The organism is Pseudomonas sp. T8 (genome assembly GCF_024610635.1).
GTDB lineage: Bacteria > Pseudomonadota > Gammaproteobacteria > Pseudomonadales > Pseudomonadaceae > Aquipseudomonas > Aquipseudomonas chlororaphis_I.
In genome coordinates, this window is the sequence record NZ_CP102374.1 from 508896 (window position 1) to 566566 (window position 57671).

Consider the following 57671-nt stretch of genomic DNA (forward strand, 5'->3'; position numbering starts at 1 on the left):
ACTCAGGTAAGCGATTGACCCGCTACAGCCTTACCCTGGTCCCGCAGTTAGCCTATCTGGCGCACCGTACCAACCAACGAATATTCCAGCAGCAAACCGTCCCGCAGATCATCGCGCAGATTCTTGAAGAACACGGTATCCAAAGCGACGCTTACCAGTTTCAGTTGGGGTCGATCTATCCAGCCCGTGACTACTGCGTCCAGTACAACGAATCAGACCTCTACTTCATTCAGCGCCTGTGCTGGGAAGAAGGCATCCATTATCACTTTCAACATTCAAAACAAGGCCACGCACTGCTATTCGGTGACGACCAGACAATATTCCCCAAGCTGGGCAGGCCGACAGCCTATGTGCAGGACAGTGGCCTGGTTGCCGACGAACCCGTGATCAAAGGTTTTAACCTGCGTTTTGCGACCCGCACCAGTCGAACCACGCAACGCGATTACGACTTCGAGAAAGCCCGCATGACGCTGCAGGCCGACTATCGCCCAGCGCCCGAAAACGGACAGCCTGATCTGGAGGACTATCAATACCCCGGTGGTTTCCTTCAGCGCGAACGCGGCAAACTGTCGAGCCGACGGGCCCTGGAAGGTCATCGTGCAGACTACCGTCAGGCCGAAGGCAGAAGCGATCAACCCACGCTGGTCAGCGGTCACTTTCTGGAGCTGTCCGAGCACCCACGCCAGGAATGGAATGACCTCTGGCTGCTGACCTCGGTTCGCCATGAAGGCTTGCAACCTCAGGTGCTGGAGGAAAGCCTCCCCAGTGACACCAGCGAGCGCAAGGACGATTTCCATCAGGGCTACCGCAACACCTTTACCGCAACGCCGTGGGATGTGTTCTATCGCCCGCAACAGGCCTACGAGAAGCCCCGGATACTCGGCAGTCAGACCGCTTTGGTCACCGGCCCCAGAGGCGAGGAAATCCACTGTGATCAGTATGGGCGGGTCAAGGTCCAGTTCCATTGGGACCGCGAAGGTCAGACCGATGATAAAAGCAGTTGCTGGCTACGTGTCGCCTCCAGTTGGGCAGGAACCAGCCACGGCGCAGTGACCATTCCTCGGGTCGGCATGGAGGTCCTGGTTTCATTCCTGGAGGGCAACCCCGATTCCCCCCTGATCAGTGGCTGTCTCAGCAATAGCGCTAACCCTGTCCCTTACGAGCTGCCCGCCCACAAGACCCGCAGCGTCTTTCGCAGCCGCAGTTCACCCGACAGCACAGGCTTCAACGAACTGCATCTGGAAGACCGTAGCGGCCAGGAGTTGATCTACCTGCGGGCTCAGCGCGACATGGAGCAGAAGGTCGAAAATGACAGCCGCCTGGAAGTCGGTAACGAGCGTAAAGAAACCATCAAGGGCAACAGCATTGTCGTGCTGGAAGCTGAAGACCACCGCACCGTCACCGCTGACCGCAAAGTCCAGCTCAAGGCCAACGACTACTTGTTGGTCGGTAGCAGCAGTCATACCCGCGTAGGCCAAACGCTGGTCGCCGAAGCCGGGCAGGAGGTCCACCTTAAAGCCGGAGCCAACCTGATTCTGGATGCGGGCGCCAGTATTACCTTGAAGGCCGGTGGCCAACACATCGTGATTGGCCCTGGTGGGATCTTCAGCAGTACTGATATTCAAATCGGTGGCGCACCAGTCGGAGGGACTGCGGCCAATCCCATATTGCCAGGGGCACTGACAGCCCTGATGGCCCCTCCAGCACTCCCCCCGATGATTGCCCCGTCCCAGAATGCCCTGATGGCCGTCTCCAGGGTGAAAAGCCCTGACTTCTGTCCGATCTGCGAGGCCTGCAAAAATGGTCTCTGCCTGACTGAGGGAGCCACGGCATGACCCGCACGACGCCTCAGCAATGGATGATTGAACAACGCCGCCTTGGGCGCGCCCTGTGCCTGATCCTGGATTCTGACGGGGAACTCGACACTCGCCAGCTTCTGTTAGGCAGTCTGGATACTGATCAGTATTGCAGTGTGTACAGCGAAACGCCTGTCTCTGATCTGGCGGATGCAGGGCCTTTTATGTTCCTCATCAGCCCTGAAGATGGACGCTTGAACGAGTTGCTCAAGGCGCCTGAAAGGAACTGGGGTTGGCTGGCCAGTGTTGCACCGAAAGCAGGGCTGAACGAGCTGGTCAGGCATTGGCGCGAACGGCTGATTGTCGGGATACGACCCCATCAAGCCCTCTACCGCTTTCACGACAACCGTGTACTGAACCGTGCACTTGGGCACTTGGCCGTTGAGGCCGTTCCTGAATACCTGGGGCCCGCAATCAGCGTCTGCTACTGGCAGGGAGAGCACTGGCAAACAGTTGCTAATCCAACTCCTGGCAACCATCCAGTCCCGAAGAACCCTGCATGGTGCAACGTGCCTGCTGAGGGCGACCAATCGGCCCACCTACGCGAGGTCAATGCCCGTCGTTATCTACTGGCAGAGCATATGGAGGCTTACGCCCGCATTGCCGAACAACAAGACCCCGACCTATGGCTCAGCACTCAGTTGGCCTTGGCGGACACCTGGGGCTGGCAATTGCCAGCGCAACTGGAGTTCTTGCTGGTCCAGAGTTTAAAGGAAACAGACGGTACACTTGCCGCGCGCTGGCAGGCGCACCCCGATGAAACTCCGGCAGCCCATTTCCAGCGGGTTTATCAGGCAACGCAATTTTGGCAAGGAGACGCCTCGTAATGACACGAACATTTAAAGGCCTGTTTTTGGGCTCCTGCATGGTCCTGGTAGCAGGGTGCGCTATTGGTAAATCGGAAAGTTTTACCTTTACGGCTGATCTACCGCCCAACTTCGCTTATTACGCGATAGCTAAATATGCACCTGCCGAGGGAGAAACCTGTACGGTCACCCTTGATGACAATCCATACCTGGGTTTTAACAGAGAGTGGCGCACAGAATACAAGCCGGACTCCAAAATCCCTATTTACCGCACCGTGAAAGGTTGCCGACTGGCAATCTATAAAATCGACTTGGAAATCAACGCCACCTACGGCAAAGACCGTGGAGACTTCGGTGGGGATACGACAGCAGTCATTATCCGGGAGCAGTTGGAAGAGCAATACAAAGGATCTTTTGATACTACTGGAGAAAGTGCCATAGATGGCCAGTGTCAATGGTCGTTCCGCACCCAAGGACCAAAGCGCCGCCTTTCGAAGGGCCTCATCTGTAAGAAAGTTGACGCTCAGGGAGTAGTGACGAAAGGGCGTCCTGTTGGAGCTTACACCTTGGATCAACTACCGGGTAAAACCGTGAAGCTGAAGATCAAGTTGGCTGATGAGGAAATACCGGGATGGGGTGACACCTGGGTCAAGGTGCCTAATGGCTGGAAACGCTGCCTGGGCAAAGGCCTTGAAGATCAACGTGGTTACTGTCATGGAAACTACAAAGATTTCAGTACTTTCAAAATGCCGGATGACCGTACTTGTACCATTTACCCTGGCTGCACAGAATAAGGAAGTCACTTAATAGCCACATTGGGTGAAGAATTAAAGCACCTCCAGCGGGTTTATCAGGCAACGCATTTTTGGCAAGGAGACGCCTCGTAATGACACGAACATCTAAAGGCCTGCTTTTGGGTTCCTGTGTGGCCCTGGTAGCAGGGTGCGCTATTGGTCAATCGGAAAGTTTTACCTTTACGGCTGATCTACCGCCCAACTTTGCTTATTACGCAGTAGCTAAATATGCACCTGCCGAAGGCGAAACCTGTACGGTTACCTTGGATGATAATCCATACCTGGGCTTTAACCGGGAGTGGCGCACAGAATACAGGCCAGAACATAAAGTCCCAGTTTACCGCACAGTTAAAGGTTGTCGACTGGCAATCTATCGAGTCGAGCTAGATGTTTACGCAACTTATGGAGGGGATTATGGGGACTTTGGAAGAGATTCGGCAGTAGTTGTTGTTCGCGAGCAACTTGAAGAACACCAAAAAAGAACTTTTGATACTACTGGAGAAAGCGCTATAAATGGTCAGTGCCAGTGGCTATTTCGCACCCAAGGTGGCAAGCGGCGTCTTACAAAGGGCCTCATCTGTAAGAAAATTGATGCTCAGGGAGCGGTGACGAAAGGGCGTCCCGTTGGGGCTTACACCTTGGATCAACTACCGGGTAAAACCGTGAAGCTGAAGATCAAGTTGGCTGACGAGGAAAGGCCTGCTATCGGTGACACCTGGGTCAAAGTCCCCAATGGCTGGAAACGTTGCATGGGCAAAAGTTTTGAAGACCAATATGCATTCTGCTTCGGCAACTACAAAGACTTCAGCACGTTTCTCATGCCAGATGGAAAGCAGTGTTCTATTTATCCTGGCTGCACCGAATAAGGAAATCACTGAATGGCTACTTTGGATGAAGAGCTGAAACACCCGTTAAACAGCCGTATGTTTACCTGCCCTGTTCAAGGTAAGTGGACCAGCTTCCAGTTGGTCGATGAGTTGGGTGAAGGACAACCTTATGCCGGACTGGCCTACAAAGTTATTGATGCCGAAGGTTATACATATGAAGGCAAACTCGACAGTACAGGTACGGGAAAAGTAGACAACCACTTTGCAGGTCCAATAGCCCTAATTATCGAAGAGCAGTATCAAGGGAGTAACGAGCTTTATGCTTATCTAAAGCAAAGGCAATATTATCCACTCCCAATAACCGAACTCCAGGTTCGCGCCGAGCAAACCCGTTACGTTCATCAAGACGGCTCTCGTACTCGAAGCAACCCGGCGCAAGCCTGCGCAGACTCATTCTTCCAAGTCGAAGTTCGTCATTTGGTCGAACATGTCGCGCACTTACCGCCCGAGGTCGAAGCGAACTTTCCGCTCCCCGAGAGCTGGGCCAAGCTGATGCGCGAGCATGGTAAACAAGGCATCTGCCTGCTTCCAAACAAGCACAACGTACTGGAAGTTCGCCCGTTACGCGCCCTGCGCCCGATGCTCTCCACCGATTTACAGTTCTGTGCGCTGAACCTGTATCAGCTCGCCATCATGGCCACCCTGAGCTACAACCCGTTCGGTCAGGAGCCCGATGAGACCCCCATCAAGGAAAAGACAGTCAGTTTCCCGCAGCAACCGAGCATGGGGAATTGGTTTGGCGATGCCCTGGCCAAGTTCGATGAACTCTGGAAAGTGGACCCAGAACAAACCAAGGCGTACTACCCGCTCTACGAAGATGTGCCGTACTCCAAACGCCTGGAAATCGCGCCGTTTGACCCGGACCTGTACCCATCGAATAGCCCGGATTTAGGAGAAGAACAAGAACATCCGGCCAAAATTCATTTTCTTGATGACCGAGGTCAGGATGACAACACCGACACCCAAGCGTTTATCACGCATAACGATGAGTTGGTCCTGATTGCAGTACGCGGCACCAATGAGAAGTTCGCGGATGGGCTCCGTGATGCTGATGCGTTTCAGGTTCCATTTACACAAGGTGTGGGAATGGTGCACCGAGGATTCTATGACGCCGCACTGAAGGTCTATAACCTCACGGTTGAGTATCTCGAAAAGTTCTACACCGGACAGAAACTGATCATTTGCGGCCATAGCCTGGGCGGGGCAATCACCTTGCTGCTCTCGGAAATGCTGCGCCGCAGGAAGGGTTTCGACTACGGCATCGTGCTGTACACCTACGGCTCCCCAAGAGCCGCCGACGCGACCTTCGTAAAAGGCGCTAAAGCCCTGACACATTACCGCATGGTCAACCATAACGACCCAGTGCCAAGCGTGCCGGGGACCTGGATGAACACCAAGCCCAAGGTGTATCTCGCGGGAACGGCACTCACCTTCGTAAACGTCCCTGTTGGCCTCTCGGTGTTTGCTGCGGGCATTACCAACCTGAGCGGTGAGCCCTATGAACACCACGGCACACTCCGTCACTTCTTCCCCGTAGATTTCGGAGGGAAAGAAGAGTCCTCGATTCTCTGGGCACCGGGCTGCGACACCATTACCCAGCACGCCGCCTGCACCCTGGCCGTACAGCAAATCAATGGACTCCCCGACCGCCCCGGGCTGATTTCCCAAGCGTTTCATGGCGGCAACCATTCAATGGTGGGTGGCTACATTCCCAGTTGCTGGGCCACTCTTCGACGCTGGCAAGAAGCGCTGGAACTCAAGTGTTCTCTGGTTACCGACAGTGAGTTCAAAGCGATAGATGGCCAGCTGAAACGCATTACCGACCAATTGCGCAGTCGGCGCAATGACTTGCGAGCCCGCCCTGACAAGTACGTCGAGGCCCATGAACCCGCTATTGATGCATTCAGTCGCGAGGTCGATAAAGTGCAAGAGACCCGTGACCGATTAGGGACTTTGAGTCAAGAGAAGGTTAACGAAGCGAAGGTCTATGGCTCACTGTCACAACACGCCGAAGCACTGGCAGACAACTTGCGTCGCTGGCAGGCTCACCCGGAAAACAGAGTGGCCGAACAACTGGCCATGGCTCCCACTGCGAATACAGATGATGGTCTGTTGGCTTCAATCTACGGACACACCATTGGTGCGCCACATACGCTTGATATCGACTCGATAATCTAAATAGCAGAGAGGCAGCCGGCAACGCCACTGAATGGTTGCCTGCAAGGATATCCGGCGCGAACCTCTACGGTTTGAAGAGCCCTTCAAGAACCTTCGCCACGGTCTCAACGGGCACTCCAGCGTCGTAGATGTCAAACGTAATCGTCCCCGAAGGGTGCCCCTGAGCCTGCTCAGCGCCGGCCACCGCGATAAGCCCCCGGCGGCAGTCCGGTCCATTGTTTGAACGCGCGTTGGAAGGCGCTGGGTTCCGAGTAGCCGAGGCGTTCCGCCAGCTCGGCGACACTCACCGAGCCGCGGGCGAGCAGGGTGCAGGCCAGGTCGCGGCGCAATTCGTCGCGCACACCGAGGAAGGTCACGCCCAGGGCGGCCAGGCGGCGGGCCAGGGTCTGGCGGGAAATGCCCAGGGCCTTGGCCGCCTGGATTTCCGACAGCTCGGCAAAGGGTTCGGCGGCGCACAGCAAGGCACGCAGGTGGGCTTCGAAAGTAGCCAGCGGGCCGGGGGCGATCACCGCCGGCAGCAGTTGGCGAGCGAAGCGCGCAACTTCCGCCGGCCGGCGCATCAGCGGTGCTTGCAGGTTCACGGCGGGCAGCTCCAGCCATGCACCGGCGCCAAAGGCGGGTTGGCGCCCGAACAGAAAACGGGTTTGCGCGGTGAAGCCGGTGAGCTGTCGGGGCAGGACGATCCGCCGCAGCGGCAGGGTTTCGCCGGCGAGCCAGCTCCCGGTATGCCAGAGCGACAACAGCAGCATATGCGGCCACAGCACCGAGTCGGTCTGGGCCCCGGGCCGGGGCGTCAGCCGCAGGCGGGCGATCTTGCCCTCGGTTTCCAGGCGCCAGGGCGCGGAACCATCGAACAGCTTGTAGTAGCGCGCGGCTTCGTCGAAGGCATCGGCCAGGGTCGGCAGGTGCACCAGCAGGCGCAGCAATTGCTCGAAGCTACCCAGGGGCACGGGGCGGGCGAAAAAGCCGAAGGCTTCGTCGGCGCCGAGGCCAACGCTCAGGCGGCTCAAGGCGCGGTAGTTGAGTGGCGCGACACGATAGCCGTCGCGCAGGGCTTCTATCGGCAAGTCGCAGCGCTCCAGCAGCGCCGCGCGTGCGCTGGCATCGAGGCGCAGCTGCCCCAGCATCTCGCGCACAAAACGCGCGGGAATGGTCGGGGCGACGATCCAGTGCGGGTAGGGGCGGGTCATGTCAGTTGAGACAAAGCGTCATTGGCGGCCACTCCGGCGTCCTGCAGATTGATGCGACCCACTCCCAGGAGCCAGTCGATGACAACCACAACCTTGCCCGAGCGGCACGACTACATGAGCAGCGGATGCGCCAGGACCTATCGATCGACCGCCGGTACCCAGCCCGCCGTGCCCGCCGCGCAGCTCGATGAACTGATGGGCCAGCTGCAGCGCGACGGTTTCGTGGTGCTCGAACGGCTGTTCGATGACCAGCAGGTTAGCCGCATGCGCGAGGACCTGCTCGATCGTTTCTCCCACACCGGGCGCAACTCGTTCGAGGGCGCACGCACCCAGCGACTGTATGCGGTGATTGCGAAAACCCGGGGCTGCGATGCGCTGGTGGAGCATCCGCTGATCCTCGGCCTGCTGGACCGGCTCCTCGCGCCCAATTACCTGCTGTCGCAACTGCAGGCGATCAATATCCTGCCGGGCGAGTGTGCCCAGCACCTGCATTACGACGATGCCTTTTACCCCATGGCGCGCCCACGGCCGCCCTATGGCGCGGCGACGATCATGGCCCTCGACGACTTCACCGGCGACAACGGCGCTACCGTGGTGATTCCCGGCAGCCATCTCTGGGACGGGCGCCTGCCCACCGCCGCCGAACAGGCCGCCGTGCTGCCGGTGGTCATGCCCAAGGGCTCGGTGGTGTTGTTCCTCGGCACCCTCTGGCATGGTGGCGGCGCCAACACCACCGACGCGCCACGCCTGGCGCTGACGGCGCAGTACTGCGAACCCTGGGCGCGCCAGCAGGAGAACTTCATCCTGTCGACCCCGCGCCACGTCGCCCGGCAGTGCAGTGAACATATCCAGCGCATGCTGGGTTACTCGATCCACGCGCCGTTCATGGGCATGGTCAATGGCATGCACCCCAAGCGCATGCTGGAAGAGCCAGAGGGGTATTGAGCACAGGCCAGACGGGCCATGAAGAGGCTTCATCGCAAAGACGCAGGCCTATACCCCGAAAGGAAAGGTGTCTTCTTCATGACTGAGGCCGGCTACCACCGGCAACGGCGTGAGGGCACTGGTCGTTTCGAGCCAGACCAGCGCATCGAACTGCTCGCCCAGGTCCGCTTGGAAATAGTGACTGTGGCGCTCCGTCGCGGGCCGGTAGATGACCCCGATCGCCCGCTCCAGCAGCGGCTCGGACAGCGCCTGGCGCAGGTCTTCGCGCTCGGGCGGGCGCCAGTCGGTCAGCGAGGCGGGGATGCCCGCCAGGAGAAACTGTTGCTCCCAGCTGTCGGCGAGGGAAGGCCGCACATCCTTGATCCCCATCTCGCCGTCCCAGTCATCGGCGGCCACGACTTGGCCGCGGTCGGTGCTCATGCCGATCAGCACGGTGCCGTCGCCATAGGCGGTGCGGCACAACTGGCCGATGTTGAATTCGCCGCGCCAGCCCATGTCGGTGGCCGCCGCGTTGCCGATATGCGAGTTGTGCGCCCAGACCACAGCCTTGGCGCCGGCGCCACGGTGGGCGAGCAAGGCCTGCAAGGTGTCGAACATGTGCTTGTCTCGCAGGTTCCAGGAGGCGGTCGAGCTTCTGAACATGGCCCGGTAGTACTGCTCGGCGGAACGTATGACCCGCGCATTCTGCGTGGCACTGAACAGCGCTTCGGGGTTCGCGGCCAGGCGTTCGCTCAGCAAGGTGTTCAACTGCTGCACCACCGCTTCTTCGCAGGAAGCCTCATGGCCGCGCTCGACGGAATGCCCATACAGGGTCGGGTCGTCCTGCCAGGGCGTCAGGCAGCCATAACGCCGGCGCGCTTCACGCGCCAGCTGCGGGTCGGTGCTATCGAGGTAGGCCAGTACTTCGCCGATGGAATTGCGCAAGCTATAGACATCGAGTCCGCGAAACTCGATGCGCAGGTCCGCGGGCAGGGTCCGGTTGTAGCGGTGCAGCCAACGGGTGAAGTCGCACACCTCGACGTTGCGCCACATCCAGCTCGGAAAGCGGCTGAATGCCTGCTGCCTGGCGGTCGACGGGCCCAGGTCGCGTACACGCCGGTCGATCTGCCCGGCGTCGGGCCAGTCGGCCTCGATAGCGACGATCATGAAGCCGTGGTGGGTGATCAGGCGTTGGGTGATGGCGGCGCGGGTTCGATAGAACTCCCGGGTGCCGTGACTGGCTTCGCCAATCAGCACCACCCTGGCGTCCGCATAACGGTCGAACAGCGCGCCGAAAGCCGCGGACTCGAGTGGGGGCAGCGGTTCGGCATAGCGCCGCAGCAGGGCCTGGAGCGTATTGGCAGGTTCCTTGCCACGCCCGGAGATACCCTGCCGGTCTTTGCGTGGATTCATGGCGCCGCCTCCTTCCAGGTAGAGGATGGGAATTGCCAGGGTCGATACAGAGCAGACGTCGCCGCCGGCAGGGTGTTCCCGCCCGGAGACCGAAGGTCAGCCGCTCAAGGCCTGGCTGCCGCGACAGCATGCATGACCAGGCTGGCACAGGTTCATCCAGGCCATAAGAGGTTTGAACACGGATTTTTCCGGTCTGTACCACGCAGAGGACGAATGCGCGGGAAAACCCGGGGCCGGCGGCTGCCAGCCCACCGGGTCAATACCGGCCGTGGCCGCTCGGCCACAGCCGTCTGGGGCCAGGATATCAATGGGCCTTGGCCACGCCCTGCAGCACGGTGCTGTTGGCATCGCGATCGTGGGCCTTGACGATATTGCCCAGGGACACCACGCCCACCAGGCGTTTCTGCCGATTGACCACCGGCAGGCGCCGCAGCTGGATATCGGCCATGTTGCGGGCCACTTCGTCGACCTCCTGGTCGTCGAAGCAATAGCGGATGTCGCTGCTCATCACGCTGCTGATCGGCATATCGCAGCTTTGGCCCTTGGCCACGGCACGAATGACGATGTCACGGTCGGTGATCATGCCGACCAGCCGGTCCTCGTTGTTCACCAGGATGGCGCCGCTGTCGATGCTGGCCATCATGTTGGCGACTTCCCGCAACGTCTGTTCGGGGCGTGCAGTCTGCACGTCACGGGTCATGACTTCAGAGATCTTCATCAGGGTTCTCCTCGAAAGGCCGGGCCGTGGTGGCCCGGCATGAGAGGCAAGGGCCGGGGCCCTTGCACGGTGGGGCTCAACGATCAGCTACGTCCTCCGCGGGCGCCGCTGGGTTGGCCGCCTTTCTTGTTGGCGTCCGACGCTTTCTGCCGGTCGTTGGCAACGTTGCCGCCCGATGCCTGGCCACCTTTCCTGCCGGCTTCGGATGCTTTTTGACGATCGTTCGCAAAATTCCCGGGATTGGAATGTCCGGTGTTGGCCATGATTCGCTACCTCTTGGTCGATTGAATTTCGCTCGCAATTGCAGCAAGCACTAATTGGGAGTGCCGTTTTTTTTCAAAAGTTGAAATTTGTTCGGCGGCGTACGACGAGTGGTTAGCCGCTGGTGGAGGGGGCGGTCGAGGGGGCTTGCTGTCCGTCTTCGGCAAACTTTTCTGAACGTCGTCCGCCTGCTCCGAGTCAGTGTGCTTATGAGGCGCTGCCCGTCCGCGGCGCCGATTTGCCCCCTGGAGCCACGCCATGAACCTGACCCGAGTGTTATCGCTGCTGTGCTGCCTGCTGGTCCTGCAAGGCTGTTTTGAAAACACCGAGGATAAAGACAAGGACAATTCGAAATCCTCGGTGCAGATGACCCAGCCGGATTCCGACAAGAAGTGATCCGGCGCGGCTGCTGGCGCCTGGCTTGCAGGGTCCTCGTCGGGCCAGGCCGGCAGCGGAGCGCCGAGCTGAACATTGGCGCCCGATCGCGACTCGAAAGTCTATCGGCCATCAACAGAGGAGAACGGTCATGATCAGCGAACGCAAGGCCTCGGTACTGGAGGCCTGGAAGATCCTGCTGGAGGACCGCGGCTACCGTGCGGACTCGCCCGACGCCTGGCATCAGGCGCTGCTGGAGGCGGCGGAAAACATGCTGCGCAGCGGCGTGATCGACCAGGCCGGCTGGCTCGAGCTCAAGGACCAGGCCAACGCCGCCTATGAGCGGGCCATCGAGGAGCCGTGGCGCAAAGGGTCGCCGATCCGAAGGCCTGAGCCGGCAAACCCCGCGCTCAGGCGGGGTTTGCGGGTGCTTCACTTAGTCTTGGACTGCAGGTGCCTGGCCATGTCCAGGTGGTCCTGCAGCTTGGGCAGGGTTTCCTCGGCGAAGGCTTTCAGGTCCGGCTTGTCCGAAGACGCCACTTCTTTCTTGAACAACTCCACGGCCTTCTCATGGGCCACTACCTGGTTGTCGGCATAGGCCTTGTCGAAGGACTCGTCGCGCATCTCCAGGATCATTTGCTTGGCCTTGGCCGTTAGCGAGGCTTCGTCCGGGATCCGGATATCGAGTTTTTTCGCCAGCACCAGCAGTTCCTGGTTGGCTTTGCTGTGATCGCTGATCATCTGCGTGGCAAATGCCTTGACGTCCGCGGAGGCGCTTTTTTCCAGGGCCAGCTTGCTGCTTTCGATTTCGTTGATCCCGGCTTGCGCGGCCTCTTCGACAAAGTCACTGGAGCTCATCGCCATTGCACTTGAAAGGCTTCCTGCGCTCAGCAGGAACAACAGGCCCATTTGTTTCATCAGCAGGTTGTTCATGTTCTTTCTCCGTTCGTAGCGACAGGTGTCGCCTGACGGTTGATAGGGGCGCCGCGGCAAAGGTTTAAATTTTTTCCAGGTTTTTTGACCGGATACACGGTGGTGCAGGGGGGACCGATCGCCCGTCGGTTGTCAGGGTTGGTTTCAGCAGGTCATGGGTCGACGATCATCTCTTCCTGGCTGGGTATTCACGCCAATACCGACGAGTTCACCAAAGTCACCTCCGGGGCCGTCGAAGCGGTGGGCGGCGACGATCTCGGGGCAACGCGGGTCGCATCGGGCACTATTTCTCGAGCTCTAATTGATCTTAGTGTTGATATAAGTCAATTTTTGAATGAATACCTGGCCGATAACGACAAGGAAGGGGGCGAAGAAAGGCACGCGACAGGATTGTCGCGCGCATGGGAACGACAAGGAGATCATTCGAACAGCGCGGGGTCTACTTTCTTCCGTCTCGCCTGTTCCAAGTGCTTGCGCATCTGGTCGGCGGCGGCCAGGCGATCGCCACGCTCCAGGCAATCGAGGATGAGCAGGTGCTCCTCGGCCTGACCCTTTCGCGGCGCGCGGGTGCTGGCCTGTCGGTATTCGACCAGACGCCGCAACCGGTCCAGGCGGTGGACGGTCTGCTGCAGGAAGCGATTGCCGGAACAGGCCGCCAGGGTCTCGTGAAACTGCGAGTTGGCTTCGAACAACTCCTGCGCCGTCATCGTCAGGTAACCGCCATTAGCGATGTATTCCTGTTGGCGCCGGCAGGCGTCGAGGGTTTCGCGATCAATCGCGAAGGTGGGTGACAGCAGGCCGGCGGGCTCGATGGTTGCGCGAAAGGCGTAGCTCTCCTCGTAGGCCTCCACTGAATCGATCATGGGCAGAATGCGCCAGCCCTGGCCGGCCCGCTGCTCCATCCAGCCTTCCTGCTGGATACGCAACAACACGGCTCTGAGTGCGGTCCTGGAAACATCGAAACGACGCATCAACTCGATTTCGGTGAACAGTTCGGGAATCTTCCTGCGAAGTCGCAATTCTGCAATCTGCAGGTACAGGGGGTCGTCGCTGTTGCCCATCACTTGCGAGGCAAGATCGCTCAGTTCGTCGCTGGAGCGGGCGAGAAAGAATCCCCGGTTGCGATCGTGAGTGAGCATTCCCCGTTCGACCAGATGATTCAGGGCAAACTTGACCGGTGTCCGGGACACATTCAGTGCCAGGGCCAATTGCGACTCGACAAGGTGCTGGCCGATATCAAAACGTTCACGCCGTACGTAAGACACGATGTCGCGCGCGATGCGCGCCTGAAGAGGGCTTAAAGACATGCGATTGAAGAACCAGGAAGGCTGACCAGGGGAGCATTCTAGCGTTTCGCCAGGCCAAGGGGCAGGGGACGTGAAGGGCTGTCTCCTGCCATGGCGAGGGTTTTATCCGCTATTGCATCTGGTACAGCGGGAAGGCTCCAAATATCAAGCCGCCAGCGAGCAGCCCGAAGCTTGCGAAAACCGCCCACCTGAGCGCGAAACGCTGGTGGTCGCCCAGGTCGACCTTTGCCAGGGCGACCAGCAGGTAGAGGGACGGCACCAGGGGGCTCAGCAGATGGACAGGCTGGCCGACCACCGAGGCCCGGGCTATTTCCAGGGGAGTGATTCCATACTCAGTGGCGGTCTGTGCGATCACTGGCAGGATGCCGAAGTAAAAGGCGTCATTGGACATGAAGAAGGTGAATGGCATGCTGACCAATGCCGTGAATACCGCCAGGAACGGGCCGAAACTTTCCGGGACGACATGGAGCAGGCTCTTGGCCATGGCATCGACCATGCCCGTTCCGGACAGGATTCCGGTGAAGATCCCGGCGGCGAAAATCAGCGCGGTGACGGCCAGGACATTCGACGCATGGGCGGCGATACGTTCCTTCTGATGTTCGATGCTGGGGTAGTTGATCATGATCGCCAGCGCGAAACCCACCATGAAGAGCACCTGGATCGGCATGGCGCCCACCACCAGGCAAGCGATCAGGGTCAGTGTGAGTATCAGGTTCGCCCAGAACATCTGCGGCCGGCGATGCCGATCGCATTCTTCTGCCGAGCCATTTCCCAGGGCCATCGAACCGTTGTGAAAGTCCTCCAGGTGCACCACGCCCAGCCGGGCGCGTTCCTTCTGGCCCAGGACGATGGCCGTGAACACCAGGCAGCCTGCGCCCATCAGCATTGCGGGAATCATCGGCAGGAATATTTCCAGCGCATCCACGTGCAAGGCCGCCGCAGCCCGGGCCGTAGGCCCGCCCCAGGGGGAAATGTTCATGATGCCGCTGGCGATATTCACCACGCAGACCATTCCCAGCACATTCATGCCAAGGCGCTGGTAAAGAGGCAGAAATGCCGCGCAGGCGATCATGTAGGTGGTGGAGCTGTCACCATCCAGGGACACCAGCATCGTCAGTACGGCCGTACCTACCAGAACCTTCAGCGGATCGCCCTTGACCAGCGCCAGGATACGGCGCACGAGCGAGTCGAACAGACCCGCGTCGATCATGATGCCGAAGTAGAGAATCGAGAACGTCAACATCACGCCGGTTGGCGCGAGCGTCTTCACGCCATCGAGCATCATGCCGCCCAGGCCGGCGTAGTGCCCGCCGAGCAAGGCAAAAATAATAGGTACCAGAATCAGGGCGATCAGCGCGGACAGGCGCTTTGTCATGATGAGGTACATGAAACAGATGACCATCGAAAAGCCAAGGATTGTCAGCACGGCCGGACTCCTTTTTTTTGTATGCGCAAAGCCCCTCGCCAGCATGCAAAGCGACGTTGGCAGGGCCTGAATGCTTTAGATCGAAGTGTTTTCTGGCGATGCAGAAGGCGGAGGGCGGTTAGCGGATGGCGTGGAAATCATGGTGAACCTCGAATTTCTTATGGTTGTTTTTTCGCTGTGCCGCTGACATGCCGAAGGCAGGCCGGTGATCGAAATCATCAAGGCGAGCGCGGAGGCGAATCGAATCGCAGGCGACAAGATTCGACTTCAGATTGATCTATATTTTAATAAAGTGCAATATTGCCCTCACAAAAACACCACCTGTGAGGATTTGCCATGCCCGAGTCAAAGGGTCGAACCATTTCAGCCAACGGCCTGGAATACCGTGTCAGCGACATTCGCGGGATTGTGACCGACCTTGGCGGCGACTATGCGAAGCTGCCCTACAGCCTGAGGGTCCTTGCCGAAAATGTCCTGCGTGGTGAGTCGGATCCTGAAGCCGGATTAAGAGTGATCTGCAGCAGATCGAAGGAATTCGACATTCCGTTCAGGCCTGCTCGGGTAGTTCTGCAGGACCTGCTGGGAACCCCGGCTTTGGTTGATCTGGCCGGCTTGCGCGATGCGGTCGCCGAAAAGGGTGGGAATCCGCGCTCGGTCAACCCGGTTACGCCTACCCACCTGGTGGTCGACCACTCGTTGAACGTCGAGCGCTGGGGGGACGCCAGAGCACTGGCGGACAACGAGGCCATCGAGCGCGAACGTAACGCCGAACGCTTCCAGTTCCTGGATTGGTGCAACAAGGCATTCAGCAACCTTTCAATCATCCCGTCGGGCAAAGGCATCCTTCACCAGATCAACCTCGAACGCCTGACGACTGTTATCGGTACCCAGCGTCGTGGCCACGAACTCTGGGCTTTTCCCGACACGCTGGTGGGCACGGACAGCCACACCACCATGATCAACGCCATTGGCGTGCTGGGCTGGGGTGTCGGCGGTATCGAGGCCGAAGCGGCCATGCTGGGAAAACCCCTGATGTTGCGCCTGCCCGAAATCGTCGGTGTACGCCTGGAGGGCAAGCTGGCCCAGGGTTACCTGGCCACCGATATCGCGCTGGCCCTGACTGAGTTGCTGCGCAAAGCCGGTGTGATCGGTGCATTCCTGGAGTTCTTCGGTCCTGGTGTCGATCAGCTGTCGCTGGCCGACCGGGGGACCTTGTCGAACATGGCACCGGAGTTCGGCGCCACCGCCGCCCTGTTCGCGATCGACGAACGAACCTTGCATTACCTGCGCATGACCGGCCGCGGCGGCTCGATTGCCGGCCTTACCGAGGCCTATGCCCGTGCTCAGGGGCTGTGGCATGACAGCCTTGAACAGGCCGAATACGACCGCGTCGTGACCCTTGATCTCGGTTCCGTGGCGCGTTCGATCGCCGGCCCCAAGCAGCCTCACCAACGCATCGTGCTGGGGCGCAAGGCCGCCGCCGCGAACACTCCCACGGGGCTGGACACTGGCTCTGTCGTGCTGGCTGCCATCACCAGTTGCACAAACACTTCCAACCCTCGCGGTGTCATCGCCGCCGGTCTTGTCGCACGTAACGCACGCCGACGAGGGTTGAAGCGCGCGCCCTGGGTCAAGACCTCCTTCGCTCCCGGGTCGAGGGTCGTGGCGGATTATCTCGAGCGATCCGGTCTGAACGAGGATCTCGACGCCCTGGGCTTCAACCTGGTCGGTTATGGCTGCACCACGTGCAACGGCATGTCCGGACCATTGCTCAGCCCCGAGATCGAAGAACAGATCCGGACACGCCAGCTCGACACCGTGGCCGTCACATCCGGCAACCGCAATTTCGAGGGGCGCGTTCATCCCCTGGCCCGAGAAGTCTTCATCATGTCGCCGCCCCTGATCGTTGCCTATGCCATTGCCGGCAGCTACCTGATCGATCCCGAGAAGGACGCTCTGGGCGTGGATACTGAGGGCATGCCTGTCTATCTGCATGAGCTTTGGCCCAGCGATGAAGAACTCATGCGCATCGAGACAGAGAACCTCACCGCCGACCTGTTCGACAAAGCTTATGAGGACGTACCTCGGGAGGCGGGGCTGATTGCCAGTGATTTGCGCGCAGGCGTAAGCGATCAATACGCCTGGCAGGCGGACAGCACCTATATTCGCAAACCGCCTTACTGGAGCGCCGGGTTGACCGCGACGGATACGACGTCGGACCTGAGCAGGATGCGCGTGCTGGCGATGCTTTCGGACAATATCACCACCGACCATATCTCCCCATCCGGCGCGATCCTGCCGGAAAGCGACGCGGGGCAATACCTGCAAGAGCGTGGAATCGCCATGCCTGACTTCAACTCCTATGGCACTCGCCGAGGCAATCACGAGGCGGCCCAACGGGCCACGTTCGCCAGTCCCCGGCTGAAGAACGAGTTGCTTGAAGACGGCCGCGAGGGCCCCTGGACGCTACTGCTTCCCGAGAAGCAAGTGACGACCATTTTCCAGGCTGCCCAAGCCTATGCGGCGCGCAAGCAGTCCCTGATCGTTGTCGCGGGCAAGGAGTACGGCAGTGGTTCCTCACGGGACTGGGCCGCCAAAGGCCCGCGCCTGCTGGGTGTGCGGGTGGTGGTGGCGGAAAGCTTCGAGCGTATCCACCGCACCAACCTGGCCGGCCTGGGCATTCTGCCGCTGCAGTTCGAGGACGGCGTATCGCGCCGCAGCCTGGGGCTGACGGGCCACGAATTGTTCAGTGTCGAGGGCATCCCCGATGACTTCGAGCCGGGTGCGAGGGTCACCTTGGTCATCGAACGCGAGAATGGCCAGACGCAACGTGTCGCTGTGACCAGTCGCCTGGATACCTTCGAGGACGTGCGTTACTTCCGCAGCGGTGGCTTGCTGCCACAGTTGCTGACCGAAAGCCTGAAGGCCCCATCCATCCCTTGATACGCCGTCGATGTGCAGGAGAATTGAATATGACTCAGAGACGTATTCCCGCTGTTTACATGCGTGGAGGGTCGAGCAAGGGAGTGTTCTTCCTTGATGAACATCTGCCGCCGGCCGGTGCCGAGCGCGATGCAATCCTGCTGCGGGTGATCGGCAGCCCGGATGCCTACGGCAAGCAGATCGACGGGATGGGTGGGGCGACTTCGAGCACCAGCAAGGTGGTGGTCATCGGCAAATCCGCTCGCGAGGATTGTGACGTGGATTACTTGTTCGGGGCCCCGGCCGTCGAGGCCCCGGTTATCGACTGGTCGGGGAACTGCGGCAACCTGAGTGCGGCAGTCGGCCCGTACGCGATTTCCGAAGGGCTCGTCGAGGCCCCGCGCAACGGCACCGCCGTGGTACGGATCTGGCAGGCGAACATCCAGAAACGCATCATTGCGCATGTCCCGATGCATGACGGCGAGGTGCAGGAGGAGGGCGACTTCGTTCTCGATGGTGTAGCCTTTCCCGCCGCCGAGGTGGTGCTCGAGTTTCTCCGCCCCGGGGGAACCGACGGCAACATCCTGCCTACTGGCAATGCGCTTGACGAGCTGGACATCCCAGGGGTGGGACGCTTGCCGGTGACATTGCTGAATGCCGGCAACCCGACCATTTTCGTCGATGCGGCTCGCTTCGGGCTGAGCGGCACCGAGACCCAGGAACAGGTCAACGGCGATAGCGCCTTGCTCGCTCGACTCGAAAGCATTCGTGCCCATTGCACAGTGGTCATGGGGCTGGCAGAAAGCGCCGAAGAGGCTACGCGCCTGCGTCCCCATACGCCAAAGCTGTGCTTTGTGGCCAGGCCGCAAGCCTATCAGGCTGCGGGCGGCAAGCAGGTGCAGCCCGAGGATATCGACGTGATCGCGCGCATCTTGTCCATGGGCAGACTGCACCACGCAATCACAGGGACCGGCGCGGTCGCCGTGGCGGTGGCCGCGGCGCTGGAGGGGACCCTGGTCAATCGCATTGTCGGGGATATCGGTGATCGCCAGGTGCGGATGGGACACACCGCGGGGAGCGTCGCCGTCGGGGCGCAAACCGTCCTGGAACAGGGACGCTGGAGTGTCGACAAGGCCGTCATGAGCCGCAGTGCCCGACGCTTGATGGAAGGTTGGGTATGTATTCCTGAAGTGCTCTGAGCGATGGACGCCAATGCTGATCCGGTTCGGCATTGGCCCCCTTATTAGCCGGAACCATCCCGATCAGGAGGAGTGAGTCGCCATGAAACACGACATTTCGGCGGTGCAGAGCGAGCTGGCGCCAAGCGGTTGCTTGCGCGTCGCAATCAATCTTGGCAACCCGGTATTGGCGCAGCGAGACGAGCTGACGGGCCACCTGGAAGGCGTTTCCGTCGCACTGGCCAAGCGTTTGGCAATGGTATTGGGAGTGCCTTGCGAACTCACGGCCTATGACGCTGCCGGCAAGGTATTCGCCGCCTTGGAAAACGGCAGTTGGGACCTGGCGTTCCTGGCCATTGATCCGCTGCGGGCACAGAAAATCGCATTCTCGTCACCCTATGTGGTCATCGAGGGGACCTACCTGGTCGACCGTGACAGTGACTATCGATGCACGGCCGACCTGGATCAACCGGGCATCGAGATCGCAGTGGGGCAAGGCGCCGCCTATGACCTTTATCTGTCTCGTACATTGACCGAGGCAACACTGCGCCGTGCCCCGACTTCGGCTGGGGCGGTCCAGTTGTTTGTCGATCGACAGCTGGATGCAGCTGCCGGGGTACGACAACCCCTGGAGCGCTTTGCCAACGAGAACCCGCACACACGAGTCCTGGCCGATAGCTTCACTGAGATACGCCAGGCGATGGCCGTTCCGGGAAACAGACCCCTTGCAGCCGCTTATGTGCAGGAATTCATAAAGACTCAGATTGGAAATGGCTATGTCGCCCTGGCGCTGAAAAAAAGCGGGTGACCGCGTAGAACGGCAGCAGGCGGATGCCGGCGCGGCCATCCGCAGGCTGCGGGCGCGCGGGGTTCAGTGCACCTCATGGGAGGCGGAACTGTATGAGTTTTGCGATCGCCAGGTCGCAGATCAGCACCCTGGCCAGCCGCTTCGATGGGGTGTGGAAGCACGACATGGAGGCCGATCTGGCACAGGCTCGTGTTTGCCTGGGATGGACTGCGGCCGTTTGCGATCCGGTTGACTCAGCGGTTGCAGCGCTGGCGAATCACCTGCGCGGCGTCATCCGCGAGGATCCGGTAGAGCACCGGGGAGGGGTGGAAGCCGTCGCCGGCCATCAGGTTGGCGGCCGGCTGGAAGCGGGTCGCCAGTAATGTGCAGTGCTCCTGGCCGTCCAGCAGCTCGGCCAGCAGGCTGTTGAAGCGCCGGGCCCTGAGGCCCAGGTACCAGCGCAGTGGCTGGGGCAGGGCGGGGAACAGGTGCATCGGCGGCACGGGCAGGAAGACGATGTGCCGGGCCTCGAAGCGCTCGCTCAAGAGCGCGATCAGGCGCGAGATCCGTGCCTGCCATTCGGCTGTGGCGACGGTGCTGGTGACGTCGTTGACGCCGATGGACACCAGGGCCACATCGAAGGGCTCGGCCGGGCCACCGTCCAACAGCTGGAACAATTGCTGCGAATCCAGCCCGGACTGTGCCCGCAGTTGCCATGACAGCTGGAAGTCGCCGGCCAGCCCGGCCACCAGCCGGCCGGCAATCGCCTCGTCCTGGGTGCCGGCGCCGACACCCGCCGCCGCGGAGTCGCCGAGGATCAACAGGCGCAGGGCCGGCCCGTTGGCGTCGTTGTACCCGCCCTGGCGCGGGCCTTCGGCCTCCGGCAACTTGGGGGTGACCCAGCGGGTGTAGAGCCCTTGGGCGAGTAACAGCGGCCCCAGGGCCACCTTGGCGAACACGTCAGTCATGGGCGGTTACGCTCGCGGTAAAAAGGGCGACGCCTGGGGCAGGAACCCAGCGTCGCGTCGAAGCCCGGCGCCCGCGGCATTACCTCTGCCGCGGGGCACCTCAGAAGGCATATTGCACCCGAGTGTAGTAGTAACCGCCGGTGAAGCCGAAGGGCGAGTAGCTGCCCCAGTTGTCGCCGAACGACGAGTTGCTCACCCCGATAGGGTCGGGGTACTTGTCGAACAGGTTCTGCGCGCCCACCGCCACCGTCAGCTGCTTGTCGACGGCATAGGCCACGTCCAGGTCGGTGATCCACTTGGCCGAGTACTCGCGGTCCAGGTCCGGGTTGCTCGAGCTGTTGACCTCGGTGTAAGTGCCGTAGCGGGTCAGCCGCAGGTTGACGTCGAAGTCGCGGATCGCCCAATCGGCGGAGAAGATCATCTTGCTGCTGGGCGAGGTCTTGGTGAGCAGCGCCCGCGACTGCCGTCCCAGCAGCTGGAAGTTGCTGCCCAGGGCGCTCAGTTGCGCGGGGGTGTCGCTGACGCTGAGGATTTGCGTGTGGTTGTAGTTCAGCGCCGCGGTCCATTTCACCGCGCCGTAGCGGGCCAGGTCCTGCCGGTAATTGCCCACCACATCGACCCCGGAAGTGCGGGTATTGGCGCCGTTGGTGAAGTACTGCGCGCCGGCGGTGGCGGGCACGCCGATGCTGTCGAGCAGGGCGGCCACCCCCGGGCCCTGGAAGCGTTCGCTGAGCACCAGGCGGTCGCGCAGGTTGATCACGTAGCCGTCCACGGTCAGGCTCAGGTCGTCGCTGGGGGTCAGGGCAAACCCCAGGCTGAAGTTGGTCGAGCGCTCCGGCTTCAGGGACTGCGCGCCCAGCGCCTGGGCGCCGGCCGAATCCACCGGCAGGATCACGTAGTTGTAGGACTGGTAGACGCCATTAATGGTGTCGAAGCCGGTCGAGCGCGCGGTGAAGATCTGGTTGGCCAGGGACGGCGCGCGAAAGCCGTTGCTGAGGGTGCCGCGCAGCGCAAACACCGGGTTGAACTCATAGCGGGTGCTGAGCTTGCCGCTGCGGGTGGCGCCCACGCCTTCGTTGTAGTGCTCGTAGCGTGCGGCGAGGCCCACATACCACTGCTCCACGGGGTAGAAGCCCAGGTCGATGTAGCTGGCGACGCTGTTGCGGCTGATCTTCTGCTCATCCTCGGGGCTGATGCCATTGGTCACCTGGGCGCCCGGATCGGGGCGTTGCCCGGCGCGCGGGTGGCCGGCGGGGAACACATAGCCGCCATCGAGATAGGAGGCTTCGGAGCCGGCGCGGGTCTCGTAGCTTTCGCGCCGGTGCTCGAAGCCGAAGGCCAGGTCCAGCGGCTTGGCCAGGCCGATCTCGTAGCTGTGCTTCAGGTCCAGGTTGCTGGTCAGCTGGTCGGCGATATAGATGCCGGAGGTGAACTTGTTCGGGGTGTTATCCCCCAGGGACGGGTTCTGGTTGTCGTAGGTGCGCTGCTTGGCGTAGTTGCGCCCGTAGGTGCTGCTCAGGTCCCAGGCCCAGCCGCCGAAGTCCTCGCCCTTGGCGCCGAACGCCGACTGGAAGTCGGTTTCGTTGATCAGCCAGTACGGGCTGTAGCCGTTGGGATAACCATTGGGGCCGGTGGTGATGGTGTTGCGGCCGTTGGGCAGGCGGAAGTTCTGGCCGTCGTTGTTCTCCCGGGTGGCCAGGGTGGAGAACGAATACAGGGTCACGGCGTCGTTCAGCGGCAGGTCGAGGTTGTAGCCGACATCGGCCAGCTGGCTGCGGGGCAGGCCGTAGCCCTTGTAGGTGTGGTGGCTGGCACCGGCCTCGCGCGGGTCGGGCGAGCCGTCGGCCAGCGGGTAGTAATGGCTGCTGTAGCCGTTGCTGCCAGCCTTGTTGTCGCGCTCCTGGTAACGGGTGTCGAGGGAGACATTCAGGACCCCGGCCTCGCCGACCTGGAAACCGTAGTTGAGCGCCTCCTGGGCGCTGCCGCGCTTGCCGTCGTAGCCCTGGCCGAGGGTGGTATCGGAACTGCCGCCGGTGGTCTGCTTGAGGATGATATTGATCACCCCGGAAATCGCGTCCGAACCGTACTGCGCCGCCGCGCCGTCGCGCAGCACCTCGATATGGTCGATGGACGCCACCGGGATCAGGTCGAGGTCGCTGGGCGCCGCGCCGCTGTTGATGCCGTTGATGTTCAAGGTGGCGCTGGTGTGCCGGCGCTTGCCGTTGACCAGCACCAGCACATGCGAGGCGGTAAGCCCGCGCAGGGTGGCCGAGCGCACCACGCCGCTGGCGTCCCAGCCGGCGCGGTCGGGCAGGTTGAAGGACGGGATGAACTTGCTCAGCGCTTCCAGCAGGCTGGGTTTGCCCACCGCCCGCAGTTGTTCGCCGGTGACCACGTCGATCGGCGTCGGGCTGGTGGTCACGGTGCGTTCGGTGGCGCCACGGTTGCCCGTGACCACCACCGTGTCGAGGGTCGGCGAGGCGCTTTCGGCGGCCCCCAGGTTGGATGAAGCCAGGCCGCAGGCAATCGACAGCGGCAGCAACAACGGGCGATAGACCGTTGCAGTACGTCGGGCAGTTGAGCGCTTGAGCATGAGAGGGGGCTCCTGAATATCGGCTAGGTCCGGGTCACTTCTTGCGCGCGGCGACGGCTTCGATTTCCACCAGGCCGCCCGGCAGCGGCAGGGCGACCACCTGCACCGCGGTGCGCGCCGGCTTGTGCGGCTGCTCGGCGCTGCCGAAGAACGGCGAATAGCCTTGCTGCAACCCGGCGAAATCCAGCTTGCCGCCCTTGGCCGGGTCGCCCACCAGGAACACCCGCAGCTGGATCACGTCCCCCAGGTCGAGGCCCTGGCTGCGCAGCACGCCCTTGAGCTTGTTGAGGATCGAGGTGGTCTGGGTCGCGGTGTCGCCGTAGGCGGCAAAGGAATCCTTCGGCGCTTGCGGGTCGTGCAGGTCGGCGAGCAGGCCGCTGACGAACAGCAGCTCGGTCTGCGCCGGCACCGCCACCGCCAGGGAAATCGGGAAGTTGGAGTTGGGCAGGGCGATGCGCTTGATCTCATCGGCGTGGCTGAGGCTGGTGAAGGCGGTGGCGGTCATGAGCAGTCCTGCGAGCAGCGTGGTGGTTTTCATCGGTCGGTCCTTCTGTCTTGGGGAAAAATGGGGGGAATCAGGCGGCCACGCCCGGTTGCTGGCGTTCGGCATGGCGGCCGATCAGGCTGACGATGCGCCGCGCCGAATCGGCGGCGCTGTTCTGCCAGATGCCGACGCCGCCATGGGCCAGGGCATCGCTGGCCAGGTAGGTGCGGCCCTGGGGCTGGTTGAGGATGTGGTAGGCCTGCTCGCCGACCTCGTCGTTGACGATCCACGGGCCTTTGCTGAAGGGCACCTTGGACCAGTTGATGGCCACCGGTTTTTGCAGCTTGGCGCTGTGCCCGGGGTGCAGCAGTTCGACGGCCTGGCGCGAGGAGGCGAACTGCTCGGCCAGGGGTTTGCGGCTGAAGGCCTGGGCCGCTTCGCTGGTGTTGTAGGCGGCGACGAGGATGCCCTGGGCGCTGTTCAGCCGGTCGCTGGGGTACCACAGGCCTTTGACTTCATGGTCCAGGTAGGACAGCCCGCCGAAGATGTTGAAGTCGGTTTCCCAGAAGCGCGGCGATTGCCAGGCCACCTTGTTCGCCTGGTCGCTCTGGGCGCTGAGGATCGCCTGCTTGAACGGCGTGCTGAAGTTGTTCGGCAGCCTGGCCAGCAGCGGCAGGGGCACGGTGACGATGGCGTAGTCGGCGCTCAGGGTCTGGCTCTTGCCGGTCTGGCGGTCCTTGTAGGTGATGCGGCTGCCTTGCTCGGAGGTCTGGATGTCGCTGACCTCGGCGTGAAAGCGCACCGCGTCCTTGAGCTGGTCGTAGAACGCCAGGGGGATGCGGTCCATGCCGCCCACCGGCTGGAACATGGTCGAGGAAAACTCGGGGATTTCATCGAACACCAGTGCGCCCCACAGCTTGGGATTGAGCAGGGTCTGCAGCTGCAGCGGCGCGCGGGTGATGCCGGTCTGGTCGCCGGCGCCGGGCAGGCGGGTGTAGCCCGAGCGCACCGAGCCCTGGTATTTGAAGTCGGCATTGAGGTCGCCATAGACCTTGAGGAAGTTCAGCAGCGCCTGGCGGTCGTCGGCGCTCAGGTCCTGGTCCAGGGCCTTGCGGCTGACACTGCGCGCCAGCAGTTCGGATAGCTGGCCCCGGCTGTCGTTGACCGCCTGGCGCAATTGGAACGCCGGCTGCCGGGCGTCCGGCAAGGCCAGGGCATTGCGGCTGCTGTTGACCAGCACTTGCAGCTCGACGCCCAGCTCGCGGCAGTAGCCGAGGAGGGTCTGGTGATGGCTGGGAATGCGCGCCGGGCCGGCGTTGAAGAACTGCCCCTCATCGAAGTCCACGGTCTGGCTGACGCCGTCGTCGAACTCCACCTTGGTGCCGCGGCGCAGGGTCCAGTTGCGTCCGCCGACCCGCTCGCGGGCCTCGAGGATGGTCACGCCGAAACCGGCCTTGCGCAGTTCATAGGCGCTGACCAGCCCGGAAATACCGGCGCCGACCACCACCACATGCTTGCCTTTTCCGCTGCTGCCCAGTTGCAGCGGGTCGAAAGCCGCTGCCACGGCCTTGGGCGCGAGCCCCAGGGCATCGAGGGCGCCGACGGCGGCGGAATAACCACCGACGGCGGCGATACGGGAAATCAGTTGCCTGCGGGTAAAAGCCATAAGGTACTCCTTGGCGTATTTGCCGATGAGGGGGTCAGAGGTCGTAGCGCACGGACAGCAAGAGGGTTCGCGGGTCGTTGACGGCGTAGTAGCGGGCGCCGCTGGACGGCACGTAGCCGACCGACTGCGGGTAGGCGCGGTCGAGCAGGTTTTTCACCGCCAGGGTGGTGGTCCAGTGGCCGTCGCCGGAGATGTAGCGGGTATTGGCGTTCCAGAAGGTCTGCCGGGGGATTTCCTGGATGTCGTCGTTCAGCGCGTTGGCGTAGGACTTGGTCTGGAACTGCGCATCGGTGCCGGCCAGCCAGGTGCCGGGCAGGCCGGCGGGAAGGGTGTAGTTGAGGCCGACGCTGGTGTTCCAGCGTGGCGAGAACACCAGCTGCTTGCCGTTGGCATCGACCCCGGCGCCGCTGGCGTTCTCGAAGTCGTCGTACTGGCTTTGCAGGTAGCCGAGGTTGAAGGTCAGCTGCAAGTCGTTGGTCAGGGCGCTGAGGGTTTCCAGCTCGACCCCGTAGGTGTGGGCCTGGCCGACGTTGGTGCGCAGGCTGACGCCCAGCGCCGGGTCGTAGGCGTTGGTCTGCAGGTCCTTGTAGTCGTTGTAGAACAGCGCCAGGTTGGCCCGCAGGCGGCGGTCGAAGAAGTCGCCCTTGAAGCCGGTTTCCCAGGTGGTCACGTCTTCCGGGGAAAACGCCTGCTCGGCGGCGGCGCGGGTCGGCGCGCGGTTGTCGTAGCCACCGGCCTTGAAGCCCTTGGCCACGTAGGCGTATTGGTTCAGGTGCGGCGTCCAGGCGTATTCGAAGCCGAGTTTCGGGCTGGTGGACTGCCAGGACTTGCTCGAATCGGCGCTGAAGTTGGTACCGGTGATTTGCCGGTTGGTGGTAATCGCGTAGTTGTCGTACTCGAAATTCTTGTGCTCGCGGGTAAAGCGCAGCCCGGCGATCAGCGATAGCTGCGGGGTGATCCTGTAGCTGCCCTGGCCATACAGCGCGTAGCTCTCGGTGTGGGTGGTGCTGTACTGGCCCTGGCCGATCACCCGGTTGCGCGCCACCGAGTAGGTGAGGTTGTCGCGCTCGGCGTCGAACTGCTCGCGGTACAGGTACAGGCCGGTGCTGAAGCTGAACTCGTCGTAGTCGCCGTTGAGCTGGAATTCCTGGGTGGCGTAGTCCTGCTTGTAGAGGATCAGGTTGTTCTGGATCAGCGCCGCCTGGCCCGAGTTGTCGTAGTCCACCGGCTGGTGGAAGGCCGAGTAGGCGGTCACCGATTTGAGGTTCAGGTGCTCGTCGATCGCGTAGATCGCCCGCAGCACCGAGCTGCCCTGGTCGAGGCGGTTTTTCGGATCGAGGCTGCTGTAGCTCTTGAACTTGTCGAAGCGGCCGTTGGCATCGAAGGGTGTGTAGCTGGTGGTGTCGCCGCGGTCGAAGGTGCCGGCCAGGGTCAGTTGCACATCCCAGGGCGAATCGTCCGGCTTGTAGCGCAGCTTGCCGCGGTACGACTGGATATCGACGTTGTTCACGTCCTTGCCGCGGGTGGGGTTGGAGACGGTGCCGTCGCGGCTCAGGCGGATCGCCGAAAAGCTGCCGAACAGGGTGTTGTCCACCAGCGGCCCGCTGATCAGCAGGCGGCCGTTCTGGGCGTTGTAGTTGCCGGCGCCGAGTTCGAGGAAACCGCGGGTTTCCTGGGTCGGGTCGCGGGTGATCACGCGGATCGCCCCGGCGCTGCTGTTGCGTCCGTACAGGGTGCCCTGGGGGCCGCGCAGCACCTCGACGCGCTCGACGTCGTTGAAATCGAGCATCGAGGAAATCGCCCGCGGGATGTACAGGTCGTCGGCGTAGACCGCCACGGCCGCTTCCTGGATCGGATCGGTCTCGCCGATGCCACGGATGCCGTAGGTCTGCGCGCTGTAGGAGATCGACTGGCGGCTGAGGCTGAGGTTCGGCACCTGCCCGGAGAGATCGCGAATGCTCTTGATTTGCTTGTCTTCCAGGGCTTTTTCATCGAACGCGGAGATCGCCAGCGGGGCCTTTTGCAGGTCCTCGGCATGGTGCTCGGCGGTGACGGTGACCACTGGCAGGGCGGCCTTGTCGGCGCCCTCTGCGGCGTGGGCCGACAACCCGGCCAGGTTCAGCGAGACGCCCGCGCTGAGCGATACGGCCAGCGTCAGGCGGTGTGCGGTGAAGTGCTGCATGGTGAACCCCAGGTGTGTAGGTTGGCGTTGTTTTTTTCCGGGCAAGGCTGCGCCGGGGCCATGCTGGGAAAGCCATGGCGGCGGGGGGCTTGGGCCGGTTTTCAGGTTCGGGTGGCGCAATTGACCGTGGAGTGGTGTCGGCCGGAAAACGCAATTCCATGGGCCTCCACCTGGTCAGGTGGTCGGTGCTGGATGTAACAGTATTTGTATAAATACGCGGTGTAAAAGTCTGAATAGTTATAAGTTAATTATAAAAATATGTAATTTAATTCGTTGGATAAATGCGTATTCCTGATGTTTTTTTTGGGGAATCCGGAAACCAAATCGCGGGCAAGTCGGATCGCCGCCCGCTCGCTCCTACAGATCACACATAACCTGTAGGAGCGAGGCTTGCCCGCGATAGCGGTGGCGTGTCTGGCGCTACTTAATAACCGCGCTCGAGATTCGCCGGGTTCTCCAACGGCTGCCCGGCAAGAAAACGCTCGAGATTGGCCAGGAAGCCATCGGCGATGTCATGCCCGCTGTTGGTCGAGATTGCCGAGGTATGGGGCGACAGCCGCACCCGCGGGTGGCGGTACAGCGGGTGGCCGTCGGGCAGGGGTTCGGGGTCGGTGACATCCAGCGAGGCCAGGCCGATGCGCCCGCTGTCCAGCGCCTCGAGCAGCGCCGCATCCTCCAGCAGGCCACCGCGGGCGATATTGATCAGGTGCAGGCCGGGCTTGGCGCTGGCCAGCACCTGGCGATTGACGATATGCCGGGTCGCCTCGGTCAAGGGCGCCGCCAGCACCAGATGGTCGCTGCGGGCGAACAGCTCATGGATGTCCCGCGCCGCTTGCACGCCCTCGACCTCGAACGGCGCCTGGCTCTGGCGCAGGGCGAGCACATTCAGGCCCAGGGCCCGGGCCTTGCTCGCCAGGCTGCGGCCGATCGCGCCAAAGCCGAGAATCCCCAGGGTGCTGCCCTTGAGCGGGGTCAGCGCGGTGAAATGCCACTGCGCGTCATGCACCCAGATTTCGGGCAGGTGCTTGGCCGCGGCGAAGATCGCGGCCAGGGCGAACTCGGCGATGTTGTCCGCCGCGTTGCCGCGCAAGGTGCTGACCGGCGGGCCGTTGAACAGCCACCGGGGGTAGAAGTCGATGCCCGATGACACCACCTGGATCCAGCGCAGCGCATAGGGCCAGCCCGGAGGCGGGGTGTCCGGCGCCAGGTAACCACGGACATTGATCGGCCGCGCCAGCAGGATGCTGACCTCGGCCGGCAGGTCGCTGGGCACGCCGGCGGGCACGTCGAGCACCCTGGCTTCGGGGTGGGTCTGCTCAAGGCGCTGGCGGATCACCGCGTTGAAGTCGGCATCCAGTTGGCTGGCGATAACGAGTGGGGTCATGACTTGTCCTTGTTCTGACGCTGGGCGAATACCGCTTTGCCGACGCCTTGCAGCACGGCGTCGTTCTGCGGGGTGTGGACACGACCGCACAGCACATCGCGGTAATGCCGTTGCAGCGGGCTGTGGCGCGACAGGCCGGGGTTGCCGGAGGCCTCGATGGCCAGCTCGACCGCGCGAATCGCGTTGCCGGTCACCAGGTACTTCAGTTGCGCGGCGTTGCTCGCCGGCGTATGGCCCTCGGCGGCGGCATCCAGCAGGCTGCGGTTGGCGAACAGCAGGGTGTCGATATGGCCGACGGTTTCCTGGAAGCGCGGCAGGGTCGCCAGGGCGGCGCCGAGGTTGGACGGTTTGCGTTGTTCCAGCCAGCCCACCAGCCAGTCCCGCGCGGCCTGGGCGATGCCGTCGTAGACCGCCGACAGCAGCACCGCCATCCACAGGAATCCGTCGCCATCCAGCTCCGGCTGCGGCGCGCTCCAGGGGCTGACGCTGACGGCGTGGTCCAGCGGCACCAGCACGTTGTCGAACAGCACTTCGTGGCTGCAGGTGGCGCGCATGCCCAGGTGGTCCCAGTCCTCGACGATGCTGATGCCGGGGGTGTCCTTGTGCACCAGCCAGGCGCCGACCAGCGGGTCTTCGTCGGTGCTGCGGGCCCAGACGCTGAACCAGCTCAGGCCATGGCTGCCGGTGGAGTAGATCTTGCGCCCGCTGATGCGCCAACCGGCGGCGGTACGCCGGGCGATGGTCGCCGGCAGGCCGCCGCGGGCCGGGGTGCCGAGGTCGGGCTCGACCCGCAGGGCATTGATCAGCGCGCCGTCGTGCACCGCGTCGGCGGCCACCCGCAGGCGCAGGGCTTCGGGCCAGCTCTGGCTGTCTTGCAGGCGCGAGTGCTGCAGGTACTGCATCACCAGGATCAGCGCGGTGGAGGGTTCGCCCTTGGCCACCGCGCTGATGACCTTGCGCGCCTGGGCCAGGCTGGCGCCGCCACCGCCCAGGTGCTTGGGCACCGTCAGGGCCAACAGGCCATGCTGATGCAGCAGGGCAAAGTTGTCCCGGGGAAAGGCGCCGCTCTCGTCATACAGGTGGGCCGTGGCGCCCAGTTGCTGGCCGATGCGTTGCAGCAAGGCGTCGAAGTCGGCGACCTCGACCGGGTGCAGCACGGGCGGCAGGGGAGAAGAAAGACTCATGGTGACTTCACTCGATCAAGGAGGCTGGGAGCCGGCTCATAGCGGCAGCAAGGCAAAACTTCGGTCCCACAGGGGGCTGACGTCGAGCCGTTCGCTGAGCACGCCGGCGTCGAAGAACAGGTCGGCGACTTCCTGCTGCGAGGCGATGGCCTGGTCGTTGACGGCGATGATCCGCGACGGCTGGCTGCGGTTGTTGTACATGTCGAGAAACACCGCCTTGTCGACGCCCAGCAACTGCGCCGACTTGCTCGCCCAGGGCTCGGGGTTGTCATTGATCCACTCCAGGGTGCGCGCCTGGCGCTGGATATAGTCCTGGATCGCCTGCTTGCGCAGCGGCTCTTCCAGGGCCGCCGGCCGTGCGGCGATCAGGTAGTTGCCGGACAGGTAGCCCAGGGCGGTCTTCAGCACCCGGGCGCCGCTGCGGAATTTCGCCAGCTGGATAAACACGCCATAGATCACCCAGGCATCGAGTTGGCCGCTCTGGAAGGCGCTGAAACCGTCCTGTGGCGTGAGCGCCACCGCAGTGATGTCGTTCAGGGTCAGGCCCTGTTCCTTCAAGGCCTTGATCAGGAAATAGTGCGACGTGGTGGAGCGCACGTAGCCGACGCGCTTGCCGCGCAACTGCGCGACCGACTCGACCTTCGAGTCCTTGGGGATCAGGAACACCTGGTTGTTCACGTCGCCTTGCAGCACCGCGATCAGCCGTGGCTGGCGATGGCTCTGGATCGAGAAGATCGGCGGGATCTCGCTCATCCCGCCGACGTCCAGGCTGCCCGAGGCCAGCGCTTCGACGATCAGGTTGCCGCCGGCGAACTCCGAGTATTCGACCTTATAGGGGGTATCGGCGGTGCCGGCGTCCTCGACGAAATAGGAGTCCTGCCCACGGTAGGTGGCGACCCCCAGGGTCAGGTCGGCCAGGCTGTTGTCCTGGGCGAAGGCGCGCGTGGCCAAGCCCAGCGAGGACAAGCCCAGGGCGCCAACGGCCAGCGAGCTGGCGGCGAGGAAGCCGCGACGATTGAGGTATTCGCTCATGCCACGGCCTCGCTCTGGGTTGCGCTGGCCTGGGATGGCTCGGCGTAGCGGTTGGCCGGCACCGGCAGGCCGAGGTTGTCGCGCAGGGTCTGGCCGCTGTACTCATCGCGAAACAAGCCGCGCTGTTGCAGCTCCGGCACCACCCGCTCGGTGAAGTACTGCAGGCCGTCCGGCAGCAGCGAGTTGATGATGAAGCCGTCGGCCGCGCCTTCCTCGAACCAGGTTTGAATGGCGTCGGCGACCTGCTCGGGTGTGCCGACAAAATCACGCCGTGGCCGCGAGAAGCGCAGGGCCACTTCGCGCAAGGTCAGGCCCTCGTCGCGGGCCAGTTGCTTGATCCGCTCCGAGCCACCTTTCTGGCTGTTGGCGCCCAGATCGCCGAGCTCGGGGAAGGGTGCGTCCAGCGGGTACTGGCTGAAATCATGGTCGTTGAACGGCCGGCCAAGGGCGACGATCGCATCTTCGATGCTCACCAGCGCCACCGCCTGCTGGTAGCGGTCTTCGACCTCCGCCGCATCGCGGCCAACGATCGGGCGGATGCCGGGCAGGATCGACAGCAACTGTGGATCGCGGCCAAAGCCGCTGGCACGGCGTTTCAGGTCCTGGTAGTAGGCGCGCGCTTCGTTGAAGTCTTCGGGGCTGACGAAAATCGCATCGGCATTCTCGGCGGCGAAATTGCGTCCGTCCTCGGAGGTGCCGGCCTGGAAAATCACCGGCTGGCCTTGCCGGGAGCGGGCGATGTTCAGCGGGCCCTTCACCGAGAAGAATTCACCCTTGTGCTCCAGCGCATGCAGCTTGCCGGGGGTGAAGAATTCGCCGCTCTGCTTGTCGTAGGCAAAGGCGTCGTCTTCCCAGGAATCCCACAGCCCCTGGACCACCGCCACATGCTCCTTGGCGATGCGGTAGCGCACAGCATGGGGCGGATGCTCGGCCTTGCCGAAGTTGTCGGCGGTGCCGCTGAGCCAGGAAGTGACCACGTTCCAGCCGGCGCGACCGCCGCTGATATGGTCCAGCGAGGCGAGCTGGCGGGCGACCTGGAACGGCTCGGTGTAGCTGACGGTGACGGTGGCCACCAGGCCGATATGCCGGGTGCTGGCGGCCAGGGCCGAGAGGATGGTCAGCGGCTCGAAGCGGTTGAGGTAGTGCGGGCTGGATTTTTCATGGATGTGCAGGCTGTCGGCGATGAACACGAAGTCGAACTTGGCCGCCTCGGCCAGTTGCGCCTGCTGTTTATAGAAGTCGAAGTTCACGCTGGCGTTGGCCAGGGCCCGCGGGTGGCGCCATTCGCCCCAGCCGTGACCGACGCCATGGACCATCGCGCCGAGTTTCAATTGACGTTGCTTGCTCATGGTGATGCTCCTGAATCCGTAGTCTGGTTAGCGGGATGCCTGGTTGAGTTGCACGCGCGGGGCGTTGAAGCTCTTGTCGAAGCCCTGGGAGACGTCGATGGGCCGGCTGAGGATGCCTTCCTCGCGGTAGATGTCCGCGGTGGTTTGCAGGCCGCCGATGACCTGGTCGTCGATCTCCACCGGCTGCATGTGCGTGGCCTGTGCCACCGCCAGGTGCACGGCCAGCGGCAGGCCGGTGACCTGGGCCTGGGCGGCGGCGAACTCCTGGGGATGAGCGTTGGTCCAGCGGTAGGCGCGATCGACCCGGGCGACGAAGTCTTCGAGCTGCTGGCGTTTGTCGGTGATCGCCTGGCGGGTGGCGGCCAGGTACAGGTGGTTGCTCAGCAGGTTGTCGCCGCTGACCAGCACCTTGGCCTGGCTCTGGGTGGTGGCGATGGTGGTGTAAGGGTCCCAGGTCGACCAGGCGTCGGCGCTGCCGTTGTCCAGGAGGATGCGCGACTCGCTGGGCAGCAGGTAGATGAACTGCACATCCCGGGTGCTCAGGCCGACGCTGCGCAGGGCCTTGATCGCCAGGAAGTGGCCGATGGAGCCGCGGGTGGTGACGATGCGCTTGCCCTTGAGGTCGCGGGCGTCGTTCAGCGGCGAATCCCTGGGCGCCAGAATGGCCGTGGTGTAGCGCCCCTCGGCGTGGACGATGCTGACCACCTTGAGCGGCGCGCCGGCGCCGAGGGCGAACACATAGGGCGCATCGCCCAGGCCGCCGATGTCCACGGCGCCGGCATTCAGCGCCTCGCCCAGGGGCGCGGCGGCGGGGAATTCGGAGAACTGGATTTCATAGGGCACGTCCTTCAGCTCGCCGGAGACTTCCAGCAGGACCTTGATCGTCGACTTCTGATTGGCCACCCGCAGCGGTTGCAGGTCGGCGGCCTGCGCCGGGGCGGCAAGAGCAAACGTGACAGCCAGCAACAGCGGGGTGAGGAAGGGCAGGGTAACGCGCATGACGACAGGCTCCAGGCGGGTGTCGGTGGTTAGGGTCACCTCCGCCTGGAGAAAGGGGTCGGTCCGGGTATTGCGTCAGGTGGCTCATGGGCCGGTGAAGGCACATAAGCCGGGCTGTTTCAGATCACGCGGTTCAGATCACATAAAAACCGTGGGTGCCGTCGCGGGCCAGCTGCTCCACCAATCCGAACTCCCAGTCCAGGTAGGCTTGCATGGCTTCGCGGGGGTTATCGGTGCCCTCGTAGGGCCGGCGATAACGGTCGATGCGCGGCGAGGCCAGGCGGGTTTCGCCCGTTTCCAGCGGCAGCTGCGCGTCGATCCAGTTGGCGGTGCCCTGGTGCAGCAGGAACACCGGCTTGCCGGTCAGGGCCTCGACCTCGGCGACCGCCAGCCGCGCCAGCTGGCTGCTGCCGCAGGTCAGCACATAACGCTCGGCCGGCGGCAGCTTGGCCAGAACCTCCGGCAACTGCGCGCGCAAGGCCCACCAGGCGCCCGGGATATGCCGTTTGACGTAGTTGGCGCTGCTGGTGAAGTCCAGCACCAGGCTGTCGCCTTCGGCCAGCCACTGGGCCAGGGTCTCGGGGCTGATTTCCTCGGCCTGCGGCGCTGCGGGCACTGGTGCCTGCCACGGGCCTTGTTCGCTGAAGTGCGCGGGCTGCAGGTCATCCAGCACGTACACCTGCCAGCCCAGCTGCGCCAGCCAGGAGGCCGACATATTGGCGCGCACGCCATCGTCGTCCACCAGCACCAGGCGCGCGCCGCGCACACTGGCAAAGTGATCGGTTTCCTGCACCAGTTGCCCGCCGGGGGTGGAGCGGGCCGCGGGCAGGTGGCCGGCCTCGAATTCTTCCGGGGTGCGCACGTCGAACAGGTAGGTGCTGCGCTGCGTTTCCTGCTGCCAGCGTTGCAGGTCGTCGAGGCTGGCGCGGCCCACCCGCGCCTTGTCGGCCACTCGCCGGGCGTCATCGGCGGCGACAGCGCGATGGGCTTCGCTGGTAGGTGCGAAGCGCCGCGACTGGCCGTGCTCCAGCGCCTGCCCGGCCAGGGTCCAGCCGATGGTGCCGTTGCGCAGGGCAGCCACCGGGTTGGCGATGCCGGCGTTGATCAGCGACTGGGTGCCGATGATGCTGCGGGTGCGGCCGGCGCAGTTGACGATGATCCGGGTCGCCGGGTCCGGCGCCAGCTCGCGGGCGCGCAGCACCAGCTCCGCCCCCGGCACGCTGATGCCACGGGGAATGCTCATGGTCTGGTATTCGTCGAAGCGCCGGGCGTCGAGCACCACCAGGTCCGCCTGGCTGTCGAGCAGGGCCTGGACTTCTTCCGCCGCCAGGGACGGCGTATGCCGTTGGCTTTCCACCAGTTCGCCGAAGGCCTTGCTCGGCACATTGACATCGATGAACAACTCGCCGCCGGCGTCGCGCCAGCCGTCCAGGCCGCCTTCGAGCAGGCTCACATTGCTGTAGCCCAGCGCTTGCAGGCGCTGCACCGCGCGTTCCGCCAGGCCTTCGCCATGGTCATAGACGGTGATTTGGGTATCGCGCCGGGGAATGCGCGCATACACCTCCAGCTCCAGTTTCGACAGCGGGATATTGGCGGCGAACAGCGGATGCCCCTGGGCGAAGGGCGCCTCTTCGCGCACATCGACGAGGGCCAGCTCTTCACGGTTCAGCAGCGCCTGGCGGATCTGCGGGTAAGAGCGGGTAGGTGCTGTGCTCATAGGGCTTGGCTCTCTTTGGACAGGTCCCAGATATTGGGCAGGAAGGCGTTGGAATAACCGGAAATGAACAGTTTTTCGCTGCCGTCGGCTTGGTACACCGCGCGGCGCACGGCACCGATATTGGCGCCGTAGACATGGATGCTGATCGACACCTGGTCGTCGAAGGCATTGCTGACCTGATGGATGTCACCGATCTTCGGCGACACGGCCTCGACCTGGCCGGGCAGCAGCTGGATCCGCTGGCCCTCGGCCCGCAGGCTGCCGTCGCTGTGGCGGGCGAAACCTTGTGAGTACTCCGAGCCGCGCAACATGCCGATCAGCCCCCAGACCCGGTGGTCGTGGATCGGCGTGCGCTGCCCTGGCCCCCAGACAAAACTGACGATGCTGAAGCGCTGCCGGGAATCGGCGTGCAGCAGGTACTGTTGATAGCGCTCCGGATCGGGGCGGGCGAAGTCCTCGGGCAGCCAGTCGTCATGGCTGACCAGTTGGGCCAGCAGCTTGCCGCCGCGGTGCAGCAGGTCGCCTTCACGGGGGTGGCTGTCGATCAGCTCCGCCAGGGCGCCTATGAATGCTCTGAGTCTCTCCGGGTGTCGGGCCTGGGTCATGGCGACTCCGTGGTCGTGGTCTAAGTTCGATATCAGGGTTCGTTATCAGGATTTAAGCATAATGATTTTTCTTAATATGCTATTTTTTTATGATTAGGTTATAGCTGAAAGGAATTTAGAACCCTTGTGAATAGCGTTAGACGTTATCGATAGATGCGCCAGGCTATCCAGCTACGCGCATTCAAACTATGCTTTTCGAACATCTTAATGACTGTTCTCTATGTGCGGGCCAAATGAAAATTGATGATATCGACGCCTTTGTCGAAGTGATTCGTTGCCAGTCCATCAGCCATGCCGCCGAGACCTTGCAACTGACGCAACCGGCGATCACCCGGCGGGTGCAGAACTTCGAGCAGGCCTTGGGCGTGGAGCTGTTCGACCGCAACACCAAGCCGCTCAAGCCCACGCTGATCGGTACCCGGGTGTACGAACAGTGCCGGCTGATCCTGCGGGAAATGGATGCCCTGCGCGAACTAGTGGCCACCGACGCGCCGCCCACCGGGCTGTTGCGCCTGGGCGTGCCGCAGACCATCGGCGATGTGGTGCTGCTCGATGCCCTCAAGCACCTGCGCGTCGAATACCCCGAACTGCGCGCCCAGGTGGCCACGGGCTGGGGCAGCCAGCTGGTGGGCAAGATCGAGCGCGGCGAGCTGGACGCGGCGGCCGCGCTGTTCCCGGCCGGCAAGATCTTCCCGGACAACATCATTGGCGAGTCGATCGGCAAGATGGAGCTGGTGGTGGTCTGCGCCAAGGCGCAATTGCCCAAGCGCCCGTGCAAGCTCGCCGACATTTACCAGAACGGCTGGATTCTCAATCCGGACGGCTGCGGTTTCCGCGCCGGGCTGCAACGCACCCTGTCGGACCAGGGCCTGGCCCTGCGGGTCAACCTGGAAACCTTCGGCACCGAGTTGCAGTTGGGCCTGGTCGCCGATGGCCTGGGCCTCGGCCTGGTGCCGCGACCGCTGCTGGAGCGCAGCGCCCACCGCGAGCAACTGGCGGCGATGCCGCTCAAGGACTTCAAGCCGGTGATGGACCTGTGGCTGATCTACCCGCATTTTCTCGGCAACCTGCAAGGGCCGGTGGACGCCTTTGGCAAGCTGGTCGCCGGCTCGCTGCAGAAGATCAAGAGTGCCGCGTGAGCGGTTGAAAGAGGGCAAGGGCAGGGCGGCTTAAAATAAAAAATAATGATAATTAGCTTAGATTAAAATGTGCTTTTTATTATTTTTTGCCTTCCCCTAGGCTGGCTGGAGTTCCTTAAAGGCCATCCAGGAAGTTTTGCCATGAGCAGCGTCAGCCCGTTATCCAGCGTCTCGAAAAATGTTCGCCAGCGTGTCAGCCCCGAAGAGTGGGAGGTGCGCGTGAAACTCGCCGCAGCCTACCGGCTGGCGGCTCTGTACAAGTGGACCGATCACATCTACACGCACTTTTCCGCGCGGGTGCCGGGGCCCGACGAGCATTTCCTGATCAACGCCTTCGGCTTGCTGTTCGACGAAATCAGCGCTTCCAATCTGGTCAAGGTCGACATTGACGGCACTATCGTCGACGACCCCACGGGCCTCGGGATCAACTACGCCGGTTATGTGATCCACAGCGCAATCCATGGCGCCCGTCCCGACCTGCAGGCGGTCCTGCACACCCACACTCGCGACGGCATCGCCGTGTCCGCCCAGCGCGACGGCCTGTTGCCGATCTCCCAGCACGCCATCGGTTTTTCCGGGCGTGTGGCCTATCACGGTTACGAAGGCATCGCCCTCGACCTCGACGAGCGCGAACGGCTGGTGGCGGACCTGGGGGACAAGAGCGTGCTGATCCTGCGCAACCACGGGCTGCTCACCGCAGGCATCAGCGTCGAGCATGCGTTCCAGCAACTGCATTACCTGGAGCGCGCCTGCAACATCCAGATCGCCGCCCAGGCCAGCGGCAATGCCGAGCTGATCTACCCGCCGGCCGAGGTGGTGGCCAAGGTCGAGAAGCAGGCCGAAGCCTTCAAGAGTGGCGACGGGCCGGGTGTCGCCCGGCACTGGAATGCGCTGATCCGCCAGTTGGAGCGTAGTGATACGGCTTATAAGGAGTGATGGCACGGACACAGAAACGCGCTTACGCACTGTGGCCGCTGGCGCAGCCTGCGATCGGTTTGGGTGGCATTCCGACGCAGCGGCCGTGAATCCGCAACACGCGGTCTGCCTGACAAACCGCAGTCTCCGGTTTTGCGTCTGCTGCGCAGCCGATCGCAGCCTTCGGCAGCGGCTACAAGGCGTCCATCCAGCAGGCGTGATGCTCTGTAGCCGCTGCCGAGCAAAGCGAGGCTGCGAACGACCGCGCAGCGGTCGCCAGGCCAGACGCCGCCGCAGGTCAGTGATAGCGCGCCGTCAGGTTGGCGGGGCTATGCCCCGATCGCAGCCTTCGGCAGCGGCTACAAGGTATCCATCCAGCAATGAGCAATGCTCTGTAGCCGCTGCCGAGCGAAGCGAGGCTGCGAACGACCGCGCAGCGGTCGCCAGGCCAGACGCCGCCGCAGGTCAGTGATAGCGCGCCGTCAGGTTGGCGGGGCTATGCCCCGATCGCAGGCTGCGCCAGCGGCTACAAGGTATCCATCCAGCAATGAGCAATGCTCTGTAGCCGCTGCCGAGCGAAGCGAGGCTGCGAACGACCGCGCAGCGGTCGCCAGGCCAGACGCCGCCGTAGGTCAGTGATAGCGCGCCGGCAGGTTGGCGGGGCTGTGCCCCGATCGCAGCCTGCGGCAGCGGCTACAGGGCGATCAGGGCTCTATGCGTCGGGGTCCAGCTCAGGCAACTTTTTCCGCGGCCAGCCGCTCGCGCTCGGCCACCCGCTTGCGGGTCAGCGGGATCAGGCGCTGGCCATAGTCGATGGCGTCCTCGAGCGGGTCGAAGCCGCGGATCAGGAAGGTGGTGATGCCCAGGTCGTAATAGTCGAGCAGGGCTTCGGCCACTTGCTCCGGGGTGCCAACCAGGGACGTCGAGTTGCCCTGGGCGCCGAGCAGCCCGGCGATGCCGGTCCATAGGCGCTTGTCCAGGCGCGAGCCCTGGGCCGCTGCCGCCAGCAGGCGGCGCGAACCTTCATTCGGTGGTTCGCGGCGGACAAAACCGTTCTGCTCGGCGAGGGCCGTAGCCTGCTGCAGGATGCGTTCGGCACGGGCCCAGGCCTGCTCCTCGGTGTCCGCCAGGATCGGCCGCAACGACAGGCTGAACCTGATGCTGCGACCATGTTTGGCGGCCTCGGCACGCACCTGGCTCACCACTTCGCGCACCTGCTCGTAGGTTTCGCCCCACAGCGCGTAGACGTCCGCATGCTTGCCAGCCACGGCGATGGCCGCCGCCGAGGAGCCGCCGAAATACAGCGGGATGTGCGGCTGTTGCGGTGACTGCACCGCCGAATACGCACCCTCGACCTGGTAATACTGGCCTTGATAGTCGAAGGGCTGGCCGCTGGTCCATTCCTGGCGCAGCACGTCCAGGTATTCGTCGGTGCGGGCGTAGCGCTGGTCCTTGTCGATATAGCTGCCGTCGGCGCGCAACTCGCGGTCGTCGCCGCCGGTGATGATGTGCACCGCGGTGCGCCCGCCATTGAACACATCCAGGGTGGTGAACTGGCGCGCGGCCAGGGTCGGCGCGGCGAAACCCGGGCGATGGGCGATCAGGAACTTGAGCTTTTTCGTCACGCTGGCGGCGTGCGCGGCGATCAGGGTGCTGTCCGGGCTGTTGGAGTGGAACGCCACCAGGGCGCGGTCAAAGCCGCCGTCTTCGTGGGCGCGGGCGACTTTTTCCACGTAGTCGGGTTGCAGCACGGGGCCGCTGCGCGGGTGAATTTCCGAGGCGTGGTGGCCGCCGATAAAACCGATGAATTCGATACTCATGGTGGATTCCCTGTTTTCTTCCAATAGTTTTTCAATAGGCGTGATTCAGCCTCCACCGGGCAAGGGGTCGGTCCGTGGTGTCGAAAGTAGGCGCAGCGCGGCGGGGTGTGAAATGCCGTTTTGTTCTAAGTTAATTATTAAATTAACTGATTATTTGAATAGACCTGTATCAGCAATGTGCATTTTATAGCGCTGCATCCGCACACCCGGCAAAGGGCGTTGGCCGAGCCGTCTTACTATGCAAATAATTTATCTGGTTAATTTTCTATCTGATTTTTAATCATATTAGGTTATTCCCAAAAAGAATTTCACTGCGATTTTTTATGCGAATAGCATGAATTCGAAGCTGAAACATGGCGCCTCCGGCCATGGGCTTGATGAGGAAGGAAGCCTGATGAGCGACAAGACTTTCGAGACACCGGGCGCCAGCAGCTCGTTTTCCGTCGACAAGGCCGTTCGCCGGGGTGGTGCGGGGCAGGGCGGGGCGCAGTGGATCCCGCTGTGGCTGCGCACTTGGCGCACCCCCGAGGCGCTGCTGCGGCTGATCAGCCCGATCGTGCTGCTGTTGTTGTGGGAGCTGGCGTCGCGCTGGGGGCTGATTCCCCAGCGGGTGATCGCCGCGCCGTCGCAGATCGGCGGCACGCTCTGGGCCATGATCGCCTCCGGCGAACTGGGCAAGCACCTGCTGGTGTCGCTGCAACGGGCGCTGGTGGGCTTGAGCATCGGCGTCAGTATCGGCGTGGTCGCGGCGCTGATCAGCGGCCTGTCGAAACGCGGCGAGGTGGTGCTGGATTCGCCGATGCAGATGCTGCGCACCATCCCTTCGCTGGCCCTGGTGCCGCTGTTCATTCTCTGGTTCGGCATCGGCGAGTTCACCAAGATCGCCCTGATCGTCACCGGCACCACGTTCCCGGTATACCTGAACCTGTTCGCCGGTATCCGCAACATCGACCCCAAGCTGATCGAGGCCGCCAACACCCTGGGCCTGAGCCGGCGCGAGCTGATCTGGCACGTGATCCTGCCGGGCGCCTTGCCCTCGTTTTTCGTCGGCCTGCGCTATTCCCTGGGGATTTCCTGGCTGGCCCTGGTGTTCGTCGAGCAGATCAACACCACCGCCGGCATCGGTTACCTGGCCAGTGACGCGCGGGACTTCATGCGCACCGACGTGATCGTCATCTGCCTGCTGATCTACAGCGTCCTCGGCCTGCTGATCGACGGCCTGATCCGCACCCTGGAACGTTTCGCCCTGGCCTGGCGCCCAACTTTCGTGAGGAATTGATATGTCGAGCATCGATCGTGTAAACGCGCCCAAGACCGCCCACCCGGTACAACTGCGCAATGTGGTGCGCCAGTTCGGCGAGCAGCGGGTCATCGACGGCCTGGACCTGGACATCGCCCCGGGGGAATTCGTCGCGCTGCTGGGCGCCAGCGGTTCGGGCAAGACCACCTTGCTGCGCAGCCTGGCCGGGCTCGACAGCATCGACAGCGGCCAGCTGCGAGTGCCCAAGGCGCGCGCCGCGGTGTTCCAGGAGCCGCGCCTGATGCCCTGGAAGCGCGCCTGGAAGAACGTGATCCTTGGCCTGCGCATCCCCAACGCCCGCGCCCGCGCGGTGCAGGCGCTGACCGAAGTCGGCCTGGCCCACCGCCTGGAAGCCTACCCGGCGACGCTCTCCGGCGGCGAAGCCCAGCGCGTGGCCCTGGCCCGCGGCCTGGTGCGCGAGCCCAAGCTGCTATTGCTCGACGAACCCTTCGCCGCGCTGGATGCGCTGACCCGGATCCGCATGCACCGGCTGATCATCGACCTCTGGCGCAAACATACGCCGGCGGTGCTGCTGGTGACCCACGATGTCGACGAAGCCATCCTCCTGGCCGATCGGGTCATCGTGCTGGCCAACGGCAAGATCGCCGAGCAACTGAGCATCGACCTGCCACGCGCGCGGGACACCGGCCAGGACGGTTTCCAGGAGATCCGCGCGCGCCTGCTGAGCCTGTTGGGGGTGGAAGCGGCGGAGCCGGCGCTGCCAGCAACCGGCACCGCGCGCCCGCCTTCGAGTGTCCGGCGGTTCGCCCATGGCTGAGTGTTCGCTTGCGGAAGATCTCCAACCTGATGTTGCCGGGTGTCTCGTCACAGCGGGCTCTTTGGGACGCGTACTGCAGAACGGTGGAGTGGGTGCGCCAGCGACAGGCTGAACCGACTCGTCAATAGCACTTTCAGAAGTATCCGATATTGTTGTTTGTTTTAATTATTCCGCATCTTTTTACATGAAAGATGAAATGGCTCTTTCCAGCTATCCGGGAAAGTCGAGTACCGGATTGTCGGGAAAGCTGATAGATGAATCTTTGGAAAGGAATGAAACATGCGCAATCTGAACGATATGGAAATAGACGTCGTATCGGGCGCCGGCTTGACCATCGGCGGAAAAAAAGTGACTACCGACACCAACCTGAACGACCTGGCTGACCTGATCAAGAACAATGGTGGCACGGGTAATATCGGCGTTGGCGCTCCTGGCAAGGGCGGCATCGGTATCAATATAAAGAATGGCTGGACCGGCTGGCCGTTCAACTGAACGACTACCAGTTGCCCGATGTTTTATAAATAATAAAAACAATGAACATTGCACTAACGCCAGAAACTGTTTCTGGCGTTTTTACTCGCCGGCACTGACTGAGTGCCGGACCTCCCATTACCCGCCGATGAGCCTCCCGGCTTCACCTTATCGCAGCGTCCAGAAGCCCAGTCGACCCAGGCTGGCGGCCAGGCGCAGGCGCAAGACCTGCCAGGCGCCGAGGGCCTGTATGTGCTGCTCCTGAGCGCTGGAGTAGGCAGTCAGGGCATTGAGCATCTCGATCATGCTGCCAACCCCGGAACGGTAACGCCCCTGGACAACCTCCAGGGTTTGACGCGACTGCTCGACCAGTTCGCGAGTGCGCACCAGGCTGCGGGTCTCGACGCCGAGCAACTGATAGTTGCTCCAGACCTCCAGCGAAATCTGCTGCTCGACTTCGGCCAATTCGGCTTCGCTGGCTTCCCGGCGGGCGAGGGCATTGCGGATCTGGTAAGTACGCTCGAAGCCTTCGAACAGAGGGATGTTCAGCTGCAAGCCGATGCTGCGTTCGCGTTCGCGGATGTCGCCGTTGAACACCCACGGCTGCTCGGTGTAGCGACGCCCCAGGTTAGCGCTCAACGTCAGGCTGGGGCGGCCGGCGGCGCGGCTTTCCTGCAGAGACGCGTCAGCCGCTTTCAGTCGCGCCTGGGCGGCGTGCAGGGCAGGGTGGCTGCTGCGGGCCTCGGCCAGCAGTTGGTCGATGGCCTTGACGAAACCGGTATCGGGTTGTGCATCCAGTTCGCTGGAAAGATGCAGCGGGGTGTCCGGCGGCAGGCCCATGCGCAGGGCGATAAGGCCGACAGCCTGGCGCAGGGAACCCTCATCCCGGACCTGTTTCAGCCTCGCCTGGGACAAAGCGGTCTGCGCCTGCAGGCGGTCGGAAAGGGCAGCGGCGCCCGCCTGGTATTTCGCATCGGCCGCCTTGAGGTTCTGCGCCGCCAGCTCTGCCACCTGGCTCGAGGCGACGAGGCTGCGCTGAGCGCAGAGGGCGTCGTAATAAGCCTGGGCGGCGAGGGCGAAGGTGTTCTGGAGGACCGCGTCCTGGCTGGCGGTGGCCGCCAGCAGCAGTTGCTGGGCATTGTGCAGGGTGGCGCTGCGACGACCGAAGTCGAACAGCACCCAGCTCAGTTCGAGGCCAGTAGCGTGGCTGCGACTATGGCCGGACTGCTGGGGCATGTCGCGACTGTCCAGGTCGCTGTAGCCATGGCTGCCCTCAAGACGCCCTTGCAGGCGCGGCAGGAAGGCGGCCCGGCCAATCCCTACCTGCGCCGCGCTAGCCTTGGCATTGGCCCAGGCGAGGCGCGTCCGGGGATCGTGACAGAGGATGCGCTCAATGGCGTCCTCCAGGCTCAGTTCACCGCGCGGTGCAGCGGTGTGGCAAGGCAGGCCACTGCCGCCAAGGTCGTACACGGCCCGGCTGGAGACTTCATCGGCGGTAGCGAACACATCGGGCTCGTAGGCCGCGGCGCAGGAGGCTGCACCCAGCAAGCCGAGCAGCAAACACCGAACCGCGCGCATCAGCTTCGCTCCCGTGTGGCCGGGTGCGCACGGGTTTCGTCGCTTTCCACCTTGCCCTGCCCGAGCACCACCACCCGGTCTGCCGAGCCGATGGTTTCCGGGCGATGGGCGATCATGATCCGGGTAATGCGCAGGCCACGGATGGCGGCGTTGACGCGTTGTTCGCAGTGAACATCGAGGTGGCTGGTGGCCTCGTCGAGGAACAGGATTTTCGGTTTCTTGTACAAGGCCCGAGCCAGCATGACCCGCTGCTTCTGCCCACCGGAGAGCACGGTGCCCATATCGCCGACCAGGGTGTTGTAGCCCATCGGCATGGCTTGTATGTCGTCGTGGATCGCGGCCATTTGCGCGCACTCGATCAGCCAGGGCATGTCCACCCTGGAATCGAAGAAGCTGATGTTCTGCGACAACGAGCCGGCGAACAGCACATCGTCCTGCATCACCGTCCCGACCAGCTCGCGCAGGCCATTGAGCCCCAACTGCGAGAGTTCCAGGCCGGCCACGCGGACCTGGCCCTGGCTCGGCGGAAGAATGCCGAGCAGGACGTTGAACAGGGTGCTCTTGCCGCAGCCGGAGGGGCCGACGATGGCCACCGACTCACCGGCGGCAATGTCCAGGTCGAGCCCGTCGAGCACCCAGGGTTCCTGCTCGGAGTAGCGGTAGCGCAGGCCGCGAACCTGCAGGCTGGCCGGACGCTCGCGCAGATCCTCGGGCGCGCTGCGGGCAAACGCTTCTTCGGCGGGCTGCAGGACGATGTCAGCCAACCGTTCGCCCTGTAGCTGCAACATGCGCAGCTCGAAGAGCTTGTCGATCAGGCTGGCCACCCGGCTGTCGAACTGCAACTTGTAGGCATTGAAGGCCATAAATACGCCGACGCTGAACTGGCCATCCATCACCAGGGTCGCGCCGAGCCAGATCACCAGCAGGTTCTCGACGCCGAACAGCAGGCCATTCATCTGCTGGTAGAGCAGTTGCAGCTTCTGGGTGCGCAGCCCCGCGTTGATCTGCTCGACCAGCAGGCCGAGCCAGACCGAGCGGCGCTCCTCCTGGCGCTGGAACAGCTTGAGCGGGCGGACCCCGCGGACGGTTTCCAGAAAGTGGCTCTCTTGGCGGGCCGCATGCACGATCTGCTCTTGCGTGGCGTTGCGCAGCGGGCGGTACCAGGCCCAACGCCCAAGGGCATAGAGACTCATGGCGGCAATAGAGATCGCCGCCAGCACCGGGCTGTAGAGCAGCATCATGGCCAGGGTGGCGATGGTCATCAGGCCGTCAAGGATCGCTGAGAGAAAGGCGGCGGTAAGGGTCTGCTGAATGTTGTCCACTGAACCGAAGCGCGAGACCACGTCGCCCAGGTGACGTTTTTCGAAGTACTGGATCGGCAAGCGCAACAGGTGGCTGAACACGTTGGCCTGCCACTGCACACTAAGCAGGGTACTCATGTGCATCATCACCCAGGCGCGCACCCCGCTGACGGCCTGCTGCATCAGCAGCAACAGGCCGAAACCCAGCGCCAGGGTACTGAGCAGGTCGCGGTCCTCGCTGACAATGACGTTGTCCAGGGTCCATTGCAGGAAGAACGGGCTGACCAGGGCAAACAGCTCCAGCGCGCCGGACAGCAACAGCACCTGGGTCAACGAGCGATACAGCCCGGTGACCCGGCCCATCATGTCCAGCAGACGGATGCGCGGCTTGGCGGCCTGTACCTCGAAACCGCGGTCCGGCCACAGCTCCATGGCGACGCCGGTGAAACTGCGCGAGGTTTCTTCCAGGCTCAAGCGACACAACCCGCGGGCCGGGTCGTGGAGCGTGACGCCACGGGCGTCGACCGCCTTCAGCACCACAAAGTGGTTGAAGTTCCAGTGCAGCACGCAGGGCAGCTTCAGCTTGCCGAGATCGTCCAGGGCCAGTTTCACCGGGCGAGTCCCCAGTTGCAGTTGGTGTGCGGTCTGGATCACCTGCTTCAGGGAAGCGCCCTTGAGCGACACACTGAAGCGTCGCCGCAAGTCCATCAGGTCCGTGTGGTAACCGTGGTAGCCGGCGATCATCGCCAGGCAGGCCAGGCCACATTCGGTAGCTTCGGTCTGCAATACCAGCGGCAAGCGCCGACCTATACGCAGCGCGAGTGCGTCGAGAAATGCCATTGAAGGTTGTTCCTAGAGTTTGCCGGTCAGGCTGTACAGCGGTTCGAGCACCCACTCATAGAGGCGGCGGGTGTCCTGGAGGACATCGGCGTCGAGCAACATGCCGCTTTGCAAGGGGCGCGGTTGGCCGTAAGCCGTCACCATCTGCTTATCCAGGCTGATCTGCAGGCGATACAGCTGCTCGCCGTCCTTGGCCAGCCCTGGCACAGCGCCGGCCATGCTGGCGAGCTCGGCGAAGGGCACGCTGGTGCGTGAAATGGAACGCACCCGGCCCTGGTACTGACCGAACTTCTGATAGGGATAGGCCTGGTAACGGATCAACACCGAGTCGCCCGGCTTGATGAAACCGATGGACTTGCTCGGGGCATACAGCTCTGCCTGCAAGGGTGCGTCGGCGGGAACGATGCTCAGCAATGGCCGCGAGCTGTCCACGGTCTGCCCGATGTCGGCGAGTACGGCAGTGGCGATGCCGGTTTCCGGAGCGGTGACCAGCAGCGTGCGCTTGGCCTCGCTCTCCGCCAGGTTTTGCTCGAGGGCAGAGAGCTGGCGCTGGATGTCCGCCTGCTGGTTGGCCTGGCGCGCGCCCAGGCCCGCCAACTCGTTGCGGCGCTCGGTCAGTTGCTGCTGCAGGGCCGCACGTTCGCGCTCCAGCCCCTGCAGGGCCTGGCGCTGTCCCAACAGTTCGGCCTGGCGCTGCTGGAGTTGGTCGACGGAAATGTAGCCCTTATCCATCAGGCCCTGATAACGCTGCGTGGCGTCGCTGGACAGCGCCACCAACCGCTGCTGGCTGTCCGCCTGCCGGGCGAGTATCGCCAGCTCGCGCTGCAGGCTGGCGACCTTGTTGCTCAGGCTGTCACGTTCATCGAGTTGTAAGCGCAGGACTTTCTCCAGTTCACCGCGCAGCGAATCGCGGCGATGTTCGAGCTGGCGGCTGATGCCGGCCTGCACAGGTTCGGCGTCAGAACCGTAGCGTTCGCTGGAGATCGTCAGCAGAGGCTCGCCACGCTTGACCCTCTGGCCTTCGTGGACGAATGTCTCGAACACGATGCCAGCCTGGGGCACGTACACCTTGACCAGGCCACCGACCGGGACCAGCTGGCCGCTGATGGTGCTGCGCTTGGTATAGCTGGCGAAGAAAAAGAAGGCCGCCACCGACACCGCCAGGGCCGTGGCCAGACACGTGAGAACGGTGAAAGAGATCGGGCGGACCAGAACTGTATCGCCCAGCCCGTTGGTTTGCCGGGCGTCGAGCGCCTCCCTGCGGAACAACGGTATATCTGCCATCGAACTAAGCGCCTGTGAATGATAATTCGAGAGCCAATGACTGTTTCATGAGCGCTGTAGTTGATGATTGGCTAATTATGGCTCGCCACATTAGTTGCCTGAACCGGCTTGTCGTTACTTAACTTCTATCGCTTTAACTGCGTGCAGCAGAGCCATTTTCAATGCCGGATTTTGTGGTCGGACACCATAATCTCAAAACGCAAAAATACAACTGAGAACTATCTTATTATCATCTGCTTTTTTCTGATTCGCCCCGCCAATGGTGCACGAACCATAGGCTTGTCATGGACAGCGCCGGTCGGTCATTCATGTGCACCTGTAAAACTTTCAGAACAGCCGCTTAAATTAGAACAACAACACGGAAGTTCCCTGGTGACCCGCCGTCTTCATCGTCGGAGTCGGGGAAGGGGTGTACTTGCGCGTGGGTCTGCAGGTCGAGCAGCTCCCTCTTGCCAGTCATCGAAACGCTCGTCATCACGCAAACCGGCGATGGGATACAGAAGAGTCATGGGGGCCTCCTGGAGGCGGGCGTTCTACAGGTAGCTCCACAACGCCTGGGAAACCGGCGTCGGCTGGCCGCTGCCGAACAGCGCCTGGCCGATCTGCAGGCCCAGTTGCCGGTAGCTTTCGAACTGCGCTTCGTCGAAGAACTGGTTGGCGGTGCTTTCGTTAGGGAAGGTCGGGTGGGCGTTGGCGTAATTGAGCACGTCCACCGGCACCCCGGCGATCAAGCGTGGCTTGAGCAGCAGGATCCGCGCGGTGCGCTGGCCCTGGCGATTGACCACGTTGAACAGCATCGCGCAGCGCAGGCTGTCGTCGGGGCCAGGATGGGTGAAGTTGGCGGTATGGCCGAAGTAGGGCGCCAGTAGCGAAACCTCATGCACGCCCAGGTCCTCCTCGATCTCCAGGGCCTGATCGATCCGCGCCAGGCGGATCAGGTTGGCCAGGTCGTCGAACTGGTAGCTCGGGTCGGCGCCGCAGTCGCACATGACGATCAGCTCGATCTTGCGCCCTTCGCGGATCAGCTCGTAGGTGGCGGTGTTTTCGAAATGGCCGCCGTCGGACAGGTATTGGTAGTCGCGGCGCACCCCATGAAAGTGCGCGCTCAGTTCATAGAACAGGTAGGTCTGGGTCGGGAACACCCGGGCCCAGCCCTTGTCCCGCCAGCTGCGTTGAGTGTCGGCTTGTTCGTCGCCTTCGAGGAAATTGCCCGGCCACCAGGTGCCCAGCCGCAGGTTAGTCAGGCCGAACGACAGCGAGGTACCCAGCGAGGTGGCCCGGCCCAGGCCGGTGGAGATCGCCGCGCCGGAGGTCGCCACCCAATGGGCCAGGCCCAGGGTCTGGTAGATCTCGCTGAACCATTTGCTGCGGGTCGAGCGCTTGCGCGGTTCGCCGTCGAGGATATAGCTGACGCTGTCGGGTGCCTTCGCGCCATTGGGGGCCAGGCACAACGGCTTGCCCTTGCGGTCGCGCTGCACCAGCTGCTCGGCCGGGTCGACGGTGAGGTTCAGGGTGACGTTGATCAGGTGCACCGGCGCGCAGGTGGTGACGCCGTAGTACTGCTCGATCGGCACGTCGTCGCCGGGCAGGGCTTCGGCGACGCTCAGGCGCTGCTTGCGGATCTTGGGCGTCCTGCCGGCAAAACGCAGGCCGTTGGAGGCACCCAGGTACGCTCGGGTCAGCCGGCTGCGATAGAAGGATTGCAACGAGGACTGGTTGAGAAAACCGATGAAGCGTCCCTCCGCCAGGCTCAGGACCAGGGCTACCGCCACCAGGCCCATGAGGCGCGTCAGGCTGTCGCTATCGAGCCCCTGGTAGCGCACGAACTGCACCAGCAGGCCCCAGAGCAGGGCTACCAGCATGAAGATCGCGATGCCGGCGACACCGGCGATCACACTCAGCGGCAGGCGGCTCAGCCAGCCGGGCAAGGCCTTGTCGTCGAGCAGACTGGAGAGGCTGCGGATCGCGCCGATCAGCAACGGCAGCAGGACCGCCGACGACATCAGTTGCGCGCGCTGCTCGCTGATGTAGATCCACTGGGCCAGCCACGGCACCAGGACGTAGAAGCCCAGCAGCAGGGTGAAGATCAGGGCCTGGGCCAGGTAGCGGGTGACCAGCACCCGGTAGGTGCGCACGCAGTTGTTGCGCGCCAGGGCGTCGTCCTTGTCGCGCTTGAAACGCAGGCGCAGGGCCACGAGGATACAGGCCAGCACGCCGAACCAGTTGACCACCCCGCAGACGATCAGGATCGCTCGCAGTTCGGCGTCCAGCCCCCAGGGCGCGCAGGCCAGGCCGATGAACAGGGCACCGATCGCGCTGCACAGCAGGGTCGCCCAGTTCCACAGGTGCACCGCCTCGTCCTGGCTCTTGCGGAAATACACCATCCAGAACGCCAGCATCAGCGGCACTATCCAGAACAGGGTGGCCGCCACCGGCACCCACCAGAGCGAACCGCACAGGACGTTGACCAGGTCCATGGGCAGCAGCGCGACCAGCGGCGAACACAGCGGGCCGCTGGAAATGAACACCTGCGCCAGGGTGGCCAGGGCCAGCGTGCACAACAGCGGCATGCCGATCACGACATGCAGCGCCAGCAGGTTGCGCAGCGACAGGCCCAGGACATAGAACAGGTCGCCCGAACCGCCCGGGGTCAGGTAGCGGCCGTTCTCCCGCAGCCAGGCCAGCGGCGCTTCGCCCACCGGGGCCTTGGCGTAGTCGATATGGGTGTGGATGCGTCCCGGGGGCTCGAAGTCGAGCACTTCATAGGCATCTTCCGCGGCCTGCACTTCGGGGCTGGCCACCACCTGGGCGTTTTCCCGCCCACGCAGGCGCCCGGGCAGGAACAGGCTGCCGAAAAACGAACCCAGGTAGCCGCCACCGCTGACAGTGGAGAGGTAGTCGAACTGCGCCAGCAGGCGCTTGCCGATGCCCGGTTCTTCGCCCACGGCATCCGGCGCCCTGGCCCGGGCCATGGCCTGTAATACCCCGAGGCAGAAGGTGGCGCTGCGAATGCCGCCGCCGGACAGGGCGACGGCCCAGTGGCCGGCGCTTTTGCGCGCCAGGCCCAGCAGATCCCGACGTTGGTCGATACGGGCATGTTCGGCGTGAAACTGGGCATCCTGAGCCGAAGAAGCGGGCTTTTTCCTGTCCATGTGCAGCCCTCGCGAAAGGGAGGGGGATCCATCCCTCACGAGTAAGTTAAAGCAGGAAAACAGCAGGTTGCCAGCAGCGTTTGCGACATCCGGAACGGTGAGAGTGGAGCCCGATAGCCAATCGAAATTACCCCTGGTTTTTCATCGCCAAATGGAAGAATTGACCCGCTCGCCATGGCCTAGTATGGCGGCTGTAGGGCGTTGTAAGGCGACTGGCGTACCGAGGTTAACCGGCCCGGTGCGCAGGCAGTCGGTTGTTCGGCCATCAGAAAAAGAACCGGTCGCGACACAGGTGTCCCCCAAGGACAGAGGGACCGGTCTGCAGCACGTGCAAGGAGCAGCGCATGACACCCGTGAAGCTGATGTTGAGCATTTTCCTTCCTTTGGTGCTGTTACAGGGTTGTAGCAGCGAGACGAAAAACCCCTGCGGCGACAAACCCGGCGAGCGACTCGACGAAGCCAAGTGCGTCGGCCGCGATGCCGGCAGCCTCAGAGGCGCCGACGAGGACTACTTCGCCGACATGGACTACGGCGTGTCCAAGCAACCGCAACTGCTGGTCGAGCGACTGTCGCCCTTCATCCCCGGCATTACCGAACAGCAGGCGCTCCAGGCCTTCGCCCGCGGGCGCAACAACTGGGTGGTCTGGACCGCCGGCAACGATGCGCTGTGGGACAAGCTCTCGCGCGACAGCGTCGGCAACCTCGACCTGCTCAAGACCATCTCCAACCACCCGAGCCTGAAATACAACCGCGATAAACGCTGGCAAGTGCTGGGGGTGGTCAACGAACCCTGCTACGTCAAGGGCGAGGGGCCGCGCGACGACCGCTACGGCCTGTGGCTGGACAAGCGCGACCCGTCCTGCGCCGCCGACCCCTTCGAGAACGAAACCAAGTACCCCGGCGTGAAGATCGGCGCCCGCGGCAAGAACCTGCCGGTGGGTTCCTATTACGGCTACGGCACCGGGATCGTCGGCCTGCGGCTGTTCCCCAACCCGGACTTCGACGAGCACGCGCAGAAGAAGTGGGACGCCAAGCGTTATTACGAAGACCCCACCTATTACAACGACAGCAAGCTGGTGAAACCTTACCGGGTCGGCATGTCCTGCGGCTTCTGCCATGTCGGGCCGAACCCGACCAACCCGCCGGCCGACCCTGAACATCCGGCCTGGTCCAACCTCAACTCCAACCCCGGCGCGCAGTACTTCTGGGTCGACCGGATCTTCATGTGGAACCAGGACCCGAGCAGCTTCCCGTACCAGCTGTTCCACACCTCGAAACCGGGGGCGCTGGACACCTCGTTCGTCTCCACCGACTACATCAACAACCCGCGGACCATGAACGCGGTCTACAACCTCAAGGCGCGCATCGAGCTGGCCTCGAACCTGGGCAAGGAAAAACTCGCCGGTGGCGGGCTGAACAACCGCCAGTTCAACGAGGTACCCGGCGTGCCACCGGACAGCCCGCTGGCGCAGTTCTACAAAAAGCCTGACACCGTATTCACCCCGCGGGTGCTCAAGGACGGCGCCGACTCGGTGGGCGCGCTCGGGGCATTGAACCGGGTATTCATCAACATCGGCCTGTACAGCGAGGAGTGGACCACTCACTTCCGGCCGTTGATCGGTGGCAAGCCGATCACCCCGTTCCGCATCGACGTGGCACGCAAGAACTCCTCCTACTGGAACGCTAACGAGGCGCAGACCCCGGACCTGGCGCTGTTCTTCCTGGCCTCGGCGACCCCGGACTACTTGAAGAACGCCCCCGGCGGCGCGGCGCACCTGAGCGAGCCGGCGGCGGTGCTCGAGCGCGGCAAGGAAGTGTTCGCCGATACCTGCGCCCGTTGCCACTCCAGCAAATTGCCGGAAAAGGCCTGGACCTTCTTTCCCGACCATGGCTGCGTGAACGACGGTTACCTCAAGTGCTGGAACAACTACTGGACCTGGAGCAAGACGCCGGAGTTCAAGACCGCGATGCGCGCCATCGTCAAGGATGAGAAGTTCCTCACCGACAACTTCCTCTCCACCGAGCTGCGGGTGCCGGTCACCCTGACCGAAACCAACGCCTGCAGCCCGCTGGCGACCAACGCCCTGGGCGGCAATATCTGGGACAACTTCTCGTCGGAGTCGTACAAGCAATTGCCGGCGGTAGGCTCGGTGCTGGTGCAGAACCCGTACACCGGCGAACCCTGGGAATACGCGATGCCGGCGGGCGGACGTGGTTATACGCGGCCAGCTTCGCTGGTCAGTGTGTGGTCCACCGCGCCGCTGCTGCTGAACAACCGCCTGGGTCAGTTCCACTGGAAGGGTGGGGTGGAGGACCGCATGGCGTCCTTCGACAGCGCGATCGAGATGCTGCTGTGGCCGGAAAACCGCACCGGCGACTTCCAGGTCATGACCCGCTCCGGCAAGACCCACATGGGCACCGTCGACGTCACCAGTGAAACCAGCTACCTGCGAGTCAGCAGTGGCTATCTGCCGACCTTCCTGCAAAACCTCGAAGGCCTGCTCAGCCGCTTGCTGCCGTGGCTGTTCGGCGAGGACGGCATCCAGCTCGGGCCGATCCCGCAAGGCACGCCGGTGAGCCTGCTGTCCAACATCGACCTGGAGAAACGCGACCAGGTGCTGGAGCTGCTGCTGAAGATCAAGCACGACCTCAAGCAACTGCCGCCTGGTGCCAGCGACGAGGAGGCCCGCAAGGTCTTCGCCGGCCTGGTCAAGCCGCTGCTGCAGGTGAGCAAGTGCCCGGACTTCGTGGTGGACAAGGGGCATTACTTCGGCACCAGTTTCCTCAAGGAGGAAGCGCCCCTGAGTGATGCAGACAAACGGGCCTTGATCGCCCTGCTGAAAACTTTCTAGGTGGCCAGCGATGAACAACGAAACGGATTACGAGTACATCGTGGTGGGCTCCGGGGCAGGGGGCGGCACCGTCGCCGCCCGCCTGGCCGAACAGGGCCGCAAGGTGCTGGTGCTGGAGTCGGGTAGCGACCCGGCGGCAGCGGACACCACCGCCCCGCGGCTGCCGGAGGAGTACCAGGTGCCGGCGTTTCACCCGCGCTCCACCGAGAACGATGCGATGCGCTGGGACTTCTTCGTCCGCCACTACAGCAACGATGCCCGCCAGTTGCAGGACCCCAAGTTCACCCGGACCTTCCAGGGCGAGGACGTCAACGGGGTGCTGTACCCACGGGCCAGTTGCCTGGGCGGCTGCACCGCGCACAACGCGATGATCACCGTCTACCCGCACAACCAGGACTGGGACCATATCGCACAGATCACCGGCGATCCGTCGTGGAAAGCCAGTGCCATGCGCGAGCACTTCCAGAGCCTGGAGAACTGCCATCACCGGCCGTTCCAGCGGTTTCTCTCCTGGTTCGGCATCAACCCGTCGCGGCATGGTTTCAAGGGCTGGCTGCACGTGGAGAAGGCGATTCCGGAGGCGGCGTTCGACGACCAGTCGCTGGTGCGTGCGATCGTCGACGCTGCCGAGCAGGCGTTCAAGACCCTGGGCGAAACCCTCAAGCGCATCGGCTGGCAGTTGCAGGGCGTGGGTGACCCCAACGACTGGCGACTGGTGCGCGAGGAAGCCATCGGCCTGCGCTATCCGCCGCTGGCCACCCGGCAGCATCATCGCAACGGCACCCGCGAACGCCTGCTGGATGTGCAAAAGCGCCACCCGGACAACCTGCACATCGAGCTGGATGCGCTGGTGACCCGGGTGTTGCTCGATGATCAGCAGCGCGCCTATGGCGTGGAGTACATCAAGGGCGCGCGGCTGTACCGGGCCTGCACCTTGCCGCGCAATGCCTCCGGTGAACTGCGCCAGGTGCACGCCAGCCGCGAAGTGATACTCGCCGGTGGCGCCTTCAATACGCCGCAGCTGCTGATGCTCTCAGGCATCGGCCCGCGTGAAACCCTGGTGGCGATGGACATCCCGGTACGGGTCGAGTTACCCGGTGTGGGGCGCAACCTGCAGGACCGCTACGAGGTCGGGGTGGTCAACCGGATGAACTTCGAGAATTGGGAGGTGCTCAAGGGCGCGCGCTACGCCAAGGGCGATCCGCAGTACGAGGAGTGGGCCAAGGGCAAGGTCGGGGTCTACAGCACCAACGGCGCGGTGCTGGCGATCATCAAGAAATCCCTGAAGCAACGGCCGCTGCCGGACCTGTTCTGCTTCTCCCTGCTGGCGCTGTTTCGCGGCTACTTCCCCGGCTACTCGAAGCTGATCGTCGAGCACCTGAACTACCTGACCTGGGCCATCCTCAAGGCCCATACCATCAACAACGCCGGCTACGTCACCCTGCGCTCCAAAGACCCGGCCGACACCCCGCTGATCAACTTCCATTACTTCGAGGAGGGCAACGACACCCAGGGCGAAGACCTGCAATCGGTGGTGGAGGGCATCAAGTTCGTGCGCAACCTGGCCCAGCCGTTGAAAGACGCCGGGCTGATCGCCAGCGAAGAACTGCCCGGCGATGCGGTACAGACCGACGAGCAGCTCAAGACTTTCGTCATGAACCAGGCCTGGGGCCACCACGCCTCCTGCACCTGCCCGATCGGCGCCGACGGCGACCCGATGGCCGTACTCGACAGCGCCTTCCGCGTGCGCGGCGTGAGCAACCTGCGGGTGGTGGACGCCTCGATCTTCCCGAAAATCCCCGGCTTCTTCATCGTCACCTCGATCTACGTCGCGGCGGAGAAGGCGGCGCAGGTGATCCTGCAGGATGCGGCCGCAGTACGGGCGCAGGCGGTGCGAGGGGCAGGGCAGGCTACGGCCAGTGCGGACAGAGCGACCACGGTGGAGGCGATGGTTGCGTCAAAACGCTGAACCATGGGCAAAGGCCGAGCCGTCGAGAGGCTCGGCCTTCTTTTTGGTCTTCACGGCGTGCCCGGATGCGGATCCGGATACTCAGCCATCAGCTCAAGCGGCTTGGCATAAGGCCCGTCCCACAATTGCGCGTGCAGCTCGCCGATGCGCTTGGCCATCGCGCTGTCGTGCATCACCACTTCCAGGTTGCGCGAATTGTCCAGGTAGCCGCCGAGCCAGTTGCTGGTGCCGACCCAGGCCACCTGCCCATCGATGTCCATGGTCTTGCTGTGAATCACCCGTGCATAGGGAATGAACCCTTGGGACGCCTGGGGCAGGGTGACGATCCGGACCTGGACATTGGGCAGCACCGCCAGACTTTTCAGGTAGGGCAGTTCCAGCTTGTCGGTGTTCCAGTTGGACACCAGCAACTTGATCGACACGCCTCGCGCCGCGGCGGCCCGCACGGCATTGTCGATCACCGCGTAATAGGGCCGGGTCCGCTCAGGCCCATAGGACAGTGGTGCATAGTCCAGCAGCTGCACCCGGACTTCGTTCTTCGCTTCGGCCAGCAGGCGTGGCAACTCCAGTTGCGAGTCGCCCACGCCGGGCGGGTTGTAGCGTTGCGGACTGGCCACCAGGTAATTGCCGCGGCGTAGGGGCTCCTGGCCAGGGGCGGGCAGGGGCACCGGCTGGTTTGCCGCCACAGCGGCCTGGGCCTGCCAATCCTGCTCGAAGATCGCCTGCACCTGGGCCACGGTGGTTTCATCGCTGATGCGCAACCCGGTTTCGTGGATGTGTTCCAGCGAGCGCCAGTCGAAGTTCTGGCTGCCGATGAACGCCTGTTTGCCGTCCACCACCATGTACTTGGCGTGGATGATCCCGCCGCTCACCCGGGCATAGGGCAGGACCCGGAAGGTCAGGTTGGGAATCGCCCGCAAGCGCTCCAGGGTGGCGGGGTCTGACAGCTTCAGGCCCTTTTCCTCGAGCAGGAAGCGGATCTTCACGCCGCGTTTGCCGGCCGCCTCAAGGTGTTCGATCACCTTGCCCAGCACTGATCCGGGATGGTCCGCTGCATAAAACTGGCCGATATCGATCTGGCTTTTCGCGCCATCGAACAGCTCGATCCACACGGGGCCGGGTTGCCGCAGATCCGCCGCTCCAAGTGCGGTTTCCACCGGCACCGTATGCACCAGCTCAAACCCCGCAATGGCAAAGTCTGCCTGGACCAGCGGACTGATGAGCAAGCCGGCCAGGCCTGCGATCCGAACGCTGAGCAGCGCTCGTGGAAACTTCATGCATACGGACATAGGCGTCCTCATATGAAAGAAAGGCGGGCGCCCCCTGCGCCCGCCCTGGGGTTACGCGGTAGTGCGGCTGTGCAACGGGGTCGGCACCCGCTGCGGCACCTCATCCTGCACGCGGGCACCGGTGGCCGCGCGGATCAGCAGCATCTTCAGTTGATCGTTGATGCGCTCCAGGCTGTCCTGGAAAAAGTTATGGAACACCACGCAGAACAGGGCGATGGCGATCCCCAGCCCGGTGGCGAACAACGCCGTGCCGATACCGCCGGAAATCTGGCCCGGGTCGGACACGCCGGCACTGGCCAGGGCCTTGAAGGTATCGATGATCCCCAGGATGGTCCCCAGCAAGCCTAGCAAGGGCGCGGCGGTGGTGATGGTTTCGATGATCCACAGGCTGCGGGCCAGCGGGGCGCGGGTCGACAGGTATTGGCTTTCGATCACGTCGTCCAGGTCTTTGCGCGAGCCCTGGGCAGCCTTTTGCGCCAGGACTGGCAGGACCATGCTCAAGGGCAGGCTGTCGCGGCGGGTGGCGCCTTGCGGCAGATCCCGCTCACTATGCACGTGGCTGCCCAGGGCCTCCATCAACGAGCGGGCCTGACGCCGCACATAGGCAAAGTAGAGACCACGCTCGATGGCGATGAAGATCGCGATGGCCACCGCGGCATACATCACATAGAAGGTGATGTCGTGAAGCAGGTTCATGTCCATGATGCTTTACCTCATTCTTCGATAAATGGCGGATGACGATCAGAAATTCGCTTCCAGGGAGACGGTCACCGTGCGTTCCAGGCCCACGATGTAAGCCGGGTCGCCGTCACGGAAACCTTCGTAGGTCGCGGCGTTGGTCTTGGTGGTGTACACGCCGTCCAGG

44 protein-coding genes (2 of these 44 cut by a window edge) are annotated in these 57671 nt (G+C 63.1%); 17 read left to right on the forward strand and 27 right to left on the reverse strand.

What is annotated here, in order from left to right; all coding sequences use genetic code 11:
• The 5 genes from NRG23_RS02210 to NRG23_RS02230 form a co-directional block, all read left to right on the forward strand.
• Nucleotides 1-1835, forward strand: the 3' portion of a protein-coding gene (locus tag NRG23_RS02210) for a type VI secretion system tip protein VgrG (protein WP_257373600.1). The gene continues 241 nt to the left of window position 1, outside the view; 1835 of the gene's 2076 nt are visible here — the last part of the coding sequence; its start codon lies beyond the left edge, outside the window; its stop codon occupies nt 1833-1835.
• Nucleotides 1832-2683, forward strand: coding sequence for a DUF4123 domain-containing protein (locus tag NRG23_RS02215; RefSeq protein ID WP_257373601.1), 852 nt, complete (start codon nt 1832-1834; stop codon nt 2681-2683). Before NRG23_RS02210 ends, NRG23_RS02215 begins: the two co-directional genes overlap by 4 nt.
• Nucleotides 2683-3456: a hypothetical protein gene (locus NRG23_RS02220; RefSeq protein WP_257373602.1), complete on the forward strand. Its 774-nt coding sequence runs from the start codon at nt 2683-2685 to the stop codon at nt 3454-3456. Before NRG23_RS02215 ends, NRG23_RS02220 begins: the two co-directional genes overlap by 1 nt.
• A gap of 92 nt (nt 3457-3548) precedes the next feature.
• Nucleotides 3549-4322: a hypothetical protein gene (locus tag NRG23_RS02225; protein WP_257373603.1), complete on the forward strand. Its 774-nt coding sequence runs from the start codon at nt 3549-3551 to the stop codon at nt 4320-4322.
• A 12-nt stretch (nt 4323-4334) separates the two neighbouring features.
• The gene (locus tag NRG23_RS02230; RefSeq protein WP_257373604.1) at nt 4335-6521 is read left to right on the forward strand and encodes a lipase family protein; all 2187 of its coding nucleotides are present in this window, start codon (nt 4335-4337) and stop codon (nt 6519-6521) included.
• 170 nt (nt 6522-6691) lie between these two features.
• On the opposite strand, the gene NRG23_RS02235 is transcribed toward NRG23_RS02230, so the two are convergent.
• On the reverse strand, nt 6692-7711 hold the full coding sequence (locus tag NRG23_RS02235) for an AraC family transcriptional regulator (RefSeq protein ID WP_257373605.1): 1020 nt from the start codon (nt 7709-7711) through the stop codon (nt 6692-6694).
• A gap of 78 nt (nt 7712-7789) precedes the next feature.
• On the opposite strand from NRG23_RS02235, the gene NRG23_RS02240 reads away from it, so the two are divergent.
• Complete coding sequence (locus NRG23_RS02240; RefSeq protein ID WP_257373606.1) at nt 7790-8656, forward strand: phytanoyl-CoA dioxygenase family protein; 867 nt, start codon at nt 7790-7792, stop codon at nt 8654-8656.
• Nucleotides 8657-8704: 48 nt separating this feature from the next.
• Here NRG23_RS02240 and NRG23_RS02245 read toward each other — a convergent pair whose 3' ends face one another.
• From NRG23_RS02245 to NRG23_RS02255, 3 genes are all read right to left on the reverse strand, one after another.
• Nucleotides 8705-10048 carry an erythromycin esterase family protein gene (locus NRG23_RS02245; RefSeq protein WP_257373608.1) on the reverse strand — a complete coding sequence of 448 codons (1344 nt, stop codon included), beginning with the start codon at nt 10046-10048 and terminating at the stop codon, nt 8705-8707.
• Nucleotides 10049-10352: 304 nt separating this feature from the next.
• Nucleotides 10353-10766, reverse strand: coding sequence for a CBS domain-containing protein (locus tag NRG23_RS02250; RefSeq protein ID WP_062825908.1), 414 nt, complete (start codon nt 10764-10766; stop codon nt 10353-10355).
• A gap of 83 nt (nt 10767-10849) precedes the next feature.
• Nucleotides 10850-11029 (reverse strand): general stress protein, encoded by a 180-nt coding sequence (locus tag NRG23_RS02255; RefSeq protein WP_080748292.1) that lies wholly within the window; start codon nt 11027-11029, stop codon nt 10850-10852.
• Nucleotides 11030-11285: 256 nt separating this feature from the next.
• Between NRG23_RS02255 and NRG23_RS02260 the strand changes: the two genes are divergently transcribed.
• The gene (locus tag NRG23_RS02260; protein ID WP_257373609.1) at nt 11286-11423 is read left to right on the forward strand and encodes a hypothetical protein; all 138 of its coding nucleotides are present in this window, start codon (nt 11286-11288) and stop codon (nt 11421-11423) included.
• Nucleotides 11424-11834: 411 nt separating this feature from the next.
• Here the strand turns inward: NRG23_RS02260 and NRG23_RS02265 are convergent, their stop codons facing one another.
• The 3 genes from NRG23_RS02265 to NRG23_RS02275 form a co-directional block, all read right to left on the reverse strand.
• On the reverse strand, nt 11835-12335 hold the full coding sequence (locus NRG23_RS02265) for a DUF4142 domain-containing protein (RefSeq protein ID WP_038578970.1): 501 nt from the start codon (nt 12333-12335) through the stop codon (nt 11835-11837).
• A 419-nt stretch (nt 12336-12754) separates the two neighbouring features.
• Nucleotides 12755-13642 (reverse strand): GntR family transcriptional regulator, encoded by an 888-nt coding sequence (locus tag NRG23_RS02270; RefSeq protein WP_081361449.1) that lies wholly within the window; start codon nt 13640-13642, stop codon nt 12755-12757.
• A 109-nt stretch (nt 13643-13751) separates the two neighbouring features.
• A complete protein-coding gene (locus NRG23_RS02275) occupies nt 13752-15068 on the reverse strand; it encodes a CitMHS family transporter (protein WP_257375117.1) in 1317 nt (438 codons plus the stop codon).
• A gap of 336 nt (nt 15069-15404) precedes the next feature.
• Here NRG23_RS02275 and NRG23_RS02280 point away from each other — a divergent pair, with 336 nt between their 5' ends.
• From NRG23_RS02280 to NRG23_RS02290, 3 genes are all read left to right on the forward strand, one after another.
• Nucleotides 15405-18011 (forward strand): aconitate hydratase, encoded by a 2607-nt coding sequence (locus NRG23_RS02280; protein WP_257373610.1) that lies wholly within the window; start codon nt 15405-15407, stop codon nt 18009-18011.
• 29 nt (nt 18012-18040) lie between these two features.
• Nucleotides 18041-19189 (forward strand): 2-methylaconitate cis-trans isomerase PrpF, encoded by a 1149-nt coding sequence (gene prpF / locus NRG23_RS02285; RefSeq protein ID WP_081361452.1) that lies wholly within the window; start codon nt 18041-18043, stop codon nt 19187-19189.
• An 82-nt stretch (nt 19190-19271) separates the two neighbouring features.
• Complete coding sequence (locus tag NRG23_RS02290; RefSeq protein WP_124311260.1) at nt 19272-19976, forward strand: ABC transporter substrate-binding protein; 705 nt, start codon at nt 19272-19274, stop codon at nt 19974-19976.
• A 233-nt stretch (nt 19977-20209) separates the two neighbouring features.
• On the opposite strand, the gene NRG23_RS02300 is transcribed toward NRG23_RS02290, so the two are convergent.
• The 12 genes from NRG23_RS02300 to NRG23_RS02355 all read right to left on the reverse strand — a co-directional run bounded on the left by NRG23_RS02300 (nt 20210) and on the right by NRG23_RS02355 (nt 36118).
• Nucleotides 20210-20923, reverse strand: coding sequence for an SGNH/GDSL hydrolase family protein (locus NRG23_RS02300; RefSeq protein WP_257373611.1), 714 nt, complete (start codon nt 20921-20923; stop codon nt 20210-20212).
• Between the two features lie 100 nt (nt 20924-21023).
• Nucleotides 21024-23516: a TonB-dependent siderophore receptor gene (locus NRG23_RS02305; RefSeq protein ID WP_257373612.1), complete on the reverse strand. Its 2493-nt coding sequence runs from the start codon at nt 23514-23516 to the stop codon at nt 21024-21026.
• Nucleotides 23517-23550: 34 nt separating this feature from the next.
• On the reverse strand, nt 23551-24054 hold the full coding sequence (locus tag NRG23_RS02310; protein WP_110176584.1) for a RidA family protein: 504 nt from the start codon (nt 24052-24054) through the stop codon (nt 23551-23553).
• Between the two features lie 37 nt (nt 24055-24091).
• Nucleotides 24092-25666, reverse strand: a complete 1575-nt coding sequence (locus tag NRG23_RS02315) for an FAD-dependent oxidoreductase (RefSeq protein WP_257373613.1) — start codon at nt 25664-25666, stop codon at nt 24092-24094.
• A gap of 34 nt (nt 25667-25700) precedes the next feature.
• The gene (locus tag NRG23_RS02320; RefSeq protein ID WP_257373614.1) at nt 25701-27848 is read right to left on the reverse strand and encodes a TonB-dependent receptor; all 2148 of its coding nucleotides are present in this window, start codon (nt 27846-27848) and stop codon (nt 25701-25703) included.
• 424 nt (nt 27849-28272) lie between these two features.
• The gene (locus tag NRG23_RS02325) at nt 28273-29232 is read right to left on the reverse strand and encodes a D-isomer specific 2-hydroxyacid dehydrogenase family protein (RefSeq protein ID WP_257373615.1); all 960 of its coding nucleotides are present in this window, start codon (nt 29230-29232) and stop codon (nt 28273-28275) included.
• Entirely contained in the window at nt 29229-30416 is a 1188-nt protein-coding gene (locus NRG23_RS02330) for an acyl-CoA dehydrogenase family protein (protein WP_257373616.1), read from the reverse strand. Before NRG23_RS02330 ends, NRG23_RS02325 begins: the two co-directional genes overlap by 4 nt.
• Nucleotides 30417-30452: 36 nt before the next feature.
• On the reverse strand, nt 30453-31448 hold the full coding sequence (locus tag NRG23_RS02335) for an ABC transporter substrate-binding protein (RefSeq protein ID WP_257373617.1): 996 nt from the start codon (nt 31446-31448) through the stop codon (nt 30453-30455).
• Nucleotides 31445-32797, reverse strand: a complete 1353-nt coding sequence (locus NRG23_RS02340; protein ID WP_257373618.1) for an LLM class flavin-dependent oxidoreductase — start codon at nt 32795-32797, stop codon at nt 31445-31447. Before NRG23_RS02340 ends, NRG23_RS02335 begins: the two co-directional genes overlap by 4 nt.
• 27 nt (nt 32798-32824) lie before the next feature.
• Entirely contained in the window at nt 32825-33796 is a 972-nt protein-coding gene (locus NRG23_RS02345; RefSeq protein ID WP_257373619.1) for an ABC transporter substrate-binding protein, read from the reverse strand.
• A gap of 133 nt (nt 33797-33929) precedes the next feature.
• Nucleotides 33930-35513, reverse strand: a complete 1584-nt coding sequence (locus NRG23_RS02350) for a rhodanese-related sulfurtransferase (protein WP_257373620.1) — start codon at nt 35511-35513, stop codon at nt 33930-33932.
• Nucleotides 35510-36118: a cysteine dioxygenase gene (locus NRG23_RS02355; protein WP_041983742.1), complete on the reverse strand. Its 609-nt coding sequence runs from the start codon at nt 36116-36118 to the stop codon at nt 35510-35512. The genes NRG23_RS02350 and NRG23_RS02355 overlap by 4 nt, the downstream gene beginning before the upstream one ends.
• 233 nt (nt 36119-36351) lie before the next feature.
• On the opposite strand from NRG23_RS02355, the gene NRG23_RS02360 reads away from it, so the two are divergent.
• A complete protein-coding gene (locus NRG23_RS02360; protein WP_103331957.1) occupies nt 36352-37257 on the forward strand; it encodes a LysR family transcriptional regulator in 906 nt (301 codons plus the stop codon).
• 141 nt (nt 37258-37398) lie between these two features.
• Complete coding sequence (locus NRG23_RS02365; protein ID WP_009049084.1) at nt 37399-38193, forward strand: class II aldolase/adducin family protein; 795 nt, start codon at nt 37399-37401, stop codon at nt 38191-38193.
• Nucleotides 38194-38903: 710 nt separating this feature from the next.
• Here NRG23_RS02365 and NRG23_RS02370 read toward each other — a convergent pair.
• Nucleotides 38904-39992 carry an LLM class flavin-dependent oxidoreductase gene (locus NRG23_RS02370; protein ID WP_257373621.1) on the reverse strand — a complete coding sequence of 363 codons (1089 nt, stop codon included), beginning with the start codon at nt 39990-39992 and terminating at the stop codon, nt 38904-38906.
• A 394-nt stretch (nt 39993-40386) separates the two neighbouring features.
• Here NRG23_RS02370 and NRG23_RS02375 point away from each other — a divergent pair, with 394 nt between their 5' ends.
• The 3 genes from NRG23_RS02375 (at nt 40387) to NRG23_RS02385 (ending at nt 42562) form a co-directional block, all read left to right on the forward strand.
• Nucleotides 40387-41271, forward strand: coding sequence for an ABC transporter permease (locus NRG23_RS02375; protein WP_009049082.1), 885 nt, complete (start codon nt 40387-40389; stop codon nt 41269-41271).
• Between the two features lies 1 nt (nt 41272).
• Entirely contained in the window at nt 41273-42070 is a 798-nt protein-coding gene (locus NRG23_RS02380) for an ABC transporter ATP-binding protein (RefSeq protein ID WP_124301607.1), read from the forward strand.
• Nucleotides 42071-42349: 279 nt separating this feature from the next.
• On the forward strand, nt 42350-42562 hold the full coding sequence (locus NRG23_RS02385) for a hypothetical protein (RefSeq protein ID WP_016705245.1): 213 nt from the start codon (nt 42350-42352) through the stop codon (nt 42560-42562).
• Between the two features lie 147 nt (nt 42563-42709).
• On the opposite strand, the gene NRG23_RS02390 is transcribed toward NRG23_RS02385, so the two are convergent.
• The 4 genes from NRG23_RS02390 to NRG23_RS02405 all read right to left on the reverse strand — a co-directional run bounded on the left by NRG23_RS02390 (nt 42710) and on the right by NRG23_RS02405 (nt 50696).
• Nucleotides 42710-44119: a TolC family protein gene (locus NRG23_RS02390; RefSeq protein ID WP_257373622.1), complete on the reverse strand. Its 1410-nt coding sequence runs from the start codon at nt 44117-44119 to the stop codon at nt 42710-42712.
• Nucleotides 44119-46260 carry a peptidase domain-containing ABC transporter gene (locus NRG23_RS02395; protein WP_257373623.1) on the reverse strand — a complete coding sequence of 714 codons (2142 nt, stop codon included), beginning with the start codon at nt 46258-46260 and terminating at the stop codon, nt 44119-44121. The genes NRG23_RS02390 and NRG23_RS02395 overlap by 1 nt, the downstream gene beginning before the upstream one ends.
• Before the next feature lie 12 nt (nt 46261-46272).
• Nucleotides 46273-47529, reverse strand: a complete 1257-nt coding sequence (locus NRG23_RS02400) for an HlyD family secretion protein (RefSeq protein WP_124302327.1) — start codon at nt 47527-47529, stop codon at nt 46273-46275.
• Between the two features lie 548 nt (nt 47530-48077).
• Nucleotides 48078-50696 (reverse strand): hypothetical protein, encoded by a 2619-nt coding sequence (locus NRG23_RS02405; RefSeq protein WP_198918896.1) that lies wholly within the window; start codon nt 50694-50696, stop codon nt 48078-48080.
• Nucleotides 50697-51040: 344 nt separating this feature from the next.
• Here NRG23_RS02405 and NRG23_RS02410 point away from each other — a divergent pair, with 344 nt between their 5' ends.
• Both NRG23_RS02410 and NRG23_RS02415 read left to right on the forward strand, forming a co-directional pair.
• Nucleotides 51041-53548, forward strand: coding sequence for a hypothetical protein (locus tag NRG23_RS02410; RefSeq protein ID WP_009049076.1), 2508 nt, complete (start codon nt 51041-51043; stop codon nt 53546-53548).
• A 10-nt stretch (nt 53549-53558) separates the two neighbouring features.
• Entirely contained in the window at nt 53559-55517 is a 1959-nt protein-coding gene (locus NRG23_RS02415) for a GMC family oxidoreductase (protein WP_257373624.1), read from the forward strand.
• A gap of 50 nt (nt 55518-55567) precedes the next feature.
• Here NRG23_RS02415 and NRG23_RS02420 read toward each other — a convergent pair whose 3' ends face one another.
• The 3 genes from NRG23_RS02420 to NRG23_RS02430 all read right to left on the reverse strand — a co-directional run.
• Nucleotides 55568-56794 carry a phospholipase D-like domain-containing protein gene (locus NRG23_RS02420; RefSeq protein ID WP_236643544.1) on the reverse strand — a complete coding sequence of 409 codons (1227 nt, stop codon included), beginning with the start codon at nt 56792-56794 and terminating at the stop codon, nt 55568-55570.
• Nucleotides 56795-56857: 63 nt separating this feature from the next.
• Nucleotides 56858-57508 (reverse strand): MotA/TolQ/ExbB proton channel family protein, encoded by a 651-nt coding sequence (locus tag NRG23_RS02425; RefSeq protein WP_016705254.1) that lies wholly within the window; start codon nt 57506-57508, stop codon nt 56858-56860.
• 39 nt (nt 57509-57547) lie between these two features.
• Nucleotides 57548-57671: the end of a TonB-dependent receptor gene (locus NRG23_RS02430; RefSeq protein WP_028684007.1), read on the reverse strand. It continues 2156 nt past the right edge of the window; 124 of the gene's 2280 nt are visible here — the last part of the coding sequence; the start codon falls outside the window, past its right edge — the gene reads right to left on this strand; the stop codon is at nt 57548-57550.

What these genes read in the sequence shown, in the direction of transcription:
- NRG23_RS02215 (WP_257373601.1), top strand. Translation starts at nt 1,832, where the DNA reads ATGACCCGCACGACGCCTCAGCAATGGATGATTGAACAACGCCGCCTT.
- NRG23_RS02220 (WP_257373602.1), top strand. Translation starts at nt 2,683, where the DNA reads ATGACACGAACATTTAAAGGCCTGTTTTTGGGCTCCTGCATGGTCCTG.
- NRG23_RS02225 (WP_257373603.1), top strand. Translation starts at nt 3,549, where the DNA reads ATGACACGAACATCTAAAGGCCTGCTTTTGGGTTCCTGTGTGGCCCTG.
- NRG23_RS02230 (WP_257373604.1), top strand. Translation starts at nt 4,335, where the DNA reads ATGGCTACTTTGGATGAAGAGCTGAAACACCCGTTAAACAGCCGTATG.
- NRG23_RS02235 (WP_257373605.1), bottom strand. Translation starts at nt 7,711, where the DNA reads ATGACCCGCCCCTACCCGCACTGGATCGTCGCCCCGACCATTCCCGCG.
- NRG23_RS02240 (WP_257373606.1), top strand. Translation starts at nt 7,790, where the DNA reads ATGACAACCACAACCTTGCCCGAGCGGCACGACTACATGAGCAGCGGA.
- NRG23_RS02245 (WP_257373608.1), bottom strand. Translation starts at nt 10,048, where the DNA reads ATGAATCCACGCAAAGACCGGCAGGGTATCTCCGGGCGTGGCAAGGAA.
- NRG23_RS02250 (WP_062825908.1), bottom strand. Translation starts at nt 10,766, where the DNA reads ATGAAGATCTCTGAAGTCATGACCCGTGACGTGCAGACTGCACGCCCC.
- NRG23_RS02255 (WP_080748292.1), bottom strand. Translation starts at nt 11,029, where the DNA reads ATGGCCAACACCGGACATTCCAATCCCGGGAATTTTGCGAACGATCGT.
- NRG23_RS02260 (WP_257373609.1), top strand. Translation starts at nt 11,286, where the DNA reads ATGAACCTGACCCGAGTGTTATCGCTGCTGTGCTGCCTGCTGGTCCTG.
- NRG23_RS02265 (WP_038578970.1), bottom strand. Translation starts at nt 12,335, where the DNA reads ATGAACAACCTGCTGATGAAACAAATGGGCCTGTTGTTCCTGCTGAGC.
- NRG23_RS02270 (WP_081361449.1), bottom strand. Translation starts at nt 13,642, where the DNA reads ATGTCTTTAAGCCCTCTTCAGGCGCGCATCGCGCGCGACATCGTGTCT.
- NRG23_RS02280 (WP_257373610.1), top strand. Translation starts at nt 15,405, where the DNA reads ATGCCCGAGTCAAAGGGTCGAACCATTTCAGCCAACGGCCTGGAATAC.
- prpF (WP_081361452.1), top strand. Translation starts at nt 18,041, where the DNA reads ATGACTCAGAGACGTATTCCCGCTGTTTACATGCGTGGAGGGTCGAGC.
- NRG23_RS02290 (WP_124311260.1), top strand. Translation starts at nt 19,272, where the DNA reads ATGAAACACGACATTTCGGCGGTGCAGAGCGAGCTGGCGCCAAGCGGT.
- NRG23_RS02300 (WP_257373611.1), bottom strand. Translation starts at nt 20,923, where the DNA reads ATGACTGACGTGTTCGCCAAGGTGGCCCTGGGGCCGCTGTTACTCGCC.
- NRG23_RS02305 (WP_257373612.1), bottom strand. Translation starts at nt 23,516, where the DNA reads ATGCTCAAGCGCTCAACTGCCCGACGTACTGCAACGGTCTATCGCCCG.
- NRG23_RS02310 (WP_110176584.1), bottom strand. Translation starts at nt 24,054, where the DNA reads ATGAAAACCACCACGCTGCTCGCAGGACTGCTCATGACCGCCACCGCC.
- NRG23_RS02315 (WP_257373613.1), bottom strand. Translation starts at nt 25,666, where the DNA reads ATGGCTTTTACCCGCAGGCAACTGATTTCCCGTATCGCCGCCGTCGGT.
- NRG23_RS02320 (WP_257373614.1), bottom strand. Translation starts at nt 27,848, where the DNA reads ATGCAGCACTTCACCGCACACCGCCTGACGCTGGCCGTATCGCTCAGC.
- NRG23_RS02325 (WP_257373615.1), bottom strand. Translation starts at nt 29,232, where the DNA reads ATGACCCCACTCGTTATCGCCAGCCAACTGGATGCCGACTTCAACGCG.
- NRG23_RS02330 (WP_257373616.1), bottom strand. Translation starts at nt 30,416, where the DNA reads ATGAGTCTTTCTTCTCCCCTGCCGCCCGTGCTGCACCCGGTCGAGGTC.
- NRG23_RS02335 (WP_257373617.1), bottom strand. Translation starts at nt 31,448, where the DNA reads ATGAGCGAATACCTCAATCGTCGCGGCTTCCTCGCCGCCAGCTCGCTG.
- NRG23_RS02340 (WP_257373618.1), bottom strand. Translation starts at nt 32,797, where the DNA reads ATGAGCAAGCAACGTCAATTGAAACTCGGCGCGATGGTCCATGGCGTC.
- NRG23_RS02345 (WP_257373619.1), bottom strand. Translation starts at nt 33,796, where the DNA reads ATGCGCGTTACCCTGCCCTTCCTCACCCCGCTGTTGCTGGCTGTCACG.
- NRG23_RS02350 (WP_257373620.1), bottom strand. Translation starts at nt 35,513, where the DNA reads ATGAGCACAGCACCTACCCGCTCTTACCCGCAGATCCGCCAGGCGCTG.
- NRG23_RS02355 (WP_041983742.1), bottom strand. Translation starts at nt 36,118, where the DNA reads ATGACCCAGGCCCGACACCCGGAGAGACTCAGAGCATTCATAGGCGCC.
- NRG23_RS02360 (WP_103331957.1), top strand. Translation starts at nt 36,352, where the DNA reads ATGAAAATTGATGATATCGACGCCTTTGTCGAAGTGATTCGTTGCCAG.
- NRG23_RS02365 (WP_009049084.1), top strand. Translation starts at nt 37,399, where the DNA reads ATGAGCAGCGTCAGCCCGTTATCCAGCGTCTCGAAAAATGTTCGCCAG.
- NRG23_RS02370 (WP_257373621.1), bottom strand. Translation starts at nt 39,992, where the DNA reads ATGAGTATCGAATTCATCGGTTTTATCGGCGGCCACCACGCCTCGGAA.
- NRG23_RS02375 (WP_009049082.1), top strand. Translation starts at nt 40,387, where the DNA reads ATGAGCGACAAGACTTTCGAGACACCGGGCGCCAGCAGCTCGTTTTCC.
- NRG23_RS02380 (WP_124301607.1), top strand. Translation starts at nt 41,273, where the DNA reads ATGTCGAGCATCGATCGTGTAAACGCGCCCAAGACCGCCCACCCGGTA.
- NRG23_RS02385 (WP_016705245.1), top strand. Translation starts at nt 42,350, where the DNA reads ATGCGCAATCTGAACGATATGGAAATAGACGTCGTATCGGGCGCCGGC.
- NRG23_RS02390 (WP_257373622.1), bottom strand. Translation starts at nt 44,119, where the DNA reads ATGCGCGCGGTTCGGTGTTTGCTGCTCGGCTTGCTGGGTGCAGCCTCC.
- NRG23_RS02395 (WP_257373623.1), bottom strand. Translation starts at nt 46,260, where the DNA reads ATGGCATTTCTCGACGCACTCGCGCTGCGTATAGGTCGGCGCTTGCCG.
- NRG23_RS02405 (WP_198918896.1), bottom strand. Translation starts at nt 50,696, where the DNA reads ATGGACAGGAAAAAGCCCGCTTCTTCGGCTCAGGATGCCCAGTTTCAC.
- NRG23_RS02410 (WP_009049076.1), top strand. Translation starts at nt 51,041, where the DNA reads ATGACACCCGTGAAGCTGATGTTGAGCATTTTCCTTCCTTTGGTGCTG.
- NRG23_RS02415 (WP_257373624.1), top strand. Translation starts at nt 53,559, where the DNA reads ATGAACAACGAAACGGATTACGAGTACATCGTGGTGGGCTCCGGGGCA.
- NRG23_RS02420 (WP_236643544.1), bottom strand. Translation starts at nt 56,794, where the DNA reads ATGAAGTTTCCACGAGCGCTGCTCAGCGTTCGGATCGCAGGCCTGGCC.
- NRG23_RS02425 (WP_016705254.1), bottom strand. Translation starts at nt 57,508, where the DNA reads ATGGACATGAACCTGCTTCACGACATCACCTTCTATGTGATGTATGCC.